The organism is Actinoplanes sp. NPDC049598, assembly GCF_040675435.1.
In the GTDB taxonomy this organism is placed as follows: Bacteria; Actinomycetota; Actinomycetes; order Mycobacteriales; family Micromonosporaceae; genus Actinoplanes.
In genome coordinates this window covers 203,898-261,377 of the sequence record NZ_JBFAOX010000007.1, presented here as the reverse complement: position 1 = coordinate 261,377, position 57,480 = coordinate 203,898, and the positions used below count along the sequence as shown (strand labels likewise).

Below are 57,480 nucleotides of genomic sequence, written 5' to 3'. Positions count from 1 at the left end.
CGCCGTCCTCGACCTCGATGCTGATCCGCCACAGCCCGACGTTGGTCGGGCCGAAGAACAGGCCCATCGCGCTGGTCTCGCCGGTGCGCCGGGCCAGCGCGGCCGCCTCGGCCGAGAAGTCGCGGCTGTCGTCCAGGCGCCGGCCGCACTGGCTGGCCAGCGCGCACACCAGATGCAGGCTGCCCAGCACCTCGGCCGCGCCGGGCCGGGCGACGTGCCGGCCCAGGTCGCCGGCCGCCCGCTCGGCCAGGGTCAGTCCACGCTGGTACGAGCCGGCCACCACGGCCGCGCTGGCCCGCGCGTACGCCGCGTACCCCCGCAGCACGGGATCACCGCAGCTGTCCGCCGCCGCCTGGGAACGCTCGGCGGCCAGCCAGGCGTCGGCCGGCAGGCCGAGAACACGCAGCACCGACGAGGCGGTGGAGGCGGCGGTGCAGAGCAGGCGCAGCGCCTGCCCGGAGTCCGGCCCGGCCGTCTCGACGTGCAGGTCGCGCAGCAGGCCGGGCAGGATCCGGATCACCGCCGCGTAGTCGCAGGCCTGCAGCAGCGACTCGGCCAGCTCGGCGGTGCGGGCCAGCTCGGCCATCGGCGGCGCCGCCCCCTCGGCGGCCTCGGTCAGATCGACGTCGATCAGGGCCCGGCGCACGGCCACCGCCCCGGTCAGCGCGGCCCGGACGTCGCGGTCGGCGGCGGGCACGGCGGCCCGGGCCAGGTCGTCCGGCGTGCACTCCAGGGCCTCGGCGATGCGGGCCAGCGTGAACCGGTTGCCGGCCGTCTGGATCCCGCGCTCGATCCGGCTCCAGGTGGCGTGCGAGAGCCCGGCCCGGCTGGCCGCGTGCCGGATGCTCCACCCCCGGGTCAGCCGCCGCGCCCGGATCCGGTCCCCGACCTCGAGGTCCGCGCTGGATGGTGACGTCATGGGCCGACCGTAGCCGCGGCCGCGGCGGTCCCGGTACATCTCTGTACCACTCCCGGGGCGGGGGTGGCGATCACGCTGTATGTTGAGTCGCCGCCGCTCGGAAAGAAGATCAGATGTCCGTCGCCCCACCACAGCATCCGCCGGAGTTCGGCGCCGACGCGCTGATCGTCTGCGACAGCCTGGTGCGCATCTACCAGACCGGATCCATCGAGGTGCAGGCGCTGCAGGGCCTGGACCTGACCGTGGACAGCGGCGAGATGATCGCCGTCGTCGGCGCCTCCGGGTCGGGCAAGTCGACTCTGCTGTCGATCCTGGCCGGGCTGGACGCGCCGACCGCGGGCCGGGCCCGGGTCGAGAAGTGGAACCTGCTGTCGATGTCCTCGGCCGACCGGGTCCGCTACCGCCGGCACACCGTCGGCTTCGTCCGGCAGCAGACCGCCAGCAACCTCGTGCCGTACCTGACCGCCGAGCAGATGGTCGACCTGCCGATGACCGCCGCCCGGGTCCCGGCCCGGGTGCGCCAGGCCCGCCGGCGCGAGCTGCTGGGCACCCTGAACATCGCCGAGCTGGCCGACCGCCGGCCCGGGCAGCTCTCCGGCGGCCAGCAGCAACGGGTCGCCATCGCGGTCGCGCTGGCCAACGAGCCGCGGGTGCTGTTCGCCGACGAGCCGACCGGCGAGCTCGACACCACCACCGGGGCCGAGGTGTTCGCGGCCATGCGCGACGTCAACCGCGAGCTCGGGGTGACCGTCGTGGTGGTCACCCACGACGCCGCGGTCAGCGACCAGGTCGAGCGGACCGTGGCCATCCGCGACGGGCGCACCAGCAGCGAGGTGCTGCGCCGCACGGCCACCGCCGACGACGGCGGCACCCACGTCATCGCCGAGGAGTACGCGGTGATGGACCGGGCCGGCCGTGTCCAGGTGCCCCGCGACTACCGCGAGGCGCTGAACCTCAACCGCCGGGTCCGGCTCGCGCTCGAACCCGACCACATCACGATGAGGCCCGACGAATGAGCGACCCGCTGCTGACCGTGCGCGGCGTGCGCCGCACCTTCGGCGCCGGGCCGGCCGCGGTCCACGCGCTGCGCGACATCACCTTCGACGTCGAGCCGGGCACGATGGTGGCCCTCGTCGGCCGATCCGGCTCGGGCAAGACCACCCTGCTCAACGTCGTCGGCGGGCTCGACCGGCCGGACGCCGGCGCGGTCACCGTGGACAGGGTCGACGTCACCGCGCTGGACGAGGACGGCCTTTCGCGGCTGCGGCGCGAGAAGGTCTCGTACGTCTTCCAGACCTTCGGCCTGATCCCCGTGCTCTCGGCCGCCGACAACGTCGGGGTGCCGCTCCGCCTGGCCCGCACCGACCCGGCCGAGCGTGAGCAGCGGGTCGGCCGCCTGCTCGACCTGGTCGGCCTGACCGGGCACGCCGAGCAGCGCCCGGGCGAGCTCTCCGGCGGGCAGCAACAGCGGGTGGCCATCGCCCGTGCCCTGGCCGCCTCGCCGCGGCTGCTGATCGCCGACGAGCCGACCGGGCAGCTCGACGCCGAGACCGGCCGCTCGGTGATGGGCCTGCTGCGCGGGGTGGTCGAGAGCGAGGGCGTCACGGCGCTCATCGCCACCCACGACCCGGTCATGATGGCGCTGGCCGACCGGGTCATCCATATCGCCGACGGTCAGCTGACCTCGTGACCACGCTGCTCCTGCGACGGGCCCGGGCGCAGTGGCCGCTGCTGGCCTGCCTGCTCGCCGTCCTCACCCTCGGCGCCACCCTGCTCGGGGTGAGCGCGCTGCTGGTCACCCGCACCTCGGAGCGGGCGGTCGAGGTGGCCGCGTCCAGGGCCACCGCGGACGACATCGAGGTCACCGCGTACACGGTGACCGTGGCCGCGGCCGACGCGGTCTCGGTCGCGGCCGACACGCGCCGCCTGCTCACCTCGTCCATCGCGCCGTTCCCGGCGACCACCAGCACGCGGGCGTCCACCGTGATGCGGACCCTGCCCGCGGCCAGCGACGAGGACCGCGGGCTGCTCAGCGAGGTCTATCTGTCCGGGGTGGAGGGGCTGCAGTCCCGGGCCGCGCTGATCTCGGGGCGCTGGCCGCGCTCGGCCGGGGACGGCGGCGCCGCGCTGGAGACGGTGCTGTTCGACGACACGGCCCGGCTGCTCGGGCTCAAGGTGGGCAGCCGGGTGCGCATCGGGCCGGAGCTCGGCCGCGACCCGGCCCCGGGGCTCGACGTGACCGTGGTCGGGCTCGTGCACCCGCTGCCGGCGGCCGGCTGGGACCGGGATCCGCTCGGCGGCGCCGGTTACGACCCCGACCCGGTGGACAGCATCTACGCCGACGACGTCAACGCGTACGGGCCCTTCCTGGTCACCCTGGACGACCTGATGGCCAGCGGCTCCGCCCTCGACCGGCTGGAGGTCGTGGCCAGCCCCGACCTGTCCGCGCCGACCGGGGCCGCCCTGGACCGGCTGACCCGCTCGATCGCCGGGGCCGACGCCCGGCTGGCCGGCACGCTGGGCGACCGGGTCCGGATCGAGCGGGTCTCGTCCGCGCTGCCGCAGACCCTGCGCGACGCCCGGGCCCAGCAGCAGCTCACCGCGAGCTCGGTGCTCGCGCTGGCCCTGATCGGCATTCTCCTCACGGCGACTGCGCTCACCCTGGCCGGCCGGCTGGCGGTGGGCGTACGGGCCGACGAGAGCGAGCTCATCGGGGCGCTGGGCGTCAGCCGGGGTCAGTTCGCCGCCGTCGCCGCCGTCGAGGCGGCCGCCCTGGCCGGTTTGGCGGCCCTGTGCGCCGTACCGGCCTCCTCCGCCCTGCACAGCCTGCTCACCCACCTCCCGCCGCTGTCCGGAGCGGGGCTCGAGAGCCGGCCCGTGCTGGCCACGCCGCAGGTGCTCGCCGTCGCCGGGGGCGCCCTGGCCCTGGCCGCCCTGCACGTGGCCCTGGCCGTGTGGCCCGGCGCCGCCCGGGGTGACCGCCGCACCCGCCGCGAGTTCCTGGCCCGCTCCGGGGCCGACGTGCTGCTGTTCGCCCTGGCCGCGGTCGGCTGGTGGCAGCTGCGGGCCCAGCCCGCGGCCGCCGGCTCCCGGGCCGACACCGTCCGCATCGTCGCCCCGGCGCTGCTGCTCATCGCCGGGACCGCGCTCACCCTCCGGCTGCTGCCGCCGGCCCTGCGGCAGGCGGAACGGCTGGCCACGCGGGCCCGCGGGCTGGTGCTGCCGCTGGCCGCGTTCCAGGCCGCCCGCCGCCCCCAGGCGTACGCGGCCGGGCTGCTGGTCGGCCTGGCCTGCGCGGCCGCCACCTTCGGCACCGCGTTCAACGCCACCTGGAACGTCTCCCAGCACGACCAGGCCGACATGGCCGTCGGCACCGACCTCGCGGTCACCCTGGACGCGCCGCCGCTGCCCGGTCAGAGCGCGGCGGTCGCCGCCGCCACCGGCGGCACGGTCGGCCCGGCCGTGCGGCAGAGCGTCTCGGTCGGCCAGTGGCTCGGCGGCCCCGGCGAAGCCCCGCAGCTGGTCGCCTTCGACACCCGCAAGCCGCTCCTGCGCGGGGCGGAATTCAAGCCGCTCGCTCCCACCACCACGGTCACCGGGCCGCTCCTGCCCCAGGGGGCCACGCCGACGCTGACCGGCACCGCGACCGGCGGCACGCCGGTCACCGTGACCCCGCGGCTGCTGCTGCAGGACGACACCGGGCTGCGCACCGCCTGCACCGGCCCGCCGGTGCTGCTCGACGGGCGGCCCCACCCGCTGCCGGGCTGCGTGCCCGTGGCCGGGCTGCGCCTGGTCGCCGTCGCCCTGCCGATCGACGCCGAGCCGCAGGACCAGCCCGTCTCCCGGCTCGACGTCACGCTGGCCCTGCCCGGCGCCGACCGGACCCCGGCGCCGTGGACGGTCCGCGCCGCCTCCCCCGGGTCGTCCCAGCTCATCGCGCCGGTGATCGCGGCCGGGGCCGACCGGCTCCGGCTGTCGGTGGCCGTGCAGTTCTCCGATCCGGCCGACCTGACCCGCGTGCTGGTGGCCTCCACGTTCCCCGACCCGGGTCCGGTGCCCATCGCCGTGTCCCGGCGGTTCGCCGACTCCGTGGGCGCCGGCCCCGGCGCGAAACTGAGCATGGCCTTCGGCACCACCCCGTTCGACGCGGTCGTCACCGAGGTCGTGCCGGCCGTGCCCTCCGCGCCCGGCGCGCCCGCCGCCCTGGCCGATCTGGACGCGCTGACCCGCGCCCTGGTCGCCCGGGGCGACCTCGATCCGCCGGTCACCGCCTGGTGGGCGGCCGGGCCCCGCCCCGGGGCGGCCGCCGCCGTCGAGGGACTGCACCTCGGCCCGGTCATCACCCGGGCCGGTGAGACCGAACGCCTCATCGGCAGCCCGTTGCGGGCCTCGCTGCCGGCGGTGCTGCGAGCGCTGGTCGTGGCGGCCGTCGTGCTGCTGCTCGGCGGCGTCGTCCTGCACGTGGCCTACGACGTGCAGTTGCGGGCTCTCGAAGTGGCCCGGCTGCGCGGCCTGGGCATGGCCCGGCGCGACATCCGGGCCGCGCTGCTGGCCGAGCACGCCGCCGTCCTGCTGCCCCTGCTGGCGGCCGGCGCCGTGGTCGGGGCGCTCACCGGCCGGCTGGTGGCGCCCCTGCTCGTCCGCTCGGACACCGGCGCGGCGCCGGTGCCGCCGGCCGTCGCCCAATGGCCGTGGGGCGCCGAAAGCGCGCTGCTCGCCCTGCTGCTCCTCGGTTCCGCCCTGGCCGTCACGGCCGTCGTCACCGCCCAAGCCCGGCGCGCCGACGCCGCCCACCTGCGGATCACCTCATGAGAAACCTGCTTCCGGCCATCCACTGGGCCAGCGTCCGCGGCCGGGCCCGGGCCGGCGCCGGCCCGCTCGCTCTGGTCGCGGCCGTCGTCCTGGTCATCACGCTGCTCGCCGCGGCCGTGCCGCCGCTGAGGGAGTCGACCGCCGACGACGCCGCCCGCGACGCGGTCCGCAAGGCCGGCTCCGACGCCACCGTGCAGGCGTCCTCCCCGTGGGGCGACGACTACGGGCCGACCGGCGGGCGGATCCGCGACGAGAACCTCGCGGACTCCATGAACGACCTGGCCGACCAGGCCGAGAGCCAGCTCGACCCCGGCCTGCGGGCCGTGCTCCGGCCGCCGGTGATCACCGCCACCAGCGTCCCGTTCAAGGTCGTCGAGGGGACCGCCCCGCGCAGCTTCCAGCTGGCCTACGCCCGCGACAACGTCGGCGGCCCGGCCGTGACCTGGGTCGCCGGCCACGCGCCGGGGGCCACCGTCGACGGTCCTAAGGAGATCCCGCTCAACGGGCCACTGTGGGAGACCCAGGTCGGCCTCTCCGAGTCCGTGGCGGCCGAGCTGGGCCTGCGGCCGGGCGACCACGTGCCGGTCGAGGACGAGCTCCGCAACAAGTACAACGTGCTGGTCAGCGGCATCTTCCGGCCGGTCCGGGCCGACGACCCGGCCTGGTCGACGATCCCCTGGGTGGTACGGCCGGTGCCCGCGCTGAGCAGCGTCGGCAGCACCCGGGTGGGCGGTCTGCTCAGCAACGAGTCGCTGCCCGACGCCCGCCTCGCGCTGCAGGCCGAGCAGCTGCGGCGCACCGCCTGGTACGCCCCCGATCCGGACCGGCTCAGCTGGGAGTCGGCCCAGCGGCTGGCGGGCACCGTGGCCTCCCTCAAGGCCGGCTCGGCCTCCTCCGGCGACCGTGACACCAGCCTGCGGTGGAACACCCAGCTCGACAGCGTGCTGACCGACGTCCGGGCCCAGATCGACGCGGCGTCGGCCCAGGCCTCGGTGCTGCTGATCGCCGTGCTGGCCGGGGCCGTGCTGGTCCTGCTGCTCGCGGCCGACCTGCTCGTCCGGCGGCGCGCGGGCGCCCTGATCACCGCCCGCCAGCGCGGCGCCGGGCTGCCCGGCCTGGCCACGGAACTGGTGATCGAATCGGTCTCGGTGACCGTGCCGGCGGCCGCGATCGGCCTGGTTGGGGCGTACGCGCTGACCGGTGGGGCCGCCCTCGGATGGGCCGCCCCGGTCGTCCTCGGCGCCATCGTGGCCGGGCCCCTGCTCGGCACGCTGACCGCGGCCCGGGCCACCCGCGACCGGCGCGCGCCGGCCAACCGGGCCGCCCGTCGCTGGCGGGAGCGCACCGCGCAGCTGCGCCGGGCCGCGGTCGACGTGGCCGTCCTGCTCGCCGCCGCCGGCGCGGTGGTGGCCCTGCGCCAGCGCGGCGTCGCCGCCGGGGCGGACGCGGTGCTGCCGGCCGGGGCGCCCACCCTGGGCGCGATCGCCGGTGTGGTGGTGCTGCTCCGGTTGCTGCCCCTGGGAACCGGGTTGGTCCTGCGTCAATCGCGCCGCTCGCGCCGGCCGCTGGCCCTGTTCGGCGCGGCCCGGGCCGCCACGACGGCCACCCGGGCCCTGCCGGTGCTGGTGCTGATCACGACGACCGCGCTGGCCGCGTTCGCGGTCACCCTCGACGCCACCACCTCCCGCGGGGCCGAGGACGGCGCTTGGCAGACCGTAGGGGCGGACGCGCGTCTCGACCTGACCGCCGGCGCCAACGCCCCGGCGGCCGAGATCGAGCAGCGGATCAAGGCCGCGCCCGGGGTCACCCAGGCCGTCGCCGCCCAGGTGACCACGGCCGCCCCGGTGATCGCCGACAACACGGCGGTCCAGCCCGACCTGGTCGTGGTCGACGCCGCCGCGTTCCAGCGGCTGCTCGCGAGCACGCCCCTGCCGGACGCACCGGAGCTGGACCGGCTCAAGCCGGCGGGCGGCACCGCGCCCGCGTCGCCCGGCGGGCCCGCGTCGCCCGGCGGCAGCACCCCGCCCGGCGGCACCCCACCGGGCGGCAGCGCACCGGGCGGCAGCGCGCCGGCCGGTGGAGCCGTGCCGGCCCTGGTCCGATCCGGTGACGGCCGCCTGCGCCCCGGCATGACGCTGCGCCTCGAACAGGAACAGGGCAAGCCGATCGAACTCACCGCGGTCGGCCTCGCACCGGCCGTCGGCGGGGCCGCCGACGTCGTCATCGTGGATTCGGCGGCCGGGGTGCCGTTCGCCCCGAACACGATCTGGGTGACCGGCCCGGGAACGGCCAAAGCCCTCGAGACCAGCGCCAGCGGCGGTCGGGCGGTGCTCCGCGCCGACGTGCTGCACGAGCGGCGGGCGGCGCCGTTGAACGCCGGGCTGGCCGCGCTCGACCGGGCCGCCGCCATCACCCTGCTCGCCCTGGGGCTGCTCGGGTTCGCCCTCGCGGCGGCGGCGAGCGCCCCGGAACGCTGGGAGACACTCGCGCGGCTGCGCACCCTCGGCCTGCGCCCGCGCGACGCGCGCCGGGTCGCGGCGGCCGAACTGCTGCCGCCGGTGCTCGTCGCGGCGGTCTTCGGGCCGTTGTTCGCGCTGGGGCTGGCCGGGCTGACCTTCGGGCCGCTGGCGTTGCGCACGCTGACCGCCCAGACGAGCGACCCGGCCACCGCGGTGCCGTGGTGGCTGCTGGGGCTGCTCGTACTCGTACTGCTCGGCGCTCTTCTCGCCGTCGTCACCACCGAGGCCGCCGTCCGCCGCCACCGCCGCCTCGGCGATGTCCTCCGCGTCGGCGGCAGCTGAGCGACCCCTTCCCCCAGCGCCGCGCCGCCGCCCGCGGCCTCACCGCCCGACCGGCCGAGCCGGCCGCCTCCGCCGGTCGGGCGATGTTGAGCGCCGTACAAAGTCCCACTGTTCTCAGGTCGACCGGGCGGGACCCGATGGTGGTGGCGTTGAGGCGGTGGCCATCCCTGGGTCCCGTGGATCGAAAGGACGGCCGATGGCGAAGCAGCGTGACGAGCCGGCGGAGCAAGTCGCCGACCTGCTGCGGACCGCGCGGCGGTCGCTCGGGCTCAACTTCGCCTTCCTGAGCCGGATGGACGGCACGACCCAGCACCTCGAGGTGGTCGAGTCCGGGCTGCCCCTGCTCTTCCGGGACGGCCTCCAGCGGGCGCAGCGGACCTCGTTCTGCCAGGCGATCATGGATGGGCGCCTGCCCGCGGTCATGCCCAACGTCAAGGACTTCCCCGAGGCCATGAAGCTGCCCTCGGCGCGGATGCCCCGCATCCGCAGCTTCGTCTCGGTGCCGGTGGTGCTCAGCGACGGCAGCGTGTACGGCACGTTCTGCGCCGGCGGCTTCACCGCGGACGACAAGCTCTCCGACCGCGACGAGGCCCTGATGGCGGTGCTCGCCCACGCCGCCGCGGTCATCATCGAGCCGGACGTGCACCGGCGCCGGCGCAACGTCGAGCTCGAGCAGCGCTACCGCCCCCTGATCGAGGCCGGTGGCCCGGCGGTGCTGCTGCAGCCGATCGTCGACCTCGCGACCGGCCGCCGGGTCGGGGCCGAGGCCCTGAGCCGCTTCCCGCAGCACTGGAACGAGCCGCCGAACGAGTGCTTCGCCGACGCCGGGCTGATCGGCGAGCGGGACGGGCTCGAGATCCAGGCCCTGCGCTCGGCCGGGGCCCACCTGGCCCGGGTCTCCGGCTACGTCGCGATGAACGTCTCCCCGGCCACGCTGATGACCTGGGAGTGCCAGAACGCCCTGGGCCAGATGCCGCTGGACCGGGTCGTGCTGGAGCTTTCCGAGCACGACCAGGTCGAGGACTACGACGCGCTGCACGCCGTGCTGAAACCGCTGCGGGCCCGGGGCATGCGCCTGGCCATCGACGACGTCGGCGCCGGCTTCTCCTCGCTGCGTCACATCGTGGCCACCGACCCGGACGTCATCAAGCTCGACCGCAGCATCGTCACCGGTCTGCAGGACGATCACGTGCTGCCGGTGGTCGTCCGTTCGCTGGTCGACCTGGCCCGGGGCGTCCGGGCCGTGGTCGTCGCCGAGGGTGTGGAGACCGCCGAGGACGCGGCCACGCTGGCCGGGCTGGGCGTGAACCTGGGCCAGGGCTGGCACTTCGACCGCGCGACCGCGCCCGAGGACCTTCGCGACTCGTACGGCCTGATGGTCGCCGTCTGATCAGGCGCGGGTGTTGGGTCAGGCCCGCTTGACGGCGACCGACACGCGGTGGGCGGTGGCGAAGATCGAGCCGGCCCAGCCGGCGGTGTCGCGGAAAGCGAGGCTGGTCGAGTCGGTGGCGGCCCGGTCGGCGACGATCGTGAAGGCGCCGGCCGCCAGCTCGCGGCGGTAGAACGAGAGCACGGCCTCCGGGCCCGGCGCGGTCAGGACGAACGACGCGCCGGACTCGGGGTCGGACAAGCTGGTCACCCGGCTGCCGGGCGGCAGCGGGAAGGCGGCCGGCACATTACGCGGGGCGGCCTGCGCTCGGCCGGCGACCTGGACGTCACGGGTGATCGGCCGGGCGCCGGCGGCGGGGCTGGGGGCGATCGCGGCGGGCTCGTCCCGGCGGGCTTCGGTAGCGGCGCTGCCGCAAGCCCCGAGGCCGGGGACGGCGAGCAGGGTGGCCAGCACGGTGACGATCCGCTTCGCGAACATGGGTAACTTTAACCTCCCGCGTACCGGCTCCGGTCTTGATTGTCGGTCATTCGCGCAAGGCGCGTTGCGGGCGAAGCGGTCGCCGAGATCCTCGCTGGTGCCGCCCGGCAGCGAGCTCACCGAACGCCAGCCGGAAGCCTCGCCCGGGCCACGAAACGGCGCGGCGGCAGTTACCGGGAGGTCGTCTACGCCGATTGTGGCCACTCCCCCCACATCGAACGCCCGGCCGAGTTCACCGCCGAGCTGCTGACCCTGGTCGACGCCGCGGCCTTCTAGCGACAAACCAGGTTGGCAATACGATGGGGCGGTGACGACGGAAGACCTGCGTGACTTCGAGGCCCTGGCCAGCCTGGGTGATCCGGTGCGGCGGCGGGCCTACCGGGTGGTGGCGGACGCAAGCGGGCCGGCCGGGCGGGACGAGGTGGCCGAGGCGCTCGGGGTGGGGCGGACGCTGGCCGCGTTCCATTTGGACAAGCTGGTGGCGGCGGGGCTGCTCGAGGTCTCGTACGCCCGGCGGTCGGGGAAGACCGGGCCCGGCGCGGGGCGTCCGGCCAAGCTCTACCGGGTGGCCGCGGCGGAGCACGCGGTGAGCGTGCCGCCGCGGGCCTACGGGACGGCGGCCGAGCTGCTGGCGGAGGCGCTCGAGCGGGCCGGGGCCGAGGAGGTCCTCAACGAGGTGGCCCGGCAGCACGGGAGCCGGACACCGGCCGGTTCCCGGGTGAGCGAGGTGCTGAGTGAGCACGGGTACGCGCCGGTGGCCGACGGGCCGGACCGGATCGAGCTGCGCAACTGCCCGTTCCACCGGCTGGCCGAGCAGTTCCCGCCGGTGATCTGCGGGATGAGCCTGGCCATGATCGAGGGGCTGCTCGGCGACAGCGCATGGCAGGCCCGGATGGACGCGGCGCCGGGGCGCTGCTGCGTGACGCTCTCTAAAAAGTAATTCCGTTGACATTAGAAGCGGTGGCTGGTGGAGTGGGCTCATGAGCGCCTTCCACCTGGCCCAGATGAACACGGCCCGGCTCCGGGCCCCGCTGGAGGATCCCTCGATGCGCGAGTTCGCCGAGGGTGTCGCGGTGATGAACGAGCTGGCCGACCGGTCGCCCGGCTTCGTGTGGCGACTGGTCGGCGAGGGCGGCGACGGCACCATCGCCGCGCCCGGCGACCCGAGCCGCATCTACACGCTGTCGGTGTGGGAGAGCCCGGAGCACCTGCGGGCGTACGCCTATCAGTCCGAGCACCTCGATTATCTGCGCCGCCGCCGCGACTGGTTCCACCCGCACGGCCATCAGGCCGCGCTGGTGCTGTGGTGGATCCCGGCCGGCACGGTCCCCACCATGCGCCAGGCCGTCTCCCGCCTCGGCCGGCTGCAAGCCGCCGGGCCCGCCCCGGACGCGTTCACGTTCCGCCGGCTGTTCCCGCCGCCTCTTCCGGTCAGCGCCTCCTAGATCGGCCGGCCGGGATCGGCCTGGAGAAGGTCCAGTCGTAGGCGGGCCCGCGACTTGCGGACGGCTCCTGGCCCGCCCGGTCATGCGCTCAGCAGGACCCGGGTACGGCCGGCGGCGTCGGTCACGATCTCGGCCGTGACCCCGAAGACCTGGGCGATCCGGGCCGGGGTCAGGGTCTCGGCGGGTGGGCCCGCGACCACGACGCGGCCGCCGGCCAGGAGCACCACGTGATCGCAGTAGCGGGCGGCCAGGTCCAGGTCGTGCAGGGCGGCGACGACGGTGATCGGGCCGGCCGCGAGCTCGGCCAGCAGGGCGAAGCGGTGGCGGATGTCCAGGTGGTTGGTGGGCTCGTCGAGCAGCAGCAGCTCCGGTTCCTGGACCAGGGCGCGGGCGATGGCCACCCGCTGCCGTTCGCCGCCGGAGAGGGTGGGCCAGCGGCGGTCCTCCCATCCGTCCAGGCCGGCGCGGGTCAGGGCGGCCGCGGCCCGCGCGTGGTCGTCGGCGCTGGGCGGGGCGAGCAGGGGCCGGTGCGGGATGCGGCCCAGCAGGACCACGTCGGCCACGGACATGTCCGCGTCGTCGGGGGTGTGCTGGGTGACCACCGCGACCCGCCGGGCCAGGGCGCGCCGAGGCTGCGAGTCACGATCGGCCCCGTCGAGCAGGACCCGGCCGGCCTGCGGGCGGTCCAGGCCCGCCAGCACTCTCAGCAGTGTCGACTTGCCGGAACCGTTGGGGCCCAACAGTCCGACCGTGCTACCGGGCTGGGCGTCCAGGGCGACATCGGCCAACATGGTCGAGTCACCGGCTCGGCGCTCGACGCCGTACGTCTCAACTCTCATGACGGCGCAGGAGCAGGGCGAAGGCGGGAACCCCGAGCAGCGCGGTGACGACGCCGACCGGCAGCTCCTGCGGGGCGAACAGGGTACGGGCGGCGGTGTCGGCCCAGATGAGCAGGACCGCGCCGGCCAGCGCGCTGACCGGGAGCAGGATCCGATGTGGGGAGCCGGTCAGCAGGCGTACGGCATGGGGAACGGTCAGGCCGACGAAGCCGACGGCGCCGCTGGCCGCGACCAGCACGGCCGTCAGCAGCGCGGTCACCGTGAACAGCAGCCCCCGGACGCGGGCGGGCGAGAAGCCGAGCGTCTGCGCCACATCGGCGCCGAAGGCGAACGCGTCCAGGGCCGGCGCCGCCGCCCAGCACACGAGCAGGGCAGCGGCGCCGACGATCGCACTGAGCGCGACGGCCGGCCAGGACGCTGCGGTCAGCGAGCCGAGCAGCCAGAACATCGTGCTGCGGGTCCGGTCGGCGCTGGCGTCGGTCACCAGCACGAGGCTGGTGAGCGCGGTGAACAGCTGGGCGGTGGCCACGCCGGCCAGCAGGATCCGGGCCGGCCGGGTCCAGCGGCGCCCGGCCAGCAGCAGGGTCACCCCGAAGGCCACCACGCTGCCGGTGAACGCGCCCGTCGACAGCGCCACCGCCCCGGCCCCCGCGCCCAGCACCAGGACGGCGACGGCGCCGGTCGAGGCCCCGGCGGAGATGCCGATGAGGTACGGATCGGCGAGCGGGTTCCGGGTCAGCGCCTGCAGCACCGCCCCGCACACCGCGAGCCCGGCCCCGACCAGGCCGGCCAGCAGCACCCGGGGCATCCGCAGATCCCAGACGATGCTGTCGGCCAGCGGCGGCAAGCGGCGCAGCGGCAGCCCGGCATGCGCCCCGATCGTGCGCAGCACCTCCCCCACCGAGAGGTCGGCCACCCCGATGGTGACCGAGGCGGCGACGCTGAGCACGAGCACCGCCCCGGCCGACGGCAGCAGGACCGCGACGGGCGCCCTCACCGGCGGGCGTAGACGACGTAGTCGTCCAGGTATTGCCAGACGGTTCCCACTTCGGCGAAGCCGGCCGTCCGGAGCGCGGCGAGATGAAACTCCAGCGGCGCCAACGGCTGGGGTGGACGATCGGCGAAGCGCCGCTCGCGTTCCTCCGCCACCGCCGCCAACTCGGGCGCGAGCAGAGCCTCGGCGTACCAGCCGGCGTAGTCGAGGGCGCCGGCCGCCTGCCCGTCCCGCTGGGTCTGCTCGTCGTGCCGGGCCGCCAGGTCGCGCAGGGCGGGCGACCGGTCGTCGAAACGCAGGTGGTCGGCGTTGAGCAGGACGCCGCCGGGCTTCAGCACGGTCGCGACGGCCTGGTAGACGGCGAGCAGTTGAGCCGGCGAGAGCCAGTGCAGCGCGGTGGAGGTGAGCACCGCGTCGTACGGCCGGTCGCCGAGGGCCGCGGTCCAGTCCGGCGCGACCAGGTCGACGTCGAGCACCCGGGCCCGGTCGCCGAGAACGCCGCGGGCGATGCCGAGCAGGATCGGGTCGTAGTCGACGGCGGTGACGGTCGCGTCCGGAAAAGCAGCCAGGACGCGCTGCGAGATGGCGCCGGGGCCGCACGCGAGGTCGAGCACGTGCGGCTTGTTCGGCCCGGTCCGCAGCACGTCGAGCATGACGGCGAAGCGGTTCTCCCGGTGGGCCACGTAGGCGGACTGCTGTTCGTCCCACAGCCGCAGAAGGCGGTGGGCGTTCATCGGGCCAGCCCCGCGCTGACCTGCTCGACCGCGCTGACGCTGCGGACCGACGGGTCCATCGAGGAGCCCGAGACGGTGATGAACCTGTTGTTGCGTACGGCCTCGAGCTTGGACGTGACCGGGTCGGCCCGCAGGAAGTCCATCTTGGCCTGAGCGCTGTCGCCGTCGCCGCCGCGGGTGAGGTCGGCCAGCACGATGACGTCCGGGTTGCGCTGGGCGATCTGCTCCCAGCTGCCGGCCGGCCACGGCTTCGCCGCGTCCGCGTAGACGTTGCGCAGGCCCAGGCGGTCACTCACGGCCGCGGGCAGACCCTTCGAGCCGGCGACGTACGGGGTACTGGTTCCGGAGTAGTACCAGAGCACCGAGGTGCCGGGGCCTTTCGTCGCCTTGTCCAACCGTGCCCGCAGGTCCGCCACCAGCTTCTCGCCCCGGTCGGCCACCCCGAACACCTTCGCGATGTCACCGATCTCGGCGAAGATGCCGTCGAAGCTCACCGGCCCGTCCTCGCAGGCGAACCGCGAGAGGTAGGCCGGCACGTTCAGCTTGGCCAGATCCTCACGCGGCCCGGCCGCGTCACCGGCGTAGGCCGACGCGAACGTCGAGTACACGAAGTCGGGCTTGGTCTCGAGCACCTTCTCCCGGTTGGGGTAGAGCTTGGCCAGCACCGGTACGCGGTCGTAGTCGCTCTTCAGCTCCGGCAGCACCGGGTCGGTCTGGTAGCTGGTGCCCGCCATCCGGTCGGCCAGCCCCAGGCTGAGCATGATCTCGGTGGCGTTCTGCTCCATCGCGATCGCCCGCTTCGGCGGCGCCGGGACCGTCAGCTCGGCGCCGCAGTTGGTCAGCGACGCGGCCTGGGCGGAAGCCGGTGCGGTCGGAGTGCTCGCGCACCCCGACAACACGCACACGAGCGCCACCGACAAGGTGAAAACGGTTTTCATGACCGGGAAGGTAATAGCGATCTTGCCGCCCGGTCAACTCGGTGAAACATAGTTTGAAGTGCGCATACTCGCGCCCGTCAATGCCAGCTGGTCGGGATGCCGGCGATCCCGAGCCGCCGGCCGGCGTCCCCGTGCGATCGGGCCGGGCGCAACCACAGCCGGGGCGCGGCGTCATCCGCGCCCTGGCGGGCGAAGGCCAACGTGTGCCCGTCCGGCGACCAGATCGGGCTCGACTCGGCAACCCCGGCCGTCGCCGTCAGGTTGATCACCGCCCCGCTGCGCACATCGACCGCCCACAGGTCACCCAGCGCCTCCACGGCCAGGGTGCGCCCGTCGGGGCTCCAGGCGATCCGGTACGGATCCCAGCCCGTCCCCGGATCCGTCAGCCGCCGCAGGACCGTCGAGCCGTCGGCGCTCCCGATCCAGATGTCGCGACCGTAGACCGGGCCCAGGTCGCCGTCTTCCACCCACGTCCGTACGACCGCGACGCGCCGCCCGTCGGGCGACCAGTCGAAGGTGAGCGGGCTACCGCCCAGCCCGGCCGTGAAGACCGGCCGCCACGCCAACTCGGCGACCTTGGCCGCGACGATGTCGCCCGCCTCGAAGCCGATCTCCGTGCCGTCGGGCGACCACCGGGGATGGGTGGGCTGGAACCCGCCGTCGAGGACCCACCGACGATCGGTGCCTAATTCCGGGAACAACACGCACGATGATCACCCCATCACGGAGAGAAAGGTGCGCTCACCCTAGACAGCGCCGGCCACTACCTGGACGAGGTTGCGGGCCTGCTGGGTGATGGCCAGGCGCCAGGCGTCGAAGGTGGGGTCGCTAGACCCGTAGTCGGTCTCGAAGTGCTGCATGTCCGGGGTGTGGATGTGGCCGGCGGGGATGGCCAGGCCCATCCGGTCCCGCAGCAGGGTGTTGCGGTAGGCACTCTCGTTGGACAGGTAGTTGCCCCCGCCGCCGCTGTAGGAGCAGGACTCCGGCGGGGGCGGCGGGCCGTCGCGGGTCACCCGGGTGGCCGAGGCGCAGCCGGGGAACTCGGTGTAGCTCGTCCGCCACAGCACACCGAACGCGACCGACTCGTCGGGCCACGTGTCGCCCGGCGGCCGGGGCACGCCGGCGCCGGTACGCGCGTCGATCATCCGCTGAACGGGCAACGTGGCCGAAGTCCATTGTGGCGGGTTGCGCAGGTCGAAGGTCGGCGGGCCACCCCAGCGGTCGACGACCGTGCTGTTGCACTCGGGGTTGTTCACCGCGAGTTGCGGCACGCCGTCGATCGGCGGGCACGGCCGGAAGCGATCATTGCCGAGCGTGATGCCGTGGTAGCGCGCGTTGTACTGCTCGAGGTTGAACTCGGATCCGCCGGCCTGACTCACCGTGATCGACGCGTCCACCCGCCGCGGACCGGGGAGCATGAATGGGCCGACGGTGTCCTCGAGGTAGCCGCGACGGAACTCAGGAAAGCTCACCGGCAGTGTGTACGCCTCGATGTGCGCCACCTTGCCGCCCGCCGTCCGATACTTCGTGCCGTCCAGTGACAGGGCCGTCGCGCCCGACGGGTTGCCATGCCGGATGTTGTTGCCGTTCAGGCCACCATCCAGGGTGTACGGATCGAAACCGCTCACGATGACCCGCTTCGCACCCGCTCCCGCGGGTAGGTTGATGGCGCCCATCCCCCGTGACGCGCGGTCGAACTTCTCGATGAGCGCGAGCCGCTGCCCCGCGAACAGCGGGAACCGCGGAATCCACTGCCGGATGGCCCCCATCGCCTCGACTCGGGTCCAGTAGAGGGGCCGGTCGTCGCTGTACGGAAGATCCCCGCTGACCGGCCCATGCCGTTGCGCTCGGTCGACCGCCCGATCCCACAGCCGCCCGGCCGTCCGATTCACAATCACCGATGCCGCCGTCAGCGAACGAGCGCCGCACAGCCGCGAAACCAGGTCCGGCGTGAAGTCCTGGAACCCGGCCCCGTCGATCATCTGCCGGGCGAACGGTTCGTCCTGCCCCGGCAGGGTGAAGCTGAGCCGGCTCTCCTCGAGAGACGGCGTCACGTCGGGGGCGAGACATCCGCCGGCTCGATGACCCTGGGCCGGGCCGCCCACAGCGAGCATCGCGATCAAAATCAGGCCCACGGCGACGACTCTCATGGAGACGAATATATGACCGTCAATACATTGAACGTCAACACTCTATGAAGTTTGTTGACTACTTTTGCCGCCTGAGTCCCCAAAAACGCCCTTTCGCGCGTCTTCATGGTGAGCCCTCGTCCGTGGGCCGTGAAGGGAGCGCCGTCAATGCCGAAGGCCATAGCCAGGTGGACACGGAGCGTTGTCGGCTGGTTTCGGCGATGGCCCCGCTGGTGTCGCTGGCTGGCGGCGGTCGTGCTGGTCGGTGAGCTGGTCCTGGGGCTGGCCGCGGCCGGCTACGTCTGGAGCGTCGACCTGCCGCCGGATCCGGAGCCGCCGCAGGCTTCCGTGCTCTACTACCGCGACGGGCGTACGGTCCTGGCCCGGATCGGCACCACCGACCGCACGGATGTCACCCTCGACCACGTGCCGCTCGGGGTCCGCCGGGCATTCCTGGCCGCCGAGGATCGCGGCTTCTACGACCACTCCGGCGTCTCGGTGCGCGGCCTGGCCCGGGCGATGTGGGCCAACCTCGTCCACGACGGCGGTGAGGGCGCGTCCACGATCACCCAGCAGTACGTCCGCAACGCGTATCTGACGCAGGAGCGTACGGTCAGCCGCAAGGCCAAGGAGGCCGCGCTGGCGCTGAAGGTCGAGCACCGGTTCAGCAAGGACGAGATCCTCGAGCGGTACCTCAACACGATCTATTTCGGCCGCGGCGCGTACGGCATCGAGGCCGCGGCCCGGGCCTTCTTCGGCACCTCGGTCGACCGGCTGGACGCCTACCAGGGCGCCGTCCTGGCCGCGATGGTCAAGGATCCGACCCGGGGCGACCCGGCCGTGGATCCGAAGTGGACGCTGAACCGGTGGAAGTGGATCGTCCGGGAGCTGAGCGCGGCGGGCTGGCTGCCGGACGGCGCGGCCGACCACACCCCGTACCCCGCCGTGGCCCCGGAATCGGTCACGGCGGCCACCATCGGCGGACCGGCCGGGCTGATCACCGACCGGGTCGAGGAGGAGCTCGTGGCGGCCGGGATCAGCCGCCAGCAGATCCGCACCGGTGGCCTGCGCGTCGTCACCACGCTCGACGCGACCGCGCAGAAGGCGGCCACCGACAGCATCGGCGCGGCGCTGAAGGGCCAGCCCGCGCAACTGCGCTCGGCCCTGGTCGCGGTGGATCCGGGCGACGGCGCCGTGCGCGCCTACTACGGCGGCGACCGCGGCCGCGGCTTCTTCGACGACGCGCTGGCCGCCCGGCCGCCCGCCTCCACGTTCAAGCCGCTGGTGCTGGCGGCCGCGGCCGAGCACGACATCAACTACCGGTCGCTCTACAACGGCAGCTCGCCCCGCCTGTTCGCCGACCGGGGCGGCGCCCCGCTCTACAACCAGGACAACCTGCAGTGCCCGGTCTGCCCGCTCGACACCGCGATGGTGTACTCGCTCAACACCCCCTTCTACGCGCTGGCCGAGCAGCTCGGCCCCGACCGGATCCGCGACCTCGCCCTGCGGCTCGGGGTGCCCGAGCGGTACGGCGACAAGTCCACCCTGGTCGACGCCCAGGGTGACCCGGCTCCCGGCCGTACGCGGGCCGACATCGCCATCGGGCGCTATCCCGTCTCCCCGGCCGACCTGGCCACGGTCTACGCCACCCTCTCCAGTGGCGGCACCCGGGCCGACCGGCACTTCGTCGAGTCGGTCGCCCGCGCCGACGGCCGGCTGCTGCATCGGCACCGGGCCCGGACCTCGCGGGTGCTCGCCCGGGGCGTGGCCGCCGACGTGGGGGCCGTGCTGTCGAAGGTGGTCGCCCGTGACGGGCGGGTGCCGGGCGTGGACGCCGCCGCCAAGACCGGCTCCCAGCAGTATGGGAACACGGCCGACTCGTCCGACGCCTGGACCGCGGGCTGGGCCACCGGGCTGGCCGCGGTGGTCTGGGTGGGTCGCGACCGCCCCGGCCCGATCCGCACGAAGGACGGAAAGGCGATCAACGGCGACGGCCTGCCGTACGACATCTTCGCTGGTTTCCTGGCCGGCGCGCTGCACGGCCGGCCCGCCGCCGCGCTGCCCCCGGCGGCCGAGGTGGGCAGTCCGCGCAAGGACGACCTGGTCTCCCTCGGCCCGATGATCAAAATGGCGCCCGGCCTGGTCTATCCCGGCCCGCAGAAGGGCGATCAGGTCGACCGTTCCCTGGCCGTGGGCTCCTGGACCGAGCGGGTGGCCCGGCTGACCACCGCCCTCGACAAGGAGTCCCCGGATTTCGCGGTCTCCTTCGTCGACCGGAGGACCGGCCGGCGGTACGACTACCACGGCGACCAGAAGTTCGAGGCGGCGAGCGTCATCAAGGTGGAGTTGCTCGCCGCCCTGCTGCTGAAGGCCCAGGACGCCGGCCGCCCGCTCACCACCGCCGAACGCGACCTGGCCCGCCGAATGATCGTGGCCAGCGAGAACGACCCGGCGGCCCAGATCTACGGCCTGATCGGCAGCGTGGCCGGCCTGCGTACGGCCCTGGACCGGCTGGGCCTGACCGGCACCGACCCGGAGAAGTCGGTCGGCCTGAGCCGCACGACGGCGAAGGACCAGACCCGGCTGGTCCTCGCCCTGACCGCGGCCACCAGCCCACTCAACCAGGACTCACGAGCCCTGATCCTGCAGCTCATGTCCTCGGTCAACGCCGACCAGACGTGGGGCGTCAGCGCCGCCTCACTCAAGGGCGAGCAGACGGCCCTGAAGAACGGCTGGCTCGCCCGCTCCACCGAGGGCGGCAAGTGGATCATCAACAGCACCGGCCGCATCAGCGGCGAGAAGACCGACGTGGCCCTCTCGGTCCTCTCCCACGGCCACAGCAGCCAGAAGGAGGGCATCCGGTCAGTCGAGCACATCGCCGCCCTGGTCCGCAGCTACCTCGGCTGGTGACCTCTCCGCCGGTGCCGTGAAGATCCGGCCGCTCTCCGGGAAGCCGGCCAGGGCGGTCGGCTTCGGTTCCCCGGTGGACCAGCGCGGATCCCGGTCCTCCTCGATGAGACCGCGCCACAGCATCGGGAGGCCCGCCGCGGCCGTCGGCGTCGCGCGATCCATCAGCTGGACGTGCAGGTGCGGTTCGGAGGTGTTGCCGGTGTTGCCCACCTCGGCCAGCTGCTGCCCGGCCGCGACCCGCTCACCGGCCCGGACCATCGGAGAGCCCTTGCGCAGATGGGCGTAGGCGGCGAAGGTGCCGTCGTCATGCTCGACGATCACATGGTTGCCCAGGATCCACCCGGCCCCGCCGACCTCCCGCACGAACGCCTCGACGGTCATCATCCAGATCAGCGACGGCCACGTGTCCCGGCTGCGGTGGTCACGCCGGGCGCCGACGGCCCGAACGACCGTCCCCGCCGCCATGGCCAGCACCGGCGCGCCGAAGCAGGCATACGCCCGCGGCGCGCGCGTCCGCAGCGACCAGCCGATCTTCGCCGGCGCACCCTCGGTCGGCATCAGAAGATCAACGGCAAAGGCCTGGCCGTACGCCTTGACGCCGTGACTCGGCACGGCCGTGCCCGGACTGTTGATCGCCACCCAGCGACCGCGCACGGGTGGCGCCAGCTGGACCGGCGCCCACCCCGAGGGCGGCTGCGCCAGCTCGACCGGCACCCGGTCCGAGGCCGACGGCGCCAGCCCGGCCGGCGGCCCGCCCGAAGTCGGCGGGCGGACCAGCGAGAGCGCGAAGAACGCCGCCGCGAGCACCAGGTCGAACGGCGTGGGGATGTCGAGGGCCACCGCGACCAGAACGGTCAGGACGAAGAGTCGCAACCACCAGGTCTGCCATCGTGCGATCGCGCGTTTCATCGGCGAGCTCCCACCAGGATTGTGAGCAAGGGAATGACGCGGCCGATGGGCACCTCGTAGCGCCCGCCGCCGATCGTGCGCAGCCAGCCCGCGGCGACCAGTTGCCGCAGGTGGTGGTAGACCTGCCCGCTCGTGCCGACCCCGTCGAGCTCCATGAGGTCGTTCGCGCTGGCGGCGCCGGTCAGCACCCGTTTGAGCAGGCGCACCCGCACCGGATGCCCGAGTGCGGTCAGGGCGGCGACCTGCTCCGACCAGTCGGCCCCGAGCAGCTCCTCGACGGCGGCGCCCTCCTGCCACTGCGCGACCCGCCCGTCGGGCAACGTCACATGCCCGGTGATCAGCACGGCGCCCGGCTCCTCGACGCGATTTCGCAGCCCCTCGAGGGCCCAGAACGTGTCGGGATCGGGACCGGTCGAAACCGCCGGCGCCCGCCGCTCCTCGAGGGCCGCCACCCGTCGTTCGAGGTCGGCCAGCCGGTCGTCGGTCATGTCGTCATCTTATCGAAATTACGTAGGATCGTAAATGGAAGCTTTCAAACTCTGATGAACAGCCCGGACCCGGCATGTCCGTCATCAGAGCGCAGAACCGGGTGTAAACCTCGGTTTAAGTAAAGGAACGGTAACGACTCAAGGTCGACGGTCGACAATCAGCGGTCGACCCTTAGGGTTCCGTTCATGTCACAGCCCCCGCTGACGGTCGTCATCGCCAGCTACCTGGAGCCGGATCTGGTGGAGCGCATCGCCGCCGCCGATCCGGGGCTCACCGTGCTCTACGAGCCGGAACTGCTGCCCGTGCCGCAGTACCGCTGCGACCACGGCGGCCGGCGCCCCGAGCTCACCGCGGCCCAGTCCGAACGCTGGGCCGGCCTGCTCGCCCGGGCCGACATCGCCTTCGACTTCGACTGGGAGCGCCCGGCCGACCTGCCGCGGCGGGCCCCCAAGCTGCGCTGGGTCCAGGCGACCAGCGCCGGCATCGGCGGCTTCGTCCAGCGCACCGGCCTCGACGGCAGCGACATCGAGTTCACCACCGCCGGCGGCATCCACGCGGTCCCGCTGGCCGAGTTCGCCGTCACCGGGGCCTTGCACTTCATCAAGGGCGTTCCGGAGCTGCGCCGCCGCCAGCAGGCGCGGGTGTGGGAGCGCTACACCACCGCGCAGCTCGCCGGCCGCACCGTCACCGTGGTCGGTCTGGGGGGCATGGGCCGCCAGGTGGCCCGCACCTTCCAGGCCCTAGGCACCCACGTCATCGGCGTCGCCCGCAACCGCAACGCGGAGGGCCGGCTGGGACGGGAAGGCGCCGCCGCGCAGAACCTGCCCGCAATCGACGGCCACACCACGGAGGGCCGGCCAGGGATCGACGGCCACACCACGGAGGGCCGGCCAGGGATCGACGGCCACACCGCGGAGGGCCGGCCAGGGATCGACGGCCACACCGCGGAGGGCCGGCCCGCAACCGACGGCCACACCGCGGAGGGCCGGCCAGGGATCGACAGCCGCGCCGCGCAGGGCGGGGCGGAAGCCGCGGCCCGCACGCTGGACGGGCTGCCCGGGGTTGAGGTCCGGACCATCGGCGAGCTCGACGAAGTGCTGCCGCGGACCGACGTGCTGGTGCTGTGCTGCCCGCTGACGCCGGAGACCGAGGGGCTGGTCAGCAAGCGGCGGCTGGGGCTGCTGCCGGCGGGGGCCGTTCTGGTGAACATCGCGCGAGGGCCGGTCGTGGACGAGGCCGGGCTGATCGAATCGCTCGCGGCGGGGCACCTCGGCGGGGCCGCGCTGGACGTCTTCGCGACCGAGCCGCTGCCGGCGTCGTCGCCGCTGTGGGACATGGAGCAGGTACTCGTCTCTCCGCATTCGGCGTCCACGGTGGCCACCGAGAACGCGGCCATCACCGACCTTTTCCTCGACAACCTGAGCCGATACCGGGCCGGCGAACCGCTGCGCAACCGGTACCACCGCGACCGCGGCTACTGAAACGGAGACGACGATGATCAGCCTGCGGGGCACCTGGTACATCAGCCCGACGCCGTTCACCGAGGGCGGCGCCGTCGACGCCGAGAGCCTGACCCGGCTCGTCGCGGCGGCCGCCCGGTGGGGCGCCGACGGCATCACCATCCTCGGCGTGATGGGCGAGGCGGCCGACCTGACCGCGGCCGAGCGCGACCTCGTGCTGAATACGGTCGCCGAAGCGGCCAGCGGCACCAGCAAGAGCGACGGCGGCGAAAGCGGCGCCAGCAAAAGCGGCGGCGGCGAAAGCGCCGGCTTCCCGTTCGCGGTCGGCTGCTCCGCGCCGTCGGCGGCGGTGGTGGCGGAGAACGCGCGCCGCGCGGTCGAGGCCGGCGCAAGCGCCGTCATGGTCTCCGCTCCCCCGCTGCTCAAGGACACCGACACCATCTCCGCCTTCTACAAGGCGGCGGCCGGCCACCTCGACGTCCCGGTGATCGTGCAGGACGAGCCGGCCGCGACCGGGGTCACCATGCCGGTCTCGGCGCTGCTGGCCGCGCTCGACGCGTGCGGCGCCGACACGGTCAAGCTGGAGGACCCACCCACCCCGCCGAAGATCACCAAGCTGCTGGACAAGCGGCCCGGCCTCACCGTCTTCGGTGGCCTGGGCGGCGTCAGCGCTTATTCGGAGCTGCGGCGCGGCGCGGCCGGCACGATGACCGGCTTCGCCTTCCCGGAGATCCTGCGGGCGATCCGCCTGGCCGCCGAGGCCGGCGACTGGGCCGGGGCCGCTCGCATCAACGACAAGTACCTGCCGTACATCGCCTTCGAGGGCCAGCAGAAGGTCGGCCTGGGCATCCGTAAGGAGGTGCTGCGCCGCCGCGGCATCCTCACCACCGCCCGCACCCGCGCGCTCAGCCCTCTGCCGGACGCGGCCACCCTCGCGGATCTCGACGACGTGCTCAACCGCGTCGGCCTGACGCCGGCCCCTGAGGCGTTGACCCTGTGAGGGCCGTAGTCGGCGGCGCCAGCTCGGGCCTGGGCGCCGCGATCGCCCGCAACCTGGCCGCCCAGGGCGTCGACCTGCTGCTGTGGGCGCGCAATCAGGACCGGCTGGACGCGATAGCGAAGACGATCAAGGGAGTCGACGTCGAGACGGTCACCGCCGACGCGACCGATCCCGCCGCAGCTCAACAAATCGCGGAAAAAGCCGAGAAAACCGACATACTTGTGCTCAACGCGGGCGGCCCGCCCCCGGCCCCGGCCGACAAAACGGACGCCGACACCTGGCGCACCGCCCTCCAGCTGCTCACGGTGACCCCGATCGACCTTGCCACCAGGCTGCTACCGGGAATGCGCGAGCGCGGCTTCGGCCGAATCATCGCGGTCCTCTCCTCGGGAGTCCGCGAACCACTACCCGAATTGTCCTACTCGAACAGCGGCCGAGCCGCACTGGCGGCTTGGCTGAAAACAGTCGGCCGCACAGTTGCCGCCGACGGTGTGACGGTCAACGGCGTGGTGCCCGGCCGCATCGACACCGAGCGCGTGGCCGCCCTGGACCGGGCCGCCGCCGAGCGCACCAACCGCACCGAGGACGACGTCCGAGCCGCCTCGATCGCCACGATCCCGGCCGGACGGTACGGCAACGCCGACGAGTTCGCCGCAGTGGTCGGCTTCCTCGCCTCACCGGCCGCCTCCTACGTGACCGCCAGCCTGATCTCCTGTGACGGCGGCCTGATGCGGAGCATGACGTGATCGCCCCCGAAGTGAGCGGCACCGCCGCCTCCGGAATCCGTGCGGTCGCCAACGCCGCCTGGGCCAGGCCGGACGCCAACCACCTCGAGCTGGGTGAGCCCGACTTCGACACGCCGGCCCACATCGTCGAGGCGGCCGACCGCGCCGCCCGCGACGGCCACACCCGCTACGGCCCCAGCGTCGGCCTGCCCGCCCTGCGTGAGGCCGTCACCGCCAAGCTGGCCCGGGACAACGCGCTCGACGGGGTCCGCCCCGAGCAGGTCGTGGTCACCGCGGGCGGGGTCGGCGCGCTCTTCGCCGCGTACCGCAGCCTGCTCTCGGCCGGCGACGAGATCCTCGTCCCCGACCCGGGCTGGCCCAACTTCGGCACGATCGCCACGCTGCTCGGCGCCGTGCCGCGCGGCTACCGGCTGGACCCGAAGGCCAACCACACGCCCGACTACGACGACCTCGACGCCCAAGCGGGACCCCGCACCAAGGCGATCGTCGTCAACTTGCCGTCCAACCCGGTCGGCTACCAGTGGACCGCGGACGAGCTGGCCACCCTCGGCCACTGGGCGGCCGACAAGGGCATCACCGTCATCGCCGACGAGTGCTACGACCAGCTCTGGCTGGACAAGCCCGCGCCCACCTTCGCCGCGGCCGCCCCGGGCGTACCGGCCGTCACGGTCTTCTCGCTCTCCAAGAGCTACGCCATGACCGGCTGGCGGATCGGCTACGCCGTCACCACCCCCGAGCTCGCGGCTGCTCTCGGCCGCGTGCAGGAGGTCACCGCCTCCTGTGTCAACACGATCACCCAACATGCCGCGATCGCGGCGCTCACCGGCGACCAGCACTGTGTGGCCGTCATGCGCGCCGCGTACCGCGAACGCCGCGACGTCGCCCTCGCCACGGCGCAGCGGCTCGGCCTGCTCGCCACCCGGCCGGCCGGAGCTTTCTACCTCTGGCTGGCGCTCCCGAATGCCGATGACGGTTTCGCCGAGCGCCTCCTCCATCACACCGGCACGGCCGCGGCACCCGGAACGGCTTTCGGGCCGGGCGGCGCCGGCCACCTCCGGCTCTCCCTGGCGGCGGCCACCCCCAGCGTGGTCCGCGGCCTCAATGACGTGAACTCCCTGCTAGGCAACCCGTAAAGGAGGCCCGGATGGCTGCTCGCAAGCTCATCCTGGCAGCGTTGCTCTCCGGCGTAGTCGGGCTGACCGCCGCCTGCGCCGGAAACAGTGACTCCGATTCCGCTGCCACCGGCAGCGCCGACAGCGCACGGTACGGCGGCACGATGACCGTCGCCTACCAGAGCGACCCCAAGACCTTCGACCCGGCGGTGTGCTACGACGCCACCTGCTGGAACAACATGCGCATGCTGTACGACCGGCTCTACGACTACACCGGCGACACGATGAACATCGCGCCCCAGGCGGCGTCGGCCGAGCCCGAGATCAGCGCCGACGGCCTGACCTACACCATCAAGCTGCGCTCGGGCATGACGTTCAGCGACGGCAAGCCGGTCACGGCCAAGGACGTCGTCTACTCGTTCGGCCGCATCTTCGACCCCGCCACCAAGTCGCCGGTCCTCGGCTTCTGGACCGGGGTGGCCGACAAGGCCAAGGGCATCACCGCGGTCGACGACACCACCGTGCAGATCAAGCTGACCGCGCCCAACAGCGCCTTCAAGTACGTGCTGGCCATGCCGCACTCCTCGATCATCGAGGACGGCACGGCGGGCGACAAGCCGGTCGGCTCGGGTCCGTTCACCCTCGACCACTTCACGCCCGGCCAGGAGATCGTGGTCAACCGGAACACGAAGTACTGGGACTCGCCCCGGCCGTACGTGGACAAGGTGGTCGAGAAGCTCGGCGTGGACCCGCACGTCCAGCTGCTGTCGCTGGAGAAGGGCACCATCGACCTGATGGGCGACCCGATCCCGGCCGCCGACTACCTCTCGGTGAGCAATGACGCGGCGCTCAAACCGCAGATCAAGACGATCGTCAAGCCGTCGACCTACTTCGTCACCATGAACACGAAGATGAAGCCGTTCGACAACCCGAAGGTGCGCGAGGCGGTCTCGTACGCCTTCGACCGGCAGTTCCTGCTCAAGCTGGTGGCCGGGCAGGGCAAGGTGGCCAACGAGTACCTGCCGCCGGGCATCACCGGCTACACCGACGAGAAGCTGACCCACGACCAGGACATCGCCAAGGCCAAGCAGCTGCTGGCCGAGGCCGGTTACCCCAACGGCTTCAAGACCGAGATGTACTCCTGGAACACCTCGCCCTGGACCGCGCTGCTGCCGCAGCTCCAGCAGGACCTGGCCAAGATCGGCATCACGGTGGACGCCAAGCCGGTGCAGCAGAGCGCCTTCTTCGACCTGGCCGGCACGCCCGGCAAGGCCCCGATGACGCTCACCTTCTGGGTGGCCGACTACCCGGACGCCAGCGACTTCTACCAGGCGCTGCTGTCCTGCGCGGCGGCCGTCCCGGGTGGCCAGAACTACCCGTTCTACTGCAACAAGAACGTGGACGGCCTGGTCAACAAGGCCCTGGCGGCCAAGGACGACACGGCCGCGACCCAGACGTACGTCGAGGCGACCAAGGCGATGCTGGCCGACAACCCGGTGGTGCCGCTCTACTACGGCTCCAAGACCGAGGTCTTCGGCAAGACCGTCGGCGGTTACCACTCGCAGCCGATCTGGGGCTGGGACATGACCAACTACTGGAAGACGACCGGCGCCGCCAGTCGCTGATCGGGTTTCCCCGGCCGCGGCGGCGTAAGAACCCGCCGCGGCCGGGGACCGACTCCCAAGGACTCCATGTGACTGCACTTCTGGAGGTCGACGGCCTGACCGTCGGCTTCGCGGGATCGGCCGCCGTGCGCGGGGTCTCGTTCGAGGTGGCCCCCGGTGAGCGGGTGGGCATCGTGGGCGAGTCCGGCTCCGGCAAGTCGGTCACCGCCCAGGCGGTGATGCGGCTGCTGCCGCCGACGGCTGAGATCGGCGGGGCCGTACGCTTCGCCGGCCAGGACGTTCTCGGCTACGACGCCAAGCAGCTGGCCGGGTGGCGCGGCAACGACATCGCCATGGTCTTCCAGGACCCGATGTCCAGCCTCAACCCGCTGCTGCGGATCGGCACCCAGCTCACCGAGGGGCTGCGCCGGCACCGCGGGCTGTCCAAGGCGGCCGCCCACTCCGAGGCCGCGCGGCTGCTCCGGACGGTGGGCATCGCCGACGCCGAGCGGCGGCTGCGGGATTACCCGCACGCGTTCAGCGGCGGCATGCGGCAGCGGGTGTGCATCGCGATCGCGGCCGCCTGCGCCCCCAAGATGATCATCGCGGACGAGCCGACGACCGCCCTCGACGTCACCGTGCAGGCCCAGGTGCTCGACCTGCTGGACGAGCTGACCGAGCGCCACGGCACGGCGACCGTGCTGATCAGCCACGACCTGGGCGTGGTGTCCAGCTTCTGCGACCGGATCCTGATCATGTACGCGGGGCGGGTGGTCGAGGCGGGGCCGGCCGACGACATCATCGCCCGGCCCGCACATCCGTACACCCGGGCCCTGCTCGACTCGATCCCGCCGCTGCGCGGGCCGCTCCCCCGGCGCCTGCCGACCATCCCCGGCGCTCCGCCGTTCGGCGGGGTCAAGGGCGACCAGTGCTCGTTCGCCGACCGCTGCCCGCGGGTTCAGGACCGGTGCCGTACGGCCGATCCGGCGCTCACGCCGACCGCCACCGGCCGCCCGGCCGCGTGCTACTTCCCGCTGGACGAGAGCGAGGTAACGGTATGAGCGCGGTCGCCGTCAGCGGTCTCACCGTGAAGTACCGGCGCCCCGGCCAGGGGCTGCGGCAGGAGGTCTTCAACGCGGTCGACGACGTCAGCTTCACCATCGAGCCCGGCCGCACGCTCGGGCTGGCCGGCGAGTCCGGCTCCGGCAAGAGCAGCGTGGCTCGCGCCCTCATGCGGGTCGTCGAGCCGTACGCCGGTGAGGTGCTGATCGGCGGGCAGGAGGTGACCAAGCTGCGGGGCGGGGCGCTGCGCAAGTTCCGCCGCCACATGCAGATGGTGTTCCAGGACCCGTACGACTCGCTCAACCCGCGCCTGACCGCGGGGGACAACATCGCCGAGGCCCTCACCGCGGCCGGGGTGCCCCGGCCCGACCACACCGCACGGACCCGGGAGCTGCTGGACCGGGTCGGGCTGCCGGCCGGGTTCGCCCGGCGCTACCCGCACCAGATCTCCGGCGGGCAGCGGCAGCGGGTCTCGATCGCCCGCGCGCTCGCCGTCGGCCCGCAGGTGCTGGTCTGCGACGAGGCCGTCTCGGCGCTCGACGTGTCGGTCCGGGCGCAGATCCTCAACCTGCTCAAGGACCTGCAGGACGCCGACGGGCTGGCCTACCTGTTCATCTCGCACGACATGTCGACGCTGCGCTTCATGGCCGACGACATCGCCATCATGCGCGGCGGCCGGATCGTCGAGAGCGGCGAGAGCAAATCGGTGTTCGCCGAGCCCGCACATCCGTACACCCAGGAACTGATCGCCGCCGTGCCGGAACCCGGCGCCGGACGGCGCCGCCGGCTGCGCGCCGAAGGAGGTGACCGATGACCGCACCACTGGAGATCCCCCAGGGCGACCCGGCCCTGCCCGGCTTCGGCCTACGGGCCTGGCGCAGCCTGCGCAAGGACTGGCCGGCCCTGCTCTCGATCGTGCTGCTGGTGCTGCTGGCGCTGGCCGCCGTGCTGGCGCCGCTGCTGGCCCCGCACCCGCCGCTGACCACCTACCCGGACGGGCTGCAGGCCAACGGCGCGCCGGTCGGGCCCGACGGCAACTTCCTGCTCGGGGCCGACCCGAACGGGCGTGACGTGCTCTCCCGGCTGCTCTACGGGGCCCGGGTCTCGCTGGTCATCGGCATCCTGGCCAACGGCCTGGCCACCGTGCTCGGGGTGCTGGTCGGCCTGGTCGCCGGCTACCTCGGCGGCTGGGTCGAGACGGTGCTGATGCGGATCACCGACGTGGTCATGTCGTTCCCGATCCTGCTGTTCTGCATCGCGCTGATCGCGGTGACCGGGCCGAGCGCCAAGAACGTGGTCTTCGTGATCGCGCTGATCTACTGGACCGCCCTGGCCCGCATCGTGCGCAGCCTCGTGCTCTCGCTCAAGGAACGCGAGTTCGTGGTGGCCGCCCGCACCCTGGGTCTGTCGCACTGGCGGGTCATGCGCAAGCACCTGTTCCCGCATCTGGTGCCGACCATCATCGTCTACGCCACGCTCGGCGTCGCCTCGTCGATCCTGATCGAGGCCTCCCTCTCCTTCCTCGGCGTCGGCGTGCCGGTGCCCGACCCGTCCTGGGGCCAGATGATCGAGCAGGGCAAGGAGTACTTCCAGATCGCGCCCTGGCTCCTCTTCGCCCCCGGCGTCTGCCTGATCCTCACCGTGCTGGCCTTCAACCTGGCCGGCGACTGGCTCCGTGACCTGCTCGACCCGACCGCCCCGGAGCGCCGCTGATGAGCCGTTTCCTGCTGCGCCGCCTGCCCCAGGCCATCATCGTCCTGTTCGGCGTGGTCACCCTGGCCTTCCTGATGACCCACGTGGTGCCGGGCGACCCGGCCCGGCTCATCGCCGGACCTAACGCCAGCGCCGACACGGTCGCCTCCATCCACCACGAGCTCGGCCTGGACCGCTCGCTCGGCTACCAGTACTGGCTCTACCTGCGCCAGGCGGTGCAGGGCGACCTCGGCACCAGCTACGCCCTGCAGGGCATGTCGGTGACCTCGGCCATCGGCCACGCGCTGCCGGTCAGCGCGGCGGTGGCGGTCCTCGGCGTGCTGTGGGAGGTGCTCCTCGGCGTGCCGATCGGCATCATCGCCGCGTACCGCCCCAAGGGTCTTCTCGACCGGGCGACCACGCTCGCCTCGCTGATCGGGCTCTCGGCGCCCCCGTTCTGGGTCGGGCTGCTGCTGCTCTACGTGCTGGCCTACAAGACCAGCGTCTTCCCGCTGAGCGGCTACGCCAACCCGTTCATCAACTATCTGATCCTGCCGTCGTTCACCCTCGGCCTGGGCGGGGCCGCCTGGTACGCCCGGCTGACCCGGACCAACATGCTGGAGGCGCTGCGCAGCCCGTACGTGCAGACCGCGCGGGCCAAGGGCATGCCCGAGAGCGTCATCCTGCTCCGGCACTGCCTGCGCAACGTGCTCAGCCCGCTGCTGACCATGCTCGGCATGGACCTCGGCTACTTCCTCGGCGGCGTCGTGGTCATCGAGTCGGTGTTCGGCCTGCCCGGCATCGGCAAGCTCACCTTCGACGCCATCGGCACCCTCGACATTCCCATGATCACCGGCGCTGTCCTCTTCGCCGCCTTCTTCATCGTCGTGATGAACCTGCTGGTCGACCTCGCCTACGCGGCGATCGACCCGCGCGTGCGTCGCTGAACCCGTCCAACCGCCCCGCCACCGCCCCTAAGTGGACTAAAGGCCTTTGAAAGGACCCCTCCCATGACTGACAAACTCCGCGTGGCAGTAGCCGGCGCCGGCCGCTGGGCCCAGCGGGCGCACATCCCCGGCTGGCAGCGCGACCCCCGCGTCGAGGTCGTCGCCCTGGCCGACACCGACCCGGCGATCCTGGCCGAGGCCGGCGAGAAGTTCGGCGTCAAGAAGCTGGTGACCGACTACCGCGAGCTGCTGACCGACCCGGACATCGACGTGATCGACGTGGCCACGGCCAACACCGCCCACTACGAGATCTCGGCCGCCGCCCTCGAGGCCGGCAAGCACGTGCTGTGCGAGAAGCCGGTGCACCACGACTACCAGGAGACCCGGGCCCTCTCCGAGCTGGCCAAGACCAAGGGGCTGAAGACCAAGCTGGGCTTCACGTTCCGGTACGCGCCGGCCGTGCAGTACGCCAAGCATCTGATCGACTCGGGGTTCGTCGGGCAGCCGTACATCTTCAACGGATACGAGCAGAACAGCCAGTGGATCGACCCGGCCACCCCGATGCGCCAGGTCGACCCGGACGCCGACCCCGACGTCATCGCCACCTCGTCCATCGAGGGCTACGGCGCCCCGATCATCGACATCATGCACTGGTGGAGCGGGGCCGAGCTGGAGTCGGTGGTAGGCACCATGCGCAACTTCGTGCCGGAGCGGATGGTCCGCGCCACCGGCCAGACGCAGCGGCTCAACATCGACGACGGGGACATGTGGATCGGCGAGTTCTCCAACGGGATGCTCGGCTCGATCCAGTCCTCGTACGTCACGGTCGGCAACTTCCCCGGCATCGAGGCCCGCATCTACGGCTCCGAGGGCGCGATCATCGTGCGGTTGGTCGACGAGTTCGGCATCTGCCAGACCATCAGGACGGCCACCAAGAGCGAGGTCGAGTTCGTCGAGCGGGAGATCCCGCAGGAGTTCTTCCCGGCCGGCGGCAGCTCGCAGGAGGACTGGGACTTCCTGTTCTACTCGTGCCTGTGCGCCGACTTCGCCACCGAGATCCTCTCCGGCGGCCCGGCCAACCAGGGTGACTTCGGCCAGGGCGCGCTCGTCCAGGAGACGATCAACGCCTACGAGAAGTCGTTCCGCACCCGCTCGTGGGTGAACATGCCGCTGGACGCCGCGTGAGCGCGCATTCCTGGGGCTCCCTCGCCGATTCCTCGACCGCCGCCTCGATCTTGGACAGCGCCCTCGGCGCCGTATCCGACAAATCTGACTTCGCCGACGCGCGGCTGATCGAGGCCGAGGAGATGCGGTCGTACGTCACCCTCGGCAGCGACCCGGATGAGCGGATCGAGCAGAACATCGGCATCGGCGTCCGGGTGCTGGTCGACGGACAGTGGGGCTTCGCGGCCCGCCCGTTAGGGTCACTAACGGATGCCGTTAGTGCGGCGCACGACGCCCACGCCTCGGCGGTGGCCATGGCCGGGCACGGCAAGCCGGTCTCGCTGCCGCCGCGCGAGCCGTCGAGCGGCACCTACGCCACGGAGGTGGCCGAGGACCCGTTCGCGGTCTCCACCGAACAGCGGTACGAGCTGCTGGCCGGCTGGCTGGCCGCCGCCTCGGCCCCGGAACTGGTCGCCGCGGCCCAGGCCGGGATCAACGCCAAGCGCCAGCACCGGCACTACGCCGACACCGAGGGCTCCCGGCAGCACCAGCACTTCGTCGAAACCGGCGCCATGCTGCTGGTCACCGCACACGGCCACGGTGACGTGCAGCGGCGCAGCTACCCCAACTCGTTCCACGGCAACACGGCCGCGGCCGGCTGGGAATACCTCTCGTCGCTGTCCATGCTGGAGCAGGCGGCCCGGGTCGGCGAGGAGGCGGTGGCGCTGCTGACCGCCCCGATGGCCGACCCCGGGCAGGCCGACGTGGTGATCGGCCCGCAGCAGGTGTCGCTGCAGATCCACGAGTCCAGCGGGCACGCCCTCGAGCTCGACCGGATCCTCGGCGACGAGGCCAACTACGCCGGTACGTCGTTCATCCGGCCCGGTGACATCGGCTCCCTGCGGTACGGGTCGCCGGCGGTCACCATCACCTCCGACCCGACCGTGCCCGGCACCCGGGGCAGCTTCGCCTTCGACGACGAGGGCACCCCGGCCCGCGCCTTCAACCTGATCGACGAGGGCATCGTGCGGCACACGCTGTCCAACCGGGACTCGGCCGCCCGCTCCGGGCAGACGCTGACCGGCGCCGCCCGCTCGGACGGCTGGGGCTACATGCCGGTCTGCTTCGCCACCCACGTCTTCCTCCAGCCCGGCCAGGGCAGCCTGGACGACCTGCTGGAACGGATGGGCGACGGCTACTACATCGACGACAACCGCAGTTGGTCGATCGACAACCAGCGCCTCAACTTCCAGTTCGGGACCGAGGTGGCGTACGAGGTCAAGCGCGGCCGCCGCGGCCGGTTGCTCAAGAACTTCTCGTACGGCGGCATCACCCCGCAGTTCTGGGGCTCGGTCGAGGCCGTGGCCGGCCCGTCGGAGTTCCGTTCGTACGGCTACCCGTGCGGCAAGGGCGAGCCGAAGCAGTGGGGTTTTCTCTCCCACGGCGCCGCGCCCATGCTCGTCCGCGATCTGAGGATCGGAGTCGCCTGATGTCCTCGTTCACCGCTCCCGTCCCACCCGATTCGCTGCTGGAGACGCTCCAGAAGGCGGCGTCCGGCACCTCGGCCGACGCCGTGGAGATCGCCCTGCTCGGGCGGGCCGGCGAATACACCCGCTTCGCCGGCGGCCGCATCCACCAGCCCCAGAACATCACCGAGACGCAGTTCATCGTCCGGGCGGTGGCCGATGGGCACGCCGCCCGCGCCGCCTGCGGCACCCTCGGCGATCTTTCCGCGACCGTCGCGCGGGCCGCCGCCCTCGCCCACGACCTGGCTCGACGGGCCGCCGCAGCCGGCCCCGCGACGGTCGCCGACCCGGTCGACATATCCGACATGTCACTCTGGCACGACGACACCGTGGCCTTCGACGCCGGGGCCCGGGCCGCCCTGGCCTCGTCGGCCATGAAGCAGAACGAGGCGGCGGCCGGCATGTTCGGTCGCGCGGTCACCCAGATGGCCGTGGTCAACACGGCCGGAGTCGCCCACCACACCCTCGCCACCGAGGCCTCGGGCAGCCTGACCGCCACCGTCGACGAGGGCACCTCGCACTGGATCGACCTGCACCGCTCGGCCGGCGCGCTCGGCATCGAACAGGCCATCGCCCGCACAGTGAGCGAGGCGACCGCCGGCCGGGGGCGTGGACCGCTGGCGGACGGGCATTACACCGTCGTGCTCGGCCCGCAGGCGGCCGGGGAGCTGATCGGCTTCCTGCCCGACTTCGGCTTCGGCGGCGAGCTGGCCGCGGCCGGGGTCGGCCTGCTCGCCGCGCCGGGGCCCGGCGCCCAGGTCGCCGCGCCGATCGTGACCGTGGCCGACGACGCCGGCTTCGCGGCCGGGCTGCCGATCGGCTTCGACCTCGAGGGCACCCCCAAGTCCCGGGTCGCGCTGCTGGACCGGGGCCGGGTCGGCGCCGCCGTGACCGACCTGACGACCGCGCGGGAGCTCGGCACCGCCTCGACCGGGCACGCGCACATCGCCCGCGAGGAGCCGCCCCGCCCGGTCGCGGCCAACCTGGTGCTCGCGCCCGGCGACGAGACCGAGGAATCGCTGATCGCCGGGGTCGAGCGCGGCGTCTACGTGCAGCGCTTCTGGTACACCCGGCTGGTCGACCGGGTCACCGGCACGATCACCGGCGTCTCCCGGGACGGCTGCTTCCTGATCGAGAACGGCCGCCTGGCCGCGCCGGTCGCGGGCGCGCGCTTCACCCATTCCGTCCTGGACCTGCTGGCCACCGTGGACGGCCTCGGCCGGGACCTGCGCTCCCAGCCGGTGATGAACGTCTGGAACGGCGCCGCCACCGCGCCCGCCCTGCGCGGGCACAACTTCCGCTTCGGAGCCGCCTCGTGAGCACTGTCCGGACCAACCGGGACCGCCTGGTCACCCAGATCCTGGCCGGTGAGGTGTGGCCGGCCCTGGCCGACCGGCACGGCTACCGGGTCGACGCCGACGGCACTCCGTTCCTGCTGCCCGGCATGGGCGGGGTCACGCTGGGCGCGCACGCCGGCGACCCGGCCACCGGCTACGCGGCCGACCACCTGGAGCCGGGCCTGTCCGTGCGGGCGGCCGGCGAGGGGGCCAACATGGCGCTGCAGTTCCTGGCCTGCGCCGGCAACAAGGTCACCGTCCGGTCGGGGCCGGCCACCGGGGCCGTCGGGCGGGTGCTCGGCCAGCACGCGTACGTCCTGGTCGACATGGCCGAGGAGGACCTGGAGCGGGTCGCCCCGGGCGACCGGGTCAGCGTGGCCGCGTACGGCCAGGGCTTGAAGTTGCTTGATCACCCGGAGATCGTGGCCAAGAACCTGGACCCGGACCTGCTGGACGAGCTGCCGATAAGCACGGGCGCGGACGGGCGGCTCCACGTCCGGGTCGCGGCCCGGGTGCCGGCGGCGGCGGTCGGCGCGGGCGCGGGCATGGTGTCCGAGTTCGCCAACACCGATCTCATGGGCGCCTATGCCGGGCAGGGCGAGGACCTGTCGCTCGGGCTGGAGACGCTGCGGCTCGGCGACCTGGTCGTGCTGGAGGACCAGGACCACCGGTACGGACGTGGGTACCGGCCCGGATATCTGACCGTCGGCGTGATCAGCACCGGTCACTGCCGGCTGTTCGGCCACGGGCCCGGGCCGACGTCGATCCTGTCCGGCCCGGCCTCGGCATTCTCAGTGGAGGAGTCATCGTGAAGACGGTCGCCATGAATCTCAGCGGCGCCGTGGAGACGCCGGTGATGCCGTCGTCGCCCTACCTGATCGACGCCGACGGCCATCCGTACGTCCCGATCGGCACGGCCGGGATCGTCCTCGGGGTCCACCTGGGCGACGGGGTCTTCGATCACGACGCCGACCACGCGGCCCCGGGCGTCACGCTCGAACACCGCGACCAGGCCGCCCGGCACGCCCTGACCGCGTACGCCTGCCTGGGCAACGAGGCCGTCGTGCACGGTGGCGCGGCGGCCGGGCGGCGGGGCCGGGTGCTCGGCAAGCGCGGCGAGCAGGGGCGGGTGATCGTCGTCTTCCCCGACGACGTGCTCGAACAGCTGCTGCCGGGCGACCCGATCCTGGTCCGCACGCACGGCCAGGGCGCTGTCATCTCTCCGACGGTCACCCTGATGAACACCGATCCTTCCTTCATCGACCGGCTACCGCTCTCCGTCGACGGTGATCGGGTCCGGGTGGCGGTGCGGGCGGCCGTGCCGTCGTCGCTGGCCGGCAACGGGATCGGGCGGCCCGCCCACATGTGGGACATCGACCTGCAGATCACGTCCGGTCCGTTCCGGCTAGGTGATCTTGTCGCCGTCGACGACCTGGATGTACGCCACAACGCCGGCTACCGGCGCGGCTGGCGCACCGTCGGCGTGATCGTGCACGGCGGCAGCCCCCAGCCCGGCCACGGCCCCGGCCTGATGCCCATGCTGTGCGGCCCGGCCGAGGCCCTCAGCCTGGAGATCCAGGGCGACCAGCACCGGGGAGTGACCACCGGCGACATAGAATCCCAGCCATGAGTGAGCCCGCGAACTTCCTGCACCGCTCCCTGCCGGAGGCGGTCTACCTGGAGCTCCGGCGCAAGATCCTCAACAACGAGTACGAGGCGGGCCAGCGGCTGGTCGAGGCCCCGCTGGCCGAGGATCTCGGGGTCAGCCGCTCCACCGTGCGGGAGGCGCTGCGCCAGCTCAGCGTGGACGGGCTGGTCGACATCTCACCGCGCCGGCACAGCGTGGTGACCCGGATGTCGTACGAGGAGATCCGCGACGCGTGTTACGCCCGGTTCGTGCTCGAGTCGGGCGCGGCCCGCCTGCTCGCCGTCCACCCCGAGCCGGTCACCGACCGCATGCAGGAGGTCGTCGACCGGATGGCCGCCACCGCCGTCAGCGGCGACGTGGCGGCCATGATCGACCTGGACACCGAGTTCCACAGCTGCATCGTCGACGCGGCCGGCAAACACCGGCTGGCCGCGCTCTGGCGCACCCTGGACGCGCAGATGGGCGCCCTGATGCGCTCCTCCATCGACCGCCAGCACATCGGCCTCGACGAGGCGGTCCGCCGCCACCAGCAGGTGGTCGACGTCTTCCGCATCGGCTCGGCCGACGACTTCGTCAAAACCTTGGAGGAGCACTACCTGGGCACCGTCGACAGCATGGCCCAGGCCGGAGTGCTCACTCCGTCAGATGGGCTCCGATCTCCGACTCGCTGACCCGGGCCGGCTCCAATACGCGGTGCAGGAACTCGCGCGTACGGGCCTCTCGGGGTTGGCCGAAGACCTCCGCCGGAGGTCCCTGCTCGACGATGACGCCGGCGTCCATGAAGACGACGCGGGAGGCGACCTCGCGGGCGAAGGCCATCTCGTGGGTGACCACGAGCATGGTCATGCCCTCGGCGGCCAGGCCGCGCATGACGGCCAGGACCTCGCCCACCAGCTCGGGGTCGAGGGCGCTGGTCGGCTCGTCGAAGAGCATCAGCTGCGGGTCCATGGCCAGCGCGCGGGCAATGGCGACCCGCTGCTGCTGACCACCGGAGAGCTGCGCCGGATGCGCGTCGGCTTTGTCGGTGAGGCCGACCCGGCCGAGGTTGACTTTGGCGATCCGGTCGGCCTCGGCCCGGCCACGCTTCAGGACGCGGCGCTGGGCGATGGTGACGTTCTCCCGCACGCTCAGGTGGCCGAACAGGTTGAACTGCTGGAACACCATGCCGATGCCGCGGCGTACGGCGTCGATGTCGGTGTCCGGGTCGGTGACCTCGACCCCGGCCACCCGGATGGAGCCCGAGGTCGGCTCCTCCAGCAGGTTCACGCAGCGCAGCAGGGTCGACTTGCCCGAGCCGGACGGGCCGATCACGCAGACCACCTCGCCCGTCTCGACCGTCAGGTCGATGCCGCGCAGCACCTCCAGCGGGCCGAACGACTTGTGCAGGCCACTGATCTCGATGGTGGACATCAGCGCTCCAGACGACGGACGAGCTGGGACAACGGCAACGTGATGACCAGGTAGAGCAACCCGGCCACGACGAGCGGGGTCGGATTGACCTTCGTGTTGAGCGTGTCGCCGGCGTACTTGGTCAACTCGATGGTCGCCGGGGTCACGCCGAGGACGTACACCAGCGAAGTGTCCTTGGTCAGCAGGATGATCTCGTTGGTCAGCGGTGGCACGACGATCCGGAACGCCTGCGGCAGCACGATCGAGATCATCGCCCGGGTGTGCGACATGCCGAGCGTCCGCGCCGCCTCCAGCTGCCCTTTCGGGACGGCCTGGATGCCGGCGCGGATCGTCTCGGCCATGTACGCGGCGGCGGTCAGCCCGAGCCCGAGGGTCACGGAGCCGTAGACGCCGCCCGGGATCTCCCGGTCGGGGAAGGCCAGCGGGATGCCGTACCCGACCATGAACAGCACCAACAGGGCGGGCAGACCCCGGAAGAGCTCGATGTACGCGGTGGCCGCCCACCGGTACGGCAGGATCGACGACAGTCGCATGAGGGCCAGTACGAGCCCGAGCGTCAACCCGAACACGAACGCCAGCAGCGTGTAGATGATCGTGTTCCGCAGCGCGACGAGGATCGCGTCCGGGAACATGCTGCGGGCGACGTCGCCCCGGAAGAACGCGTCGGACAGGCGGCCCCAGTCGGCGGCGGCGATCACGATCGCGATCACCGCCAGGAAGACGACGTAGCCGGCGATGCGGAAGATCCGCTGCCGTTGGCGGCGACTCAGTTTCATCTACGTGGCCGGCTTGTCGCCGATCCATTCCTTGTAGATCTTGTCGTACGTGCCGTCGGAGCGCGCCGCTGTCAGGGCCTCGTTGACCGTCTTGAGCAGCTCGGCGTTGCCCTTCTTGACGGCGAAGCCGTACTGCTCACCGGTGTCGAAGCCGGCCGCGACGACGGCCTTGCCCGGATTGGCCTTGATGTACTCGTTCCACACCGGCAGGTCGTTGACGGCGGCCGCGACCTGGTTGGTGGCCAGGGCCTGCTGCAGCGCGGCCAGATCCTTGTAGGAGACCACCTCGATCTTGAGGCTCTTCTCCTTGACCTGCGCGTTGATGTACTCCTCGCCGGTGGTGCCGCCCTGCACGCCGAGCCGCTTGCCGACCAGGTCGTCCAGCGTCTTGACGGTGCTGCCGGTGAGCACGGTCAGCGCCTGCGTGGCATCGAAGTACGGGTCGGAGAAGTCGAGCACCTTCTTGCGCTCGTCGGTGATCGTCATGCCGGCCGCGGCCACATCACACTTGCCGGAGTTCAGGTCGGCGCCGGACTTGATGCCCTCGAACGGCGTGTCGACGATCTCCTGCTTCACGTTCAGCTTCGCGGCGACCAGATCGATCAGGGCGACATCGAACCCGACCACCTTGCCGCTGTCGTCCTTCGACTGGAACGGCGCATAGGGAAGGTGCGTACACGTGGTCAGCGCCCCCGACTTGACCAGAGCGACGCCGCTCTCGGTGGTGCCCCCGTCGTCCTTCTTGGCGCAACCGGCGAGCCCGCCGATCACCAGAATCGCGGCAGCCGTCAGCGCGACCGCCGATCGAGCATGTCCCAGCATCCTCATGGGGCACAGAGTAATTCATGTGGATCAAAGTGCGCACAGGTCCTTGGCGTCGGCCCACCGCAACGCCGTTATGCTGCTGCTACGTACCTTCGGCAGCGGCGGGCAGGAGACCAGATGACCGGGCTGCGGTTCGAGATCCTCGGCCCGCTCCGCGCCTACCGGGCCGGCGAGCCGATCGACCTCGGCCCCCTCCGGCAGCAGGCAGTCCTGGCCCTCTTGCTGCTCCAGCCCGGCCACCCCATCCCCCTACCGGAGATCGTGGCAGTGCTCTGGAGCGGCGACCCTCCAGAAAACGGCGACGAGATAGCCCTCCGCTACATCGGCAACCTCCGCCGAGCCCTGGACCCCAGCCTGATCAAACTGACCCCCCACGGCTACGTCACCCACGCCACCACCGACGCCGACCTCTTCCGCACCCCCCTGACCCGCCCCGGCGAGGCAACCCCCGACAAGCTCCGCGAGGCCCTGTCCCTCTGGAAGTCCGCCCCGCTACCCGGCCTGACAGGGCCTTTCTTCAACGCCGCCCGCGCCCGCCTGACCTCAGAGCACGCCCAGCTCACCGCCCGCCTAAGAAACCACACCCCTCCGACCCCAACCAGCGCCGAGCCCGCTCCCCCATCCCGTGCCGAGCCCGCGCACTCCACCCCATCCCGTGCCGAGCCCGCGCAGCCCACCCCAGCTCGCACCGGGCCAGCGCAGCCCACCCCGGCCCACGCCGAGCCCGCGCAGCCCACCCCAGCTCGCACCGGGCCGGCGCAGCCCACCCCGGCTCACACCGAGCCCACCCCGGCCCACGCCGAGCTCGCGCGGCCCCCGGCCCACGCCGAGCCCGCTCGCTCTACTCCAGCCGGAACCGGCGCCGTCCACCCCGCACCGACCAGAACCATGCCCGTCCGGTCCGAACCGACCAGAGCGGCACCCGACCGCCTCGACCCGACCAGAGTTGAGACCGGCCATCCCGGGCCGAGCACGCCGGTGCCGGCACATGCTGATCCGGCCCGAGCGGAAGCCGCCAACTCCGATCCGGATGACGCCGAGGCCTACTCCGAGCCGGTCGATCCGTGGGACGGGCACGACCTGTTCCCACCCGACTACTCCAACGACGCCGTGAGATCGACCTCAACAAGCTGGCCTTCGTAGCCGAGGGCGGCCACACCGAGCAGCGTGCTGGCAGTGGTGAAGGCCTCCGCCAACGGCGAATCGTTGAGCTGTTGCCACACCCCAGCCAACACCCTGCTGTCCGCACTCACCACGTAGATCACCGACCGCACCACATCCGCGGGCGCGGCCCCCGCCGCTTCCAGCACCGCAAGACAGTTCGCGATCACCTGCGCCGTCTGCGCGACGTAGTCGCCCGGCTCCCCCACCACATCGCCGGCCCGATCAAGCGGACACTGCCCGGCCAGATGCGCCAGCCGCCCCGCACTCGAAATCGTCACATGGTTGTACCCAGCCGTCTCATGAACCGTCGGCGGATTGAACTTCTCGATCATCCGCGCATTCTCACCACCCTGCGAGCACTCGCGCCACCGATTACAGCCACCCTCAGCCCGCGAGCCAGTCCACCTCAGGGCCAGCCCACCGTGAGTCGCCGAACCCCAGGCGGACCGCGACTCCACCGAACCCCCCGGGCGGACCGCGACCAGCGAACCCCCCAGGCGGACCGCGAACCCAGCGAACCCGCAGGCCGTCCGCGAGCCCACCGAACCCCCAGGCGGACCGCGAACCCACCGGCCGGGTCTGGGCCGCTGGACGACTCGGATCGCTAAGCCGTTGTGATGTCACGGCCCGGCATCGGCTCCGCGATCTTCAGGCGCGCGGCGGGCGCGCCGAAGGGTTCGCCGAAGTATTGCGTCTCGTGCACCACCTGCTCCCCCGCGAACTCCATGATGCTCACCGAGTAATTCGGCGCGCCGTCGTACGTGATGACGCACTCGCTCACCCAGAGATCCGCCTTGCCGGTGATCCGCTGAACGGTGAAGTGCCGATTGGCCGGGTGTCCACCCCGCTGCGCCGCAATCGTGGCCCGACCGCGAAAGCGCTCGCCAGATTGCGGGTAGTCGAGGATCGCGTCCGCGGCGTAGACGGCGTGCTCAGTCACGATGTCGCCGTCTTCCGAGGCCCGCCAGTGCTCTTCGATCGCGGCCCTTACGCGGGCGTCATGGTCCATGCCTCCATTCTGCTGCCGGGCGACGTTTCAGGAACCTCGCCGAGAGCACCGCAGCGGTGCCAACGAAAGCCGCGATCAGCGCAGGCACAGCAGGCACTCGGAGTACGACGGTGGCCATCGGCAGCGCGAGCCAGAGCAGGAGCAGCAAGGAAAAGGTCAGCGGCCCGGCCCGCCATCGTCGACGCCCGCCCGATTGCCACCCGGCGACGATCCGATCGAACTCGTCCTCGCTGGAGGGGCCGGAGACCACAAGACCGTTGCACACGTCGTGCGTGCCCGGCACCGCCCGAACGACGTCGGCCGCCGTGGCCCGCGTTTGCCACGAGTGGACAACGCCGGCCAGCAACACGACGTCGTTCTGTACGCTCACCCGGATCGGCTCGCCTCGAGTCCGCTCGTCGGCGACCAGCCCCAGGACCGCGGCCAGGGCCATCTTGGTCTCGTGGGACGTGGTGACCGGATCCCGGCGGCGCTGGGCCGCGAGGAATTCGTCATCCGGTAACGGCTGCACGCCGGCCTCCCCTCAGGCTTGCCAAGCCGCGATCCTGCGACTCAGCCATAGCGGATCTCCCTCGATCACATGACAGTTTCATGACTCCCGTTCGAGGCCACCGGACATGGCATCTCAGGGTGCATCTGGGCTTCGGCCGGTTAGCGCAGGGTCGGGGGTTGTGTCGCTGCGAAGGTAGGCCAGGACGGCAAGGACGCGGCGGTTCGTGTCGTCGGTCGGGGGCAGGTCGAGCTTGGCGAGGATGTTGCCGACGTGCTTGCCGACGGCCGGGTCGGAGAGGACCAGGATGCGGGCGATGGCGGCATTGGAATGACCTTCCGCGATCAGGGCGAGCACCTCACGCTCCCGCGGGGACAGGTGCGCGACCGGGTCGCGGTGACGGCGCAGCAGTTGCCGGACCACCTGCGGGTCGACCACCGTGCCGCCGTCGACCACCTGTCGCACGGAGGCGACGAACTCCTCCACGTCGACGACCCGGTCTTTGAGGAGATACCCGACGCCGCGGCCGCCGTGCGAGTCGAGCAGGTCGGCCGCGTAGCCCTGCTGCACGAACTGGCTCAGTGCCACCACGGCCAGCCCGGGATGGTCGCGTCGCAGCTCGACCGCCGCCCGCAGGCCTTCGTCGGTGAACGACGGCGGCATCCGGATGTCGGTCAGGACCAGGTCGGGCCGGTGCTCGCGGACGGCGGCCCGAAGTGCCACCGCGTCGCCGACGGCGGCCACGACGTCGAACCCGAACCGGCCCATGAGACCGGTTAGCCCCTCGCGGAGCAGCACGCCGTCCTCGGCGAGGACTACTCGAATCGGCACGGGATCTCCACACGAATCAGGGTCGGCCCGCCCGGCGGGCTCGACAGCAACATCCGCCCGTCCGCGACCGCGACGCGGTCGGCCAGGCCGGTCAGTCCGGAGCCGCCGGCCGGGTCGGCCCCACCGCGACCGTCGTCGAGGACCTCGACGACCAGGGCGCCGTCTCGCTCGACGACCGTCACGGAGGCCGACGTGGCATGGCTGTGCTTGAACACGTTGGTCAGCGCCTCGGCGGCCACGAAGTAGACCACCGACTCCACGGCGGGTGGTGGCCGCGCGGGCAGGTCGGCGCGGACCACGACCGGGATCGCAGCTTGATCGGCGAGCTCACGGAGCGCGCCGGGCAGGCCGACCTCGGTCAGGGTCTGCGGGCGGATGCCGTGGATGAGCTCCCGGAGCTCAGCCATGAGCAGCTTGGCCTGTTCGTGGGCGCCCGCGACGGCTCGACCGGCCGGCGAGTCGCCCGGCAGGTCGACGCGGGCCAGCCCCAGCTGGAGGGTGAGGCTGACCAGCCGCTGCTGGGCGCCGTCGTGCAGGTCGCGCTCGATGCGGAGACGCTCGGCCTCGAACGCGTCGACGAGCCGTACCCGGGACCGCTCGACCTCGGTCAGCTCCGCTCGCAGCTCGGCATCGACGGTCGCGGACAGCAACAACCGTGCCGCGGCGGCATGCGCGCCGGCGGTCACCGCGAGCAGGTACGGCACCCCGGGCAGGAGTGCGACTCCGAACAAGGCATAAGGCAGGGCCTCGCTGACCGTCGTCACCGTGCCGAAGCCGAGCGACACCGGGTCACGGTCGCTGACCAGGAACGGAGCGCTCACCGCGGTGGCGATCACGACGAGCAGGATCAGCACTGCGCCATACCAGACCGGGACCGCGGCGGCCAGCAGGATCGCATAGCAGAGCTCGCGCCAGGTGGCGGCCTCGGCGTAGCGGACCCGCAGCCAGGTGAGCGGCTCACCCACCGGCGCCGGACGATGCCCGGACCGCGTGGGCCGGGTGTCGACGAGGCGGAGGCGCCGCCGCTCGAGGGCAGCGGCCGGCACCGCCACCAGCGGGCCCAGCCCGGCGACCAGCACGGCCCCGCCGATCAGCAGCAGGACCAGCTGAACGAGCGAGGGATCCGGCCACGTCACGACCCGCCGCAACAGGACCGCCCACGGCAGACCGAGCAGCACGAGCGGCACCGCGACCGCGACGCAGACGGGCCCTGATGTAAGAAGATAGGCAACGGCTCGCCACGGCCACTCGGACGCCACGAACCGGCGTTGAATGACCGCCTCCATGGCGGTGTGCGGCTTTGACATTCGCCTCACGGTAGTTGCCGGGCCGCCGGAGCACGGTATGCCTAGCCATACTCTTTTCCGGTGCCTGGCCGTAGTGCCCGGCGGGCCCACTCGATGATCGGGTGAGCACATGCGACTCACACCTCTGACTCCCCTGCTTCTCACCGCGGTCCTCGCCGGATGCACCGACGTGGAGGCGATTCATGAGACCAGCGACGACCGGCAAGAGTTCGCCCTGACCGGCAAGCAGCTCGTCATCGACAACGACGGCGGCGATCTGCGCGTGGTCGCCGGCAGCGGCACCGCCCTCGTGGTGGAGCGGTCGCTGAGCGGCAAGGCGACCGTTAAGGGCAACGCCTCCTGGTCGCTCGGCGGCGACACGCTACGGCTGCGCGTCACCTGCAGCGGCTTCGTGCCCGACTGCGGCGGGCGACATATCGTGACCGTGCCACCCGGGGTCGCCGTCAAGGTGACCAGCGACTCGCCGGTCCGGGCGGTCGGTCTCTCCGCCGCCCTCACCGCGTCGGTGTCCGACTCCTGGCTGCGGGTCGAAAGGCCCACCGGCCCGCTCCGGCTCGACGCCGGGCTGAACGTGGATGTCACTGATGCCGCGTCGGCCGACGTCGAGGTCTCGTCCCACGACGGCGCCGCGCACGTGAGCTTCGCGAGCGCTCCCGACCGGGTGCGGGCCCGGGCCGGCGGCGCGGTCGACGTCGTGCTGCCGGCCGGCCCGGAAACCTATCGGGTCACCGCCTCACCCGGCCGCTCGGCCCTGCGCAGCGACCCGGCCAGCAAGCGGTCCATCGCCGCCTCGGCGGGCGAAGGCCGCACCGCGCAAGTGAGGAAGGCGAGCTGATGCCGTGCTGATCGACGCCGGAAACCCTGCAAGGGTCGCCGTTGACAACCGGTCTGTGATCGGCCTGCACCTGGCCGTCAGTACACGGCCTGGCCACTCACACGTGGGCGCCGACGGCTTCTGGGTGGCCTCGCGTTACCAGTACGCGATCGTCTACTCGGCGAACAACGGCAGCCATGTGTTCATGGTCAACTACACGTCGGACTTCCGTACCGTCAGCGCCAACGAGGTCTACTTCAGTCCCGGCTTCGGCGTGCTCGACGGTGACGTCGTGGTCGACGGGTCGACCTCCTACATGTACTTCAAGAACCTCTCCAACGACCTGATCTACGGCGCCCGCTCGTCCACCGGCGCCCCCGAACAGCTATACGACCTACACCAGCAGGCTGCGGCAGGGCAACTCGATGGAGGCGCCCTTGCTGATCGAGGAAAACAGCGGCAAGTACGACGGCCTGGTCACGTGCTGGGGACTGCCCGGCTGGGTGCGGCTGAAGTCCTACAACTTCCCCGACCGGTACGTCCGGCATGCCGACAACATCGGCCGCGTCGACGCCTACCCGTTCGACCCGCACCAGGACCAGCTCTGGCGCATGGTGGCCGGCTTGGCCGACGCCGCCGGCGTCTCCTTCGAGTGGTAACTATCCCGGCCGCTACCTACGCCACTACAACTTCGCGATCCGGCTGGACACCAACGACAACACCGCGGCCCTCCGGGCCGACGCCACCTTCCGCGTCTCCTGATCCGTAACTACGACCGGCGAGCGAACGGGGGAATCCACTGATCGGCGGGTCTTGGGATCCGGGTGGGACAAGGCTGGGCCGCTGACTGGGCCGACTAGTTGCGCACTTCGCCCACGGCGGACAGCCCTGTCACCCACCCGACAGATAACGGGTCGACAGATTCACATGCTTCGGACAGCGCTTGGGAGGCGATTCGCGTGCGTACACTCAGGACGTTTCTAGTGACTGCCCTTGTCGTCGCGGGGTTGTCCGTGGCCGGGGCCGAGCCGGCCGCCGCGGATGCCTGCGCGCCGCTGGTCAACCCGATCGCGTGTGAGAACAGCAAACCCGGCACGCCGAAGAGCACCTGGGACATCTCCGGCTACGGGAGCTCCGCGCTGCAGGGATTCCCCACGCAGATCAGCGTCAACGTGGGTGAGACGGTGCAGTTCAAAGTCGATTCGTCGGCGGCGTCGTACCGCGTCGACATCTACCGGATGGGCTACTACGGCGGAAACGGCGCCCGCCTGATCACCTCAGTCAACCCGGTCGGCCGGCAGAGCCAGCCGAGCTGCATGAGCCAGGCCGCCACCGGCCTGGTCGACTGCGGCAACTGGGCGGTGTCGGCCTCCTGGCCGGTGCCCTCGACCGCGGTCTCCGGCATCTACTTCGCGCGCCTCGTGCGGACCGACGGCACCTCCGGCGCGAGCCATATCCACTTCGTGGTGCGCGACGACGCCAGCCACTCCGGCATCGTCTTCCAGACCTCCGATTCGACTTGGCAGGCCTACAACCAGTACGGCGGCAACTCCCTCTACGTCGGCTCGCCGGCCGGGCGGGCGTACAAGGTGAGTTACAACCGGCCGATCACCACGCGCGGCACAGGCGCCGAGGACTACGTCTACAACGCCGAATATCCGATGGTTCGCTGGCTTGAGGCCAACGGCTACGACGTCAGCTACATCGCGGGCGTCGACGCCGACCGCAACGGCGCGTTGCTGCGCAACCATGAGGCGTTCCTGTCGGTCGGCCACGACGAGTACTGGTCGGGTCAACAGCGGGCCAACGTCGAGGCCGCCCGCGACGCCGGGGTCGACCTGGCCTTCTTCAGCGGCAACGAGGTGTTCTGGAAGACCCGCTGGGAGAACGCCTACCGGACGATGGTCACCTACAAGGAGACCCACGCCAACGGCAAGATCGACCCCGACCCGGCCTGGACGGGCAGCTGGCGGGATCCGCGGTTCAGCCCGCCGGCCGACGGCGGGCGCCCGGAGAACGGGCTGACCGGCACGATCTTCAAGGTCAACGCGGGAACGGTCAACCTGCAGGTGCCGGCGGCGGACGGCAAGATGCGGCTGTGGCGCGGCACCACGGTCGGCACCCAGGCCGCCGGCGCGACCGCCACCCTGGGTTCGGGCACGGTCGGCTACGAGTGGGACGAGGACGCCGACAACGGCGCCCGGCCGCGTGGATTGATCAAGCTGTCCACGACCACCGCCTCCGGCCTCGACGTCCTGCAGGACTACGGCTCGACCTACGCGACCGGCAGCGCCACTCATAACCTGACGCTGTACCGGGCGCCGAGCGGCGCCCTGGTCTTCGGCGCCGGCACCGTGCAATGGTCGTGGGGACTGGACAGCAACCACGACCGCGGCTCCGGCGCCGCCAGCACGCCGATGAAGCAAGCCACGGTCAACCTGCTCGCCGACATGGGCGTGCAGCCCGGCACGCTGCAGGCGGGGCTGACCGCGGCCACCGCCTCCACCGACACCGTCGGCCCGGCTGCGGTCATCACCACCCCAGCCACCGGCGCCACCGTGCCGGCCGGCTCGCCCACGGTCATCTCAGGGACTGCGACCGACACCGGCGGCGGCGTGGTCGGCGGCGTCGAGGTCTCCACCGACAACGGGACGACCTGGCATCCCGCCACCGGCCGCGCCTCCTGGACGTACACGTGGCGGCCCGGCAGCACCGGCACGCCCACCATCCGGGTCCGGGCCACCGACGACAGCGGCAACGTCGGCGCCGACGCGACCCGGACCGTCACCGTCGGCTCGCGTACCTGCCCCTGCAGCATCTGGGCCTCCACCGTCACCCCGGCGACGCCGACCGACCCGGACGGCACCGGTACGGAGATCGGCACCCGGTTCCGGGCCGACGTCACCGGGCAGGTGACCGCGATCCGGTTCTACAAGGGCAACGGCAACACCGGGACGCATGTCGGCCGGCTGTGGTCGAACACGGGCACCCAGCTGGCCACGGTCACCTTCACCGGTGAGTCGGCCTCGGGCTGGCAGCAGGCGAACCTGTCCACCCCGGTCACGCTGAGCCCGAACACCACCTACGTCGTCTCCTACTACGCACCGAACGGCCACTACGCCGGCGACACCGACTACTTCGCGACCCAGGCCTACGACAACGCGCCGTTGCACGCGCTGCGCGACGGCACGGACGGCGTCAACGGCGTCTACCGCCTCGGTACCGGCTTCCCCACTCTGGCCTGGCGCAGCGCCAACTACTACGTCGACGTGGTCTTCACCCCGGGCAGCAGCGTCCCCGACACCACAGCGCCCACCATGACCACCCGCTCCCCGGCGGACGGGTCGATCGGGGCGGCGATCACGGCCACGCCGTCCGCCACCTTCAGCGAGCCGGTGTCAGGCGTGGTGATGACGGTGAACGGAGTGCCGGGCACGACCAGCTACAGCAACGGGACCGCGACCTTCACGCCCACGGCGGCGCTCGCCCCGAACACGGCCTACACCGTGACGGTCAGCGGCGCCAAGGATCTCGCGGGCAACACGATGGCTTCCACCTCGTGGTCGTTCACCACCGCCGCGCCGGGCAGCAGCACGACCTATTCGGTCTGGCCGGCCACGGCCGTGCCGGTTACCCCGGCCGACCCGGAGACCGCGGCGGTCGAGCTCGGCATGCGCTTCCGCTCAGACGTGGCCGGGCAGGTCACCGGCGTCCGCTTCTACAAGGGCACCGGAAACACCGGCACCCACCTCGGCCGGTTGTGGTCGAACACCGGCACTCAGCTGGCCACGGTCACCTTCACCGGCGAGTCGTCGAGCGGCTGGCAGACCGCCGTCTTCTCGGCACCGGTGACGATCACCGCCAACACCACCTACGTCGTCTCCTACTACGCGCCGAACGGCCACTACGCGGCCGACACCGGATTCTTCGACGAGGGCGTCGACAACGGCCCGCTGCACGCCTTGGCCGACGGCACCGACGGCGGCAACGGCCTCTATCGGTACGGCACCGGCGGCGGGTTCCCCACCAGCACTTGGCAATCGGCCAACTACTGGGTCGACGTCCTCTTCACCGCGGCCTCTTGAGGGGGAACACGTTGCGAAAACTGACGATGGTCCTGGTCCTGCTGGCCGCCCTGCTGATCGCGCCGCAGGCGGCCCAGGCGGCCACCTGCCCATGCTCGATCTGGCCCACCACGGCGACGCCGGCCAACCCGTCCGACTCCGACACCGCCGCCGTCGAGGTGGGCGTGAAGTTCCGCGCCGACTCCGACGGGTTCGTGACCGGCGTCCGGTTCTACAAAGGCAGTGCCAACACCGGTACGCACGTCGGCCACCTGTGGAGCGCGAACGGCACGAACCTCGGTACCGTTACGTTCACCGGCGAGACCGCCTCCGGCTGGCAGAGCGCCACGTTCGCCAGCCCGGTCGCGATCAACGCCAACACCACCTACGTAGCGTCCTACTACGCGCCGAACGGCCGCTACGCCGGCGACGACGGGGCGTTCGCGGCCGCTGGGGTCGACAACGCCCCGCTGCACGCGCTGCGCGACGGGGTGGACGGGGCCAACGGCGTCTACCGGTACGGCACCGGCGGCGGTTTCCCCACCAACACCTGGCAGTCGGCCAACTACTGGGTCGACGTCGTCTTCGAGACCAGCGCGGCCGACACGACGCCGCCGGCGGTCACCGGCACCAGTCCCGCCTCGGGCGACACCGGCGTGGCCACCACGGCCACGGTGAGCGCCACGCTGAACGAGCCGCTGCAAACCGGCACGGCCGCCCTCGCGGTGCGCGCCGGCACCACGGCCGTAGCCGGCACGACCGCGTACGACGTCGCTACCCGAACTGTCAGCTTCACGCCGTCGAGCGCCCTCGCGTTCGCTACGACGTACACCGCCACGGTCAGCGGAGCGCGGGACACCGCGGGCAACACGATGGCCGCCCACTCGTGGTCCTTCACGACCGTGAGCGGCGGCTCGGCCTGCCCGTGCACGATCTGGCCGCCCACCGCGACGCCGGCCACCGCCGCGGCCGCCGACAACAGCGCGGTCGAGCTGGGCGTCAAGTTCCGGGCCAACGCGGCCGGCTTCGTCACCGGGCTGCGTTTCTACAAGGGCGCCGGGAACACCGGCACACACACCGGCTCGCTCTGGAACACCGCCGGCACCCGGCTGTCCACGGTCACCTTCACCGGCGAGACGGCCACCGGCTGGCAGAGCGCCACCCTGCCCAACCCGGTCGCGGTCACCGCCAACACGACGTATGTGGCGTCGTACCACACCGACACCGGCTTCTACTCGACCACCGCCAACGGGCTCGCCTCGGCCGTGACCCGGGGCCCGCTGACCGCGCTCGCCAGCGGCAGCAACGGCGGCAACGGCGTTTACCGGTACGGATCCAGCGCATACCCGAACGCCAGCTACCAGTCGACCAATTACTGGGTCGACGTCGTCTACAACACCACGGCCACCGACACTGTGGCTCCCGGCCTGGTCGACCGTGCCCCTGCGGCGGGCGCCAGCGGCGTAGCAGCCACCACCGCGGTCAGCGTCACCTTCAACGAGCCGGTCTCGGGCGCGGTCCTGACCCTGACCGGGCCGTCGGGCGCGATCACCGGGACGACCGCGTACGACGCCGGCAGCAACACGGTCACGTTCACCCCGTCGACCGCACTCGCCTACTCCACCGCATACACGGTCTCGGTGAGCGGGGCCCGCGATGCCGCCGGCAATGTGATGACGCCGGTGACCTGGACCTTCACCACCGGGGCGGCGCCACCTCCGCCACCCGACCAGGGTCCCGGCGGACCGATTCTCCTCGTTCGGCCGCCGAGCGGCTTCACGCCCTTCCTGGCCGAGGTGCTGCGCACCGAGGGCCTCAACGAGTTCACCACCGCCGACCTGTCCACGGTCACCGCGACCACCCTGAGTCAGTACGACGTCGTGCTGCTCGGCCAGTCCACGCTGACCGCAGCCCAGGTCGCCATGTTCACCTCCTGGGTCGAGGGCGGCGGCAATCTGATCGCGTTCCGCCCGGACAAGCAGCTGGCCGGGCTGCTCGGTCTCACCGCCACGACGGCCACGCTGGCCGAGGGTTATCTGAGGGCGGACGGCAGCGGCATCACCGACCAGACGATCCAGTTCCACGGCAGCGCCGACCGGTACACGCTGAACGGCGCCCGGGCCGTGGCCACGCTCTACTCGAACGCGACCACGGCCACCACCAACCCGGCGGTGTCCCTGGCCGACGTCGGAAGCAACGGCGGGCAGGCCGCCGCCTTCAGCTTCGACCTGGCCCAGTCGCTGGTCTACACGCGGCAGGGCAACCCGGCCTGGGACGGCCAGGAACGCGACGGCTCCTCGCCGCGGCGCTCCGACGATCTGTACTTCGGTGGCAGCAGCACCGACTGGGTCAACCTGTCCAAGGCCGCCATCCCGCAGGCCGACGAGCAGCAACGGCTGCTGGCCAACCTGATCGGCGCGATGAACCTGGACCGCAAGCCGCTGCCGAAATTCTGGTACTTCCCGCGCAGCCTCAAGGCGGTCGTGGTCGCCACCGGTGACGATCACGGCGTCGGTGGCACGGCCGGCCGGTTCGACCAGTACGCGGCGAACAGCCCGGCCAACTGCGTCGTCGACGACTGGCAGTGCGCGAGGCACACCTCGTACGTCTACCCGGCCTCGCCGTTGACCGGCTCCCAGGCGTCGACCTACCAGTCCCGCGGTTTCGAGGTCGGGCTGCACGTGAGCACCAACTGCGGCGACTACACTTCCGGCACGCTGACCGGCTTCTACACCAACCAGCTCGCCGGCTGGCACGGCGGCTACAGCAACGTGGCAGGACCGGTCACCAGCCGGACGCACTGCATCGTCTGGTCGGACTGGTCCTCCCAGGCCACGATCGAGGCGGCCAACGGGATCCGGCTCGACACGAACTATTACTACTGGCCCGGTCCATGGGTCGCCGACCGGCCGGGTTTCATGACCGGTTCCGGTATGCCGATGCGCTTCTCCCCCAAGACCGGTGGGCTCATCGACGTCTACCAGGCCGCCACGCAGATGACCGACGAGTCCGGTCAGAGCTACCCGTTCACCGTGGACACACTGCTTGACCGCGCGCTCGGGGCCGAGGGCTACTACGGCGCTTTCACCGCCAACATGCACACCGACAACGCCACGACGTACGACAGTGATCAGGTGCTCGCTTCGGCCCGTGCGCGCGGGGTTCCGCTCATCACGGCCAAGCAGCTGCTCACCTGGCTCGACGGGCGCAACGCGTCGTCGTACTCGGGGATTTCGTGGTCCGGGACGGACCTGTCCTTCACGGTGAACGTGGGCACGGGGGCCAACGGCCTGACCGGCATGGTTCCCACGCTCGGCACCGGTGGCCGCACGCTGACCGGGCTCACCCGGGCCGGTTCGCCGGTGGCGTTCACCAGGACCACGATCAAGGGCGTGGAGTACGCCATGTTCACCGCCGCCCCCGGCGCATACGTGGCCACCTACGGCGCCGCGGCGAAGGCGACCGGGCCACAGCCGGGCCAGGCCACCGCCACTCCGGACAGGACCGCCCCGGACGGGAGCCAGCCGGGCACGACCGCGCCGAACAAGGCCAGAGCCGACAAGACCGCGCCGAACATGATCCCAGCTGACAGGACGGCACCGGTGATCTCCGCGGTTTCGGTTCTGCCGCGGCCGGACGGGACGGCGACGGTCACGTGGAATACGAACGAGTCGGCTGCCTCGACCCTGCGGGTGGACGGGCAGGACTGGCCGGCCGATCTGGCCGGGCGGCGGCACACCGCGGTGGTCAGCGGTCTCGACCCACAGACCACCTATCGGTTCGACGTACGCAGCACCGACGCGGCCGGCAACCTAGCCGTGTCGGCGAAGTCCAGCTTCGTCTCCAGTGCCGCCGGGGTGGCCGACTGGACCGAGCCCTCGCTGCGCACCGGGACGCTCAGCGGGGCCACGGTCACTTCCGATGGCGTACGGCTGGCTGGTGACGCGCGCCGGGGGTCGATGGTCTCGCGGGTGCTCGACGCGGGGCAGATGGTGAGCTGGGATCGGCTGTCCTATCAGGCTTCGGTGCCCTTGGGGGCTTCGGTGCGGCTGTCGGTGCGTACCGGCAGCACCTCGACGCCTGGCGGTAGCTGGACCGAATGGAGGCCTTTGAGAGAGGGGGACCGGGTCGTAGGTGGCTCACGCTATGCGCAGTATCGGGTCGAGCTGACCCGGGGCAGCGCCTCGCCTGTTCTCCGGGGCGTTGGCATCACGAGTGACGCGAAGCCGTTGGCGGGGCCGGGCGAAACCGGGAGGTAGGCAGGAGGGCCGGGGTACGCCGCAGGTATTCGGCGTAGCCCGGCCGCCGCTGCAACGAGCGACGATCCATCAGCGGCACACTGACGAAGAGGAACAGCAACACCATGGCGACCGGGCCGGCCACGGTCCACCACCAGCCGGGCGCGGCCGCCAGGGCGAACAGCCACATCGACCACCAGAACATGATCTCGCCTAGGTAGTTGGGGTGACGCGAATGCCGCCAGAGGCCTCTGTCCAGCACGCGGCCGCGGTTGGCGGGGTCGGCGGTGAAGCGGCGCACCTGCCGGTCGGCCACCGCCTCGAGCACGACCGCTCCCGCCCCGACCACCACGGCGGCCGAATCCAGCAGGCCCCAGCCGCGGCCGGTGACCGTCAGGGCCGGCCAGACCGGCAGCATCGCGGCGAACACCACGAGCGTCGGCATGACCTGGATGCCGACCAGGCTGACCAGCCAGAACGGCAACCACGAGGGCCGCTGCGCCCGCAGCTGGACGTAACGCCAATCCTCATGCGACAGCCCGCGCCAGCCGGCGGCCCAGTTGGCGGTCAGCCGCACCGCCCAGGCGACCATGACCACCAGCAGCGCCACCTGCCGGACGGTGAGCGGTCCGCTCAGCCACACCACCGCGATCACCGGCGGGGCGACCGACCAGTACGGGTCGTACAGGCTGGCGTTCCCGACGATGAGGCTCGCCACGAACACCACGACGGTGGCGGCCAAGTCGGCCACGAGCGTGACCAGCAACGGAGGCCCGCCGACGGTGACGGCCACCGCCCACGCGGCGATTCCGGCCACGGCGTAGGTCAGCGCCACGACCGCCCGATCGAGTGCCATTCCGCGAGAATACGACCGCCGCCGATGAGTTCGGCCGGCCCGCCGAGTCGGTTACAGCACAACACGCCGACGGAAAGGCAGTCCCATGACCGAGTTGACGCCGGAACGGGCCCGGCAAGCAATCGTCGACCACACCGCGCGCCTGGCCGACTCGGCCACCACGGCCGGACCGGACGCGAACGTGCCTACCGCCCCGGAGTGGACCGTGGCCGACCTGGTCGCGCACGTGGGCCAGACCCAGCACTGGATCGCGGAGATCATCGAACGGCGGATCACCGACCCCACGCAACTGCCGACGGACATGGCCGCACGCCCCGGCGATCCTCACGAGTGGCCGGCCTGGCTGTCGGAGTCGGCGCGGCGGGTCGTCGCCGCGTGCTCCGACGACGCCCTCGACGCACCGGTGTTCAACGCCGCGGGTGACGAGCGGAGCGGAACCCGGTTCTGGCTGACCAGCGTGCTCAACGAGTCGGTCGTCCACGGCTTCGACGCGGCCGCGGCGGCGGGCCGGCCACCCAGCGTCGAGGCCGACGTCGCGGCCGCGCTCATCGGCAACCACCTCGCGATGCTCACCTCCCCCACCTGGACGATGCAGCGCCCCAGCTCCGCCCACGCCCTCCGGGGCACCGGCCAGACCCTGCAGTTCCAGGCCACAGACCTCAAGAGCGGCTGGTACGTCGAGCGACAGCCGACCGGGGCCACGTGGCACCCCGGAACCCGGCCCGCCGACGTGACGGTGACCGGCCCGGCCGGATCGCTGCTGCTGGCTCTGACCCGCCGGCTCCCGCTCACCGAGGCTGCTGGGGTCACTGTGGACGGCGACTTCGGTCTGGCCCAGCACTGGATCGACAACACCGCCCACGTCGCCGACTGACTCCATAATACGGTTGACGTTATACATCGCTCACCGTACTGTCCTCGTTGTGCAAGAACCCACGTTCCTCATCCTCACCGCGCTCGCGGCCCATCCGCTGCACGGCTACGGGATCATCCAGTCCGTCGGCCTGCTCTCCGACGGGGAGGTGAATCTGCGGCCCGGCACGCTCTACGGGGCGCTCGACCGGCTCGACCAGCAGGGACTGATCGAGGTCGAGCGCGAAGAGGCGGTCAACGGCCGGCTACGGCGGTACTACCGGCTCACCGACGGCGGCGCGGCGGCCCTGACCGAGCAGGCCGAGCGCCTCCGGCGCCGCTCGGCCGCGGTCGACCGGCAGCTCGCTCTCCGGCCGCGTCCCGCCGGGGGTGTGGCGTGAGCTACAAGACGCTGCTCGCGGCCTATCCGGCCCGGCTCCGCCGCAAGCACGGCCCCGAGCTGATCGAGACCATGCTCGAGATGGCCGGCCCCGGCGGCCGGCCCGCCCGCGCCGATCAGAGGCGGCTCGTGCTCGATGGTCTGCGGGAACGGTTCCGCCCGCCCGCACGCCGGCCGTTCGCCTTGGTCGCGGTCGTCATCGCCCTGCTGATCGGTGGCGCCCTGGGCGCGGCCGTCGGCTCCTGGCTGGGGACTTTCGGCTACGCCGCCCTGCCCGGTCCCGAGGCGTTCGGCTTCGACCGGGGCTTCAACTCCGAGCACTACTTCTGGGCGCAGGGCTCGATTCCCGCCGGCACCGATGCACAGCAGGCCGCGGAGCAGATGCACGAGAAGCTGACCACCGACGGCTGGACGGTCGGGCCGATCATCTCCGAGGACGGCCGGATCGCCAACACGCACTTCGCCGCGGAGTCCGCCGGCGTGCGGGTCGACGTGTACGCGTACCCCTTGATCACCTCCGTCGACGTCACCGGCTGGCCGCAACGCCCCGCCTCGTACCTGCCCTTGACCATCGCCGGAACGCTGCTGGGCCTGGTCGCCGGCTGGCTCGCCGGCGTGGCCCTGGCCCACCGGATCCGGGCCGCCCGCCACCCCGCCCCGAGCGCGGCCCTGGCCATCGCCGGCCTGCTCCTGGTGATTCCGTCGGCCGCCGGTTTCGTCGCCTCGCTGCTGCGCTACCTGACCGTCGCCGACCCGCAGGGCACGGGCGAGCTGGTGCACAGCCACGGCTTCGCCTTCGGCCCCACGATCGACCTGCTGCGCGCCCACAACATGGGCGAGGGCTGGCTCCTCACCCCCAGCGACTTCCAGCAGCTGCCTCTGTGGGGCTTCGCCCTGATCGCCATCGCCGCGCTCGTAGCGCGCCCCACCCGCGACCAGAAACTCCACAACCCCACCGCCGCCTGACACGGACGACAGCCAACCCCGACACCGGCAACCACCAGGCCCGCGCCATCCAACGCGGGGCCTACGGTCGCTGGCTCAAAGCAAAGACCGGCGGTCAGCGGCTGGAGTTAGGTGACGCAGCGGAGGCCTCGCCACGCGGCGGCGTAGAGCCGGGCCAGGACTGGGCTGAGCCGGGCTGAGCCGGGCTGAGCCGGACCGGGACTCAACCGAGGCCGAGCTTCGGCTGGGCCGGCCGGGGGCCGGACTGGCCGGGGCTCGGGCCGGGCCGAGCTGGGCCGAGCTGGGCTGGGCCGAGCTTGGCCGAGCTGGGCTGGGCCGAGCTTGGCCGAGCTGGGCTGGGCCGAGCTTGGCCGAGCTGGGCTGGGCCGAGCTTGGCCGAGCTGGGCTGGGCCGG

49 protein-coding genes and 2 pseudogenes (1 of these 51 cut by a window edge) are annotated in these 57,480 nt (G+C 72.1%); 31 read left to right on the top strand and 20 right to left on the bottom strand.

Features of this window, described 5'->3' with window-relative positions:
• Positions 1–919: the 5' portion of a helix-turn-helix transcriptional regulator gene (locus AB0J66_RS18750; protein ID WP_364661802.1), read on the bottom strand. It extends 287 nt beyond the left edge of the window; the window shows 919 of its 1,206 coding nt (coding positions 1–919); the start codon lies at positions 917–919; the stop codon falls past the left edge of the window.
• A 113-nt stretch (positions 920–1,032) separates the two neighbouring features.
• On the opposite strand from AB0J66_RS18750, the gene AB0J66_RS18745 reads away from it, so the two are divergent.
• From AB0J66_RS18745 to AB0J66_RS18725, 5 genes are all read left to right on the top strand, one after another.
• Positions 1,033–1,935: an ABC transporter ATP-binding protein gene (locus AB0J66_RS18745; protein WP_364661799.1), complete on the top strand. Its 903-nt coding sequence runs from the start codon at positions 1,033–1,035 to the stop codon at positions 1,933–1,935.
• Positions 1,932–2,609 carry an ABC transporter ATP-binding protein gene (locus AB0J66_RS18740; protein ID WP_364661796.1) on the top strand — a complete coding sequence of 226 codons (678 nt, stop codon included), beginning with the start codon at positions 1,932–1,934 and terminating at the stop codon, positions 2,607–2,609. The genes AB0J66_RS18745 and AB0J66_RS18740 overlap by 4 nt, the downstream gene beginning before the upstream one ends.
• Positions 2,606–5,731 carry a permease gene (locus AB0J66_RS18735; protein ID WP_364661793.1) on the top strand — a complete coding sequence of 1,042 codons (3,126 nt, stop codon included), beginning with the start codon at positions 2,606–2,608 and terminating at the stop codon, positions 5,729–5,731. The genes AB0J66_RS18740 and AB0J66_RS18735 overlap by 4 nt, the downstream gene beginning before the upstream one ends.
• Positions 5,728–8,532: an FtsX-like permease family protein gene (locus AB0J66_RS18730; RefSeq protein WP_364661790.1), complete on the top strand. Its 2,805-nt coding sequence runs from the start codon at positions 5,728–5,730 to the stop codon at positions 8,530–8,532. Before AB0J66_RS18735 ends, AB0J66_RS18730 begins: the two co-directional genes overlap by 4 nt.
• A gap of 196 nt (positions 8,533–8,728) precedes the next feature.
• Positions 8,729–9,922, top strand: coding sequence for an EAL domain-containing protein (locus tag AB0J66_RS18725; protein ID WP_364661788.1), 1,194 nt, complete (start codon positions 8,729–8,731; stop codon positions 9,920–9,922).
• An 18-nt stretch (positions 9,923–9,940) separates the two neighbouring features.
• Here the strand turns inward: AB0J66_RS18725 and AB0J66_RS18720 are convergent, their stop codons facing one another.
• Complete coding sequence (locus tag AB0J66_RS18720; RefSeq protein ID WP_364661785.1) at positions 9,941–10,399, bottom strand: hypothetical protein; 459 nt, start codon at positions 10,397–10,399, stop codon at positions 9,941–9,943.
• A 307-nt stretch (positions 10,400–10,706) separates the two neighbouring features.
• Between AB0J66_RS18720 and AB0J66_RS18715 the strand changes: the two genes are divergently transcribed.
• Positions 10,707–11,339: a transcriptional regulator gene (locus AB0J66_RS18715; RefSeq protein ID WP_364661782.1), complete on the top strand. Its 633-nt coding sequence runs from the start codon at positions 10,707–10,709 to the stop codon at positions 11,337–11,339.
• Between the two features lie 40 nt (positions 11,340–11,379).
• Positions 11,380–11,844, top strand: coding sequence for a DUF3291 domain-containing protein (locus AB0J66_RS18710; RefSeq protein WP_364661780.1), 465 nt, complete (start codon positions 11,380–11,382; stop codon positions 11,842–11,844).
• An 80-nt stretch (positions 11,845–11,924) separates the two neighbouring features.
• Here the strand turns inward: AB0J66_RS18710 and AB0J66_RS18705 are convergent, their stop codons facing one another.
• The 6 genes from AB0J66_RS18705 to AB0J66_RS18680 form a co-directional block, all read right to left on the bottom strand.
• Entirely contained in the window at positions 11,925–12,683 is a 759-nt protein-coding gene (locus AB0J66_RS18705; protein ID WP_364661777.1) for an ABC transporter ATP-binding protein, read from the bottom strand.
• Positions 12,673–13,680 (bottom strand): iron chelate uptake ABC transporter family permease subunit, encoded by a 1,008-nt coding sequence (locus AB0J66_RS18700; RefSeq protein WP_364661775.1) that lies wholly within the window; start codon positions 13,678–13,680, stop codon positions 12,673–12,675. Before AB0J66_RS18700 ends, AB0J66_RS18705 begins: the two co-directional genes overlap by 11 nt.
• Positions 13,677–14,411 carry a class I SAM-dependent methyltransferase gene (locus tag AB0J66_RS18695; RefSeq protein WP_364661772.1) on the bottom strand — a complete coding sequence of 245 codons (735 nt, stop codon included), beginning with the start codon at positions 14,409–14,411 and terminating at the stop codon, positions 13,677–13,679. The genes AB0J66_RS18700 and AB0J66_RS18695 overlap by 4 nt, the downstream gene beginning before the upstream one ends.
• Positions 14,408–15,349, bottom strand: a complete 942-nt coding sequence (locus AB0J66_RS18690; protein ID WP_364661769.1) for an ABC transporter substrate-binding protein — start codon at positions 15,347–15,349, stop codon at positions 14,408–14,410. Before AB0J66_RS18690 ends, AB0J66_RS18695 begins: the two co-directional genes overlap by 4 nt.
• Positions 15,350–15,426: 77 nt before the next feature.
• On the bottom strand, positions 15,427–16,050 hold the full coding sequence (locus tag AB0J66_RS18685) for a hypothetical protein (protein WP_364661766.1): 624 nt from the start codon (positions 16,048–16,050) through the stop codon (positions 15,427–15,429).
• Positions 16,051–16,095: 45 nt separating this feature from the next.
• Positions 16,096–17,499, bottom strand: a complete 1,404-nt coding sequence (locus tag AB0J66_RS18680) for a hypothetical protein (RefSeq protein WP_364661764.1) — start codon at positions 17,497–17,499, stop codon at positions 16,096–16,098.
• Positions 17,500–17,733: 234 nt separating this feature from the next.
• Between AB0J66_RS18680 and AB0J66_RS18675 the strand changes: the two genes are divergently transcribed.
• Complete coding sequence (locus tag AB0J66_RS18675; protein WP_364661761.1) at positions 17,734–20,388, top strand: transglycosylase domain-containing protein; 2,655 nt, start codon at positions 17,734–17,736, stop codon at positions 20,386–20,388.
• Here AB0J66_RS18675 and AB0J66_RS18670 read toward each other — a convergent pair.
• The gene (locus AB0J66_RS18670) at positions 20,341–21,297 is read right to left on the bottom strand and encodes a M23 family metallopeptidase (protein ID WP_364661759.1); all 957 of its coding nucleotides are present in this window, start codon (positions 21,295–21,297) and stop codon (positions 20,341–20,343) included. The two genes, AB0J66_RS18675 and AB0J66_RS18670, sit on opposite strands and share 48 nt — an antisense overlap.
• Positions 21,294–21,785 carry a winged helix-turn-helix domain-containing protein gene (locus AB0J66_RS18665; RefSeq protein ID WP_364661756.1) on the bottom strand — a complete coding sequence of 164 codons (492 nt, stop codon included), beginning with the start codon at positions 21,783–21,785 and terminating at the stop codon, positions 21,294–21,296. Before AB0J66_RS18665 ends, AB0J66_RS18670 begins: the two co-directional genes overlap by 4 nt.
• A 186-nt stretch (positions 21,786–21,971) precedes the next feature.
• Here AB0J66_RS18665 and AB0J66_RS18660 point away from each other — a divergent pair, with 186 nt between their 5' ends.
• The 15 genes from AB0J66_RS18660 to AB0J66_RS18590 all read left to right on the top strand — a co-directional run bounded on the left by AB0J66_RS18660 (position 21,972) and on the right by AB0J66_RS18590 (position 37,755).
• A complete protein-coding gene (locus tag AB0J66_RS18660) occupies positions 21,972–23,267 on the top strand; it encodes a D-2-hydroxyacid dehydrogenase (RefSeq protein WP_364661753.1) in 1,296 nt (431 codons plus the stop codon).
• A gap of 13 nt (positions 23,268–23,280) precedes the next feature.
• Positions 23,281–24,246, top strand: coding sequence for a dihydrodipicolinate synthase family protein (locus tag AB0J66_RS18655; protein WP_364661750.1), 966 nt, complete (start codon positions 23,281–23,283; stop codon positions 24,244–24,246).
• Positions 24,243–24,992 (top strand): SDR family oxidoreductase, encoded by a 750-nt coding sequence (locus tag AB0J66_RS18650; RefSeq protein WP_364661748.1) that lies wholly within the window; start codon positions 24,243–24,245, stop codon positions 24,990–24,992. The genes AB0J66_RS18655 and AB0J66_RS18650 overlap by 4 nt, the downstream gene beginning before the upstream one ends.
• Positions 24,989–26,125, top strand: a complete 1,137-nt coding sequence (locus AB0J66_RS18645) for an aminotransferase class I/II-fold pyridoxal phosphate-dependent enzyme (protein WP_364661745.1) — start codon at positions 24,989–24,991, stop codon at positions 26,123–26,125. Before AB0J66_RS18650 ends, AB0J66_RS18645 begins: the two co-directional genes overlap by 4 nt.
• Positions 26,126–26,136: 11 nt before the next feature.
• Positions 26,137–27,729, top strand: a complete 1,593-nt coding sequence (locus AB0J66_RS18640; protein WP_364661743.1) for an ABC transporter substrate-binding protein — start codon at positions 26,137–26,139, stop codon at positions 27,727–27,729.
• Positions 27,730–27,797: 68 nt separating this feature from the next.
• Positions 27,798–28,769, top strand: a complete 972-nt coding sequence (locus AB0J66_RS18635; RefSeq protein ID WP_364661740.1) for an ABC transporter ATP-binding protein — start codon at positions 27,798–27,800, stop codon at positions 28,767–28,769.
• The gene (locus AB0J66_RS18630) at positions 28,766–29,584 is read left to right on the top strand and encodes an ATP-binding cassette domain-containing protein (RefSeq protein WP_364661737.1); all 819 of its coding nucleotides are present in this window, start codon (positions 28,766–28,768) and stop codon (positions 29,582–29,584) included. The genes AB0J66_RS18635 and AB0J66_RS18630 overlap by 4 nt, the downstream gene beginning before the upstream one ends.
• Entirely contained in the window at positions 29,581–30,483 is a 903-nt protein-coding gene (locus AB0J66_RS18625; RefSeq protein WP_364661735.1) for an ABC transporter permease, read from the top strand. Before AB0J66_RS18630 ends, AB0J66_RS18625 begins: the two co-directional genes overlap by 4 nt.
• The gene (locus AB0J66_RS18620; RefSeq protein ID WP_364661732.1) at positions 30,483–31,409 is read left to right on the top strand and encodes an ABC transporter permease; all 927 of its coding nucleotides are present in this window, start codon (positions 30,483–30,485) and stop codon (positions 31,407–31,409) included. The genes AB0J66_RS18625 and AB0J66_RS18620 overlap by 1 nt, the downstream gene beginning before the upstream one ends.
• Positions 31,410–31,472: 63 nt before the next feature.
• Positions 31,473–32,594: a Gfo/Idh/MocA family oxidoreductase gene (locus tag AB0J66_RS18615; protein ID WP_364661729.1), complete on the top strand. Its 1,122-nt coding sequence runs from the start codon at positions 31,473–31,475 to the stop codon at positions 32,592–32,594.
• Entirely contained in the window at positions 32,591–34,063 is a 1,473-nt protein-coding gene (locus AB0J66_RS18610) for a TldD/PmbA family protein (protein ID WP_364661726.1), read from the top strand. Before AB0J66_RS18615 ends, AB0J66_RS18610 begins: the two co-directional genes overlap by 4 nt.
• On the top strand, positions 34,063–35,418 hold the full coding sequence (locus AB0J66_RS18605; RefSeq protein WP_364661724.1) for a TldD/PmbA family protein: 1,356 nt from the start codon (positions 34,063–34,065) through the stop codon (positions 35,416–35,418). The genes AB0J66_RS18610 and AB0J66_RS18605 overlap by 1 nt, the downstream gene beginning before the upstream one ends.
• On the top strand, positions 35,415–36,248 hold the full coding sequence (locus tag AB0J66_RS18600; protein ID WP_364661721.1) for a DUF4438 domain-containing protein: 834 nt from the start codon (positions 35,415–35,417) through the stop codon (positions 36,246–36,248). Before AB0J66_RS18605 ends, AB0J66_RS18600 begins: the two co-directional genes overlap by 4 nt.
• Complete coding sequence (locus AB0J66_RS18595; RefSeq protein WP_364661718.1) at positions 36,245–37,066, top strand: DUF4438 domain-containing protein; 822 nt, start codon at positions 36,245–36,247, stop codon at positions 37,064–37,066. Before AB0J66_RS18600 ends, AB0J66_RS18595 begins: the two co-directional genes overlap by 4 nt.
• Positions 37,063–37,755, top strand: coding sequence for a GntR family transcriptional regulator (locus AB0J66_RS18590; RefSeq protein ID WP_364661715.1), 693 nt, complete (start codon positions 37,063–37,065; stop codon positions 37,753–37,755). Before AB0J66_RS18595 ends, AB0J66_RS18590 begins: the two co-directional genes overlap by 4 nt.
• Here AB0J66_RS18590 and AB0J66_RS18585 read toward each other — a convergent pair.
• The 3 genes from AB0J66_RS18585 to AB0J66_RS18575 are packed head-to-tail and all read right to left on the bottom strand — an operon-like array spanning position 37,718 to position 40,098.
• Complete coding sequence (locus AB0J66_RS18585) at positions 37,718–38,494, bottom strand: amino acid ABC transporter ATP-binding protein (RefSeq protein ID WP_364661712.1); 777 nt, start codon at positions 38,492–38,494, stop codon at positions 37,718–37,720. The genes AB0J66_RS18590 and AB0J66_RS18585 overlap by 38 nt on opposite strands.
• Complete coding sequence (locus tag AB0J66_RS18580; RefSeq protein WP_364661711.1) at positions 38,494–39,270, bottom strand: amino acid ABC transporter permease; 777 nt, start codon at positions 39,268–39,270, stop codon at positions 38,494–38,496. The genes AB0J66_RS18585 and AB0J66_RS18580 overlap by 1 nt, the downstream gene beginning before the upstream one ends.
• Positions 39,271–40,098: a basic amino acid ABC transporter substrate-binding protein gene (locus AB0J66_RS18575; protein ID WP_364661708.1), complete on the bottom strand. Its 828-nt coding sequence runs from the start codon at positions 40,096–40,098 to the stop codon at positions 39,271–39,273.
• 114 nt (positions 40,099–40,212) lie between these two features.
• Here AB0J66_RS18575 and AB0J66_RS18570 point away from each other — a divergent pair, with 114 nt between their 5' ends.
• On the top strand, positions 40,213–41,238 hold the full coding sequence (locus tag AB0J66_RS18570) for a hypothetical protein (RefSeq protein WP_364661705.1): 1,026 nt from the start codon (positions 40,213–40,215) through the stop codon (positions 41,236–41,238).
• Here AB0J66_RS18570 and AB0J66_RS18565 read toward each other — a convergent pair.
• From AB0J66_RS18565 to AB0J66_RS18545, 5 genes are all read right to left on the bottom strand, one after another.
• Entirely contained in the window at positions 41,190–41,591 is a 402-nt protein-coding gene (locus AB0J66_RS18565; RefSeq protein WP_364661702.1) for a RidA family protein, read from the bottom strand. The two genes, AB0J66_RS18570 and AB0J66_RS18565, sit on opposite strands and share 49 nt — an antisense overlap.
• 272 nt (positions 41,592–41,863) lie before the next feature.
• Complete coding sequence (locus tag AB0J66_RS18560) at positions 41,864–42,268, bottom strand: nuclear transport factor 2 family protein (RefSeq protein WP_364661699.1); 405 nt, start codon at positions 42,266–42,268, stop codon at positions 41,864–41,866.
• Complete coding sequence (locus AB0J66_RS18555) at positions 42,258–42,779, bottom strand: BON domain-containing protein (protein ID WP_364661696.1); 522 nt, start codon at positions 42,777–42,779, stop codon at positions 42,258–42,260. The genes AB0J66_RS18560 and AB0J66_RS18555 overlap by 11 nt, the downstream gene beginning before the upstream one ends.
• A 114-nt stretch (positions 42,780–42,893) precedes the next feature.
• On the bottom strand, positions 42,894–43,583 hold the full coding sequence (locus AB0J66_RS18550; RefSeq protein ID WP_364662181.1) for a response regulator transcription factor: 690 nt from the start codon (positions 43,581–43,583) through the stop codon (positions 42,894–42,896).
• Positions 43,574–44,896 carry a sensor domain-containing protein gene (locus tag AB0J66_RS18545; RefSeq protein ID WP_364661693.1) on the bottom strand — a complete coding sequence of 441 codons (1,323 nt, stop codon included), beginning with the start codon at positions 44,894–44,896 and terminating at the stop codon, positions 43,574–43,576. The genes AB0J66_RS18550 and AB0J66_RS18545 overlap by 10 nt, the downstream gene beginning before the upstream one ends.
• Positions 44,897–45,005: 109 nt before the next feature.
• On the opposite strand from AB0J66_RS18545, the gene AB0J66_RS18540 reads away from it, so the two are divergent.
• The 4 genes and pseudogenes from AB0J66_RS18540 to AB0J66_RS18525 all read left to right on the top strand — a co-directional run bounded on the left by AB0J66_RS18540 (position 45,006) and on the right by AB0J66_RS18525 (position 54,033).
• Positions 45,006–45,731, top strand: a complete 726-nt coding sequence (locus AB0J66_RS18540) for a hypothetical protein (RefSeq protein WP_364661691.1) — start codon at positions 45,006–45,008, stop codon at positions 45,729–45,731.
• A 404-nt stretch (positions 45,732–46,135) separates the two neighbouring features.
• A pseudogene (locus AB0J66_RS18535) lies at positions 46,136–46,472 on the top strand (AbfB domain-containing protein).
• 221 nt (positions 46,473–46,693) lie between these two features.
• On the top strand, positions 46,694–49,795 hold the full coding sequence (locus tag AB0J66_RS18530) for a DUF4082 domain-containing protein (RefSeq protein ID WP_364661689.1): 3,102 nt from the start codon (positions 46,694–46,696) through the stop codon (positions 49,793–49,795).
• 11 nt (positions 49,796–49,806) lie between these two features.
• Positions 49,807–54,033, top strand: coding sequence for a DUF4082 domain-containing protein (locus tag AB0J66_RS18525; protein ID WP_364661686.1), 4,227 nt, complete (start codon positions 49,807–49,809; stop codon positions 54,031–54,033).
• On the opposite strand, the gene AB0J66_RS18520 is transcribed toward AB0J66_RS18525, so the two are convergent.
• Entirely contained in the window at positions 53,984–54,868 is an 885-nt protein-coding gene (locus tag AB0J66_RS18520) for a DUF1295 domain-containing protein (RefSeq protein WP_364661684.1), read from the bottom strand. The genes AB0J66_RS18525 and AB0J66_RS18520 overlap by 50 nt on opposite strands.
• 85 nt (positions 54,869–54,953) lie before the next feature.
• On the opposite strand from AB0J66_RS18520, the gene AB0J66_RS18515 reads away from it, so the two are divergent.
• Genes AB0J66_RS18515 through AB0J66_RS18505 form a run of 3 tightly spaced genes read left to right on the top strand, consistent with a single transcriptional unit; the run spans position 54,954 to position 57,086 of the window.
• Entirely contained in the window at positions 54,954–55,742 is a 789-nt protein-coding gene (locus AB0J66_RS18515) for a maleylpyruvate isomerase family mycothiol-dependent enzyme (protein WP_364661682.1), read from the top strand.
• Positions 55,743–55,791: 49 nt separating this feature from the next.
• Entirely contained in the window at positions 55,792–56,121 is a 330-nt protein-coding gene (locus AB0J66_RS18510) for a helix-turn-helix transcriptional regulator (protein WP_364661679.1), read from the top strand.
• On the top strand, positions 56,118–57,086 hold the full coding sequence (locus AB0J66_RS18505) for a hypothetical protein (RefSeq protein ID WP_364661677.1): 969 nt from the start codon (positions 56,118–56,120) through the stop codon (positions 57,084–57,086). The genes AB0J66_RS18510 and AB0J66_RS18505 overlap by 4 nt, the downstream gene beginning before the upstream one ends.
• 202 nt (positions 57,087–57,288) lie before the next feature.
• On the opposite strand, the pseudogene AB0J66_RS18500 reads toward AB0J66_RS18505, so the two are convergent.
• Positions 57,289–57,480, bottom strand: a pseudogene (locus tag AB0J66_RS18500) (hypothetical protein); the annotation flags it as partial.

Excerpts from the sequence above, each read along its gene's own strand:
- AB0J66_RS18745 (WP_364661799.1), top strand. The coding sequence starts at position 1,033 with ATGTCCGTCGCCCCACCACAGCATCCGCCGGAGTTCGGCGCCGACGCG.
- AB0J66_RS18740 (WP_364661796.1), top strand. The coding sequence starts at position 1,932 with ATGAGCGACCCGCTGCTGACCGTGCGCGGCGTGCGCCGCACCTTCGGC.
- AB0J66_RS18730 (WP_364661790.1), top strand. The coding sequence starts at position 5,728 with ATGAGAAACCTGCTTCCGGCCATCCACTGGGCCAGCGTCCGCGGCCGG.
- AB0J66_RS18725 (WP_364661788.1), top strand. The coding sequence starts at position 8,729 with ATGGCGAAGCAGCGTGACGAGCCGGCGGAGCAAGTCGCCGACCTGCTG.
- AB0J66_RS18720 (WP_364661785.1), bottom strand. The coding sequence starts at position 10,399 with ATGTTCGCGAAGCGGATCGTCACCGTGCTGGCCACCCTGCTCGCCGTC.
- AB0J66_RS18710 (WP_364661780.1), top strand. The coding sequence starts at position 11,380 with ATGAGCGCCTTCCACCTGGCCCAGATGAACACGGCCCGGCTCCGGGCC.
- AB0J66_RS18705 (WP_364661777.1), bottom strand. The coding sequence starts at position 12,683 with ATGAGAGTTGAGACGTACGGCGTCGAGCGCCGAGCCGGTGACTCGACC.
- AB0J66_RS18695 (WP_364661772.1), bottom strand. The coding sequence starts at position 14,411 with ATGAACGCCCACCGCCTTCTGCGGCTGTGGGACGAACAGCAGTCCGCC.
- AB0J66_RS18690 (WP_364661769.1), bottom strand. The coding sequence starts at position 15,349 with ATGAAAACCGTTTTCACCTTGTCGGTGGCGCTCGTGTGCGTGTTGTCG.
- AB0J66_RS18680 (WP_364661764.1), bottom strand. The coding sequence starts at position 17,499 with ATGAGAGTCGTCGCCGTGGGCCTGATTTTGATCGCGATGCTCGCTGTG.
- AB0J66_RS18670 (WP_364661759.1), bottom strand. The coding sequence starts at position 21,297 with ATGAAACGCGCGATCGCACGATGGCAGACCTGGTGGTTGCGACTCTTC.
- AB0J66_RS18665 (WP_364661756.1), bottom strand. The coding sequence starts at position 21,785 with ATGACCGACGACCGGCTGGCCGACCTCGAACGACGGGTGGCGGCCCTC.
- AB0J66_RS18660 (WP_364661753.1), top strand. The coding sequence starts at position 21,972 with ATGTCACAGCCCCCGCTGACGGTCGTCATCGCCAGCTACCTGGAGCCG.
- AB0J66_RS18655 (WP_364661750.1), top strand. The coding sequence starts at position 23,281 with ATGATCAGCCTGCGGGGCACCTGGTACATCAGCCCGACGCCGTTCACC.
- AB0J66_RS18640 (WP_364661743.1), top strand. The coding sequence starts at position 26,137 with ATGGCTGCTCGCAAGCTCATCCTGGCAGCGTTGCTCTCCGGCGTAGTC.
- AB0J66_RS18630 (WP_364661737.1), top strand. The coding sequence starts at position 28,766 with ATGAGCGCGGTCGCCGTCAGCGGTCTCACCGTGAAGTACCGGCGCCCC.
- AB0J66_RS18625 (WP_364661735.1), top strand. The coding sequence starts at position 29,581 with ATGACCGCACCACTGGAGATCCCCCAGGGCGACCCGGCCCTGCCCGGC.
- AB0J66_RS18620 (WP_364661732.1), top strand. The coding sequence starts at position 30,483 with ATGAGCCGTTTCCTGCTGCGCCGCCTGCCCCAGGCCATCATCGTCCTG.
- AB0J66_RS18615 (WP_364661729.1), top strand. The coding sequence starts at position 31,473 with ATGACTGACAAACTCCGCGTGGCAGTAGCCGGCGCCGGCCGCTGGGCC.
- AB0J66_RS18605 (WP_364661724.1), top strand. The coding sequence starts at position 34,063 with ATGTCCTCGTTCACCGCTCCCGTCCCACCCGATTCGCTGCTGGAGACG.
- AB0J66_RS18590 (WP_364661715.1), top strand. The coding sequence starts at position 37,063 with ATGAGTGAGCCCGCGAACTTCCTGCACCGCTCCCTGCCGGAGGCGGTC.
- AB0J66_RS18585 (WP_364661712.1), bottom strand. The coding sequence starts at position 38,494 with ATGTCCACCATCGAGATCAGTGGCCTGCACAAGTCGTTCGGCCCGCTG.
- AB0J66_RS18580 (WP_364661711.1), bottom strand. The coding sequence starts at position 39,270 with ATGAAACTGAGTCGCCGCCAACGGCAGCGGATCTTCCGCATCGCCGGC.
- AB0J66_RS18575 (WP_364661708.1), bottom strand. The coding sequence starts at position 40,098 with ATGAGGATGCTGGGACATGCTCGATCGGCGGTCGCGCTGACGGCTGCC.
- AB0J66_RS18570 (WP_364661705.1), top strand. The coding sequence starts at position 40,213 with ATGACCGGGCTGCGGTTCGAGATCCTCGGCCCGCTCCGCGCCTACCGG.
- AB0J66_RS18565 (WP_364661702.1), bottom strand. The coding sequence starts at position 41,591 with ATGATCGAGAAGTTCAATCCGCCGACGGTTCATGAGACGGCTGGGTAC.
- AB0J66_RS18560 (WP_364661699.1), bottom strand. The coding sequence starts at position 42,268 with ATGGACCATGACGCCCGCGTAAGGGCCGCGATCGAAGAGCACTGGCGG.
- AB0J66_RS18545 (WP_364661693.1), bottom strand. The coding sequence starts at position 44,896 with ATGTCAAAGCCGCACACCGCCATGGAGGCGGTCATTCAACGCCGGTTC.
- AB0J66_RS18540 (WP_364661691.1), top strand. The coding sequence starts at position 45,006 with ATGCGACTCACACCTCTGACTCCCCTGCTTCTCACCGCGGTCCTCGCC.
- AB0J66_RS18520 (WP_364661684.1), bottom strand. The coding sequence starts at position 54,868 with ATGGCACTCGATCGGGCGGTCGTGGCGCTGACCTACGCCGTGGCCGGA.
- AB0J66_RS18515 (WP_364661682.1), top strand. The coding sequence starts at position 54,954 with ATGACCGAGTTGACGCCGGAACGGGCCCGGCAAGCAATCGTCGACCAC.